The sequence below is a fragment of the Aeromonas sp. DNRA1 genome, from assembly GCF_963888745.1.
GTDB classification, from domain to species: Bacteria; Pseudomonadota; Gammaproteobacteria; order Enterobacterales; family Aeromonadaceae; genus Aeromonas; species Aeromonas hydrophila.
The window spans coordinates 1,080,965-1,136,388 of the sequence record NZ_CAWPKQ010000001.1; the positions used below are offsets into that span (position 1 = coordinate 1,080,965).

The 55,424-nt window shown below is 62.9% G+C and carries 56 protein-coding genes, 2 tRNA genes and 1 other annotated feature (2 of these 59 running past the window's edge); of the genes, 28 read left to right on the forward strand and 30 right to left on the reverse strand.

Annotated features, from left to right (window positions below):
- A tRNA-Ser gene (locus AACQ43_RS04895) sits at positions 1–15 on the reverse strand (it extends 73 nt beyond the left edge of the window).
- 198 nt (positions 16–213) lie between these two features.
- Between AACQ43_RS04895 and AACQ43_RS04900 the strand changes: the two genes are divergently transcribed.
- A complete protein-coding gene (locus AACQ43_RS04900) occupies positions 214–963 on the forward strand; it encodes a DsbA family protein (RefSeq protein ID WP_168966238.1) in 750 nt (249 codons plus the stop codon).
- A gap of 65 nt (positions 964–1,028) precedes the next feature.
- Here AACQ43_RS04900 and galE read toward each other — a convergent pair whose 3' ends face one another.
- From galE to AACQ43_RS05005, 21 genes are all read right to left on the reverse strand, one after another.
- Entirely contained in the window at positions 1,029–2,042 is a 1,014-nt protein-coding gene (galE, locus tag AACQ43_RS04905) for a UDP-glucose 4-epimerase GalE (protein WP_168966240.1), read from the reverse strand.
- 85 nt (positions 2,043–2,127) lie between these two features.
- A complete protein-coding gene (locus AACQ43_RS04910) occupies positions 2,128–3,147 on the reverse strand; it encodes a hybrid-cluster NAD(P)-dependent oxidoreductase (RefSeq protein ID WP_168966242.1) in 1,020 nt (339 codons plus the stop codon).
- Between the two features lie 114 nt (positions 3,148–3,261).
- Positions 3,262–4,911: a hydroxylamine reductase gene (gene hcp / locus AACQ43_RS04915; protein ID WP_168966244.1), complete on the reverse strand. Its 1,650-nt coding sequence runs from the start codon at positions 4,909–4,911 to the stop codon at positions 3,262–3,264.
- A 287-nt stretch (positions 4,912–5,198) separates the two neighbouring features.
- The gene (locus tag AACQ43_RS04920; protein WP_076362344.1) at positions 5,199–5,666 is read right to left on the reverse strand and encodes a Dps family protein; all 468 of its coding nucleotides are present in this window, start codon (positions 5,664–5,666) and stop codon (positions 5,199–5,201) included.
- A 123-nt stretch (positions 5,667–5,789) separates the two neighbouring features.
- Positions 5,790–6,347, reverse strand: a complete 558-nt coding sequence (locus AACQ43_RS04925) for a DUF3833 domain-containing protein (protein WP_168966246.1) — start codon at positions 6,345–6,347, stop codon at positions 5,790–5,792.
- Entirely contained in the window at positions 6,347–6,898 is a 552-nt protein-coding gene (locus tag AACQ43_RS04930) for a chalcone isomerase family protein (RefSeq protein WP_168966247.1), read from the reverse strand. The genes AACQ43_RS04925 and AACQ43_RS04930 overlap by 1 nt, the downstream gene beginning before the upstream one ends.
- Positions 6,855–7,073 carry a TIGR02450 family Trp-rich protein gene (locus AACQ43_RS04935; RefSeq protein WP_168966248.1) on the reverse strand — a complete coding sequence of 73 codons (219 nt, stop codon included), beginning with the start codon at positions 7,071–7,073 and terminating at the stop codon, positions 6,855–6,857. Before AACQ43_RS04935 ends, AACQ43_RS04930 begins: the two co-directional genes overlap by 44 nt.
- Positions 7,070–7,549 (reverse strand): DUF2878 domain-containing protein, encoded by a 480-nt coding sequence (locus AACQ43_RS04940; protein WP_146061059.1) that lies wholly within the window; start codon positions 7,547–7,549, stop codon positions 7,070–7,072. The genes AACQ43_RS04935 and AACQ43_RS04940 overlap by 4 nt, the downstream gene beginning before the upstream one ends.
- Positions 7,550–7,551: 2 nt before the next feature.
- Positions 7,552–8,808 carry an SAM-dependent methyltransferase gene (locus AACQ43_RS04945; protein ID WP_168966250.1) on the reverse strand — a complete coding sequence of 419 codons (1,257 nt, stop codon included), beginning with the start codon at positions 8,806–8,808 and terminating at the stop codon, positions 7,552–7,554.
- Complete coding sequence (locus AACQ43_RS04950) at positions 8,808–9,590, reverse strand: DUF1365 domain-containing protein (protein ID WP_168966252.1); 783 nt, start codon at positions 9,588–9,590, stop codon at positions 8,808–8,810. The genes AACQ43_RS04945 and AACQ43_RS04950 overlap by 1 nt, the downstream gene beginning before the upstream one ends.
- On the reverse strand, positions 9,587–10,846 hold the full coding sequence (locus AACQ43_RS04955; RefSeq protein ID WP_168966254.1) for an NAD(P)/FAD-dependent oxidoreductase: 1,260 nt from the start codon (positions 10,844–10,846) through the stop codon (positions 9,587–9,589). The genes AACQ43_RS04950 and AACQ43_RS04955 overlap by 4 nt, the downstream gene beginning before the upstream one ends.
- A complete protein-coding gene (locus tag AACQ43_RS04960; protein WP_168966256.1) occupies positions 10,846–11,580 on the reverse strand; it encodes an SDR family NAD(P)-dependent oxidoreductase in 735 nt (244 codons plus the stop codon). The genes AACQ43_RS04955 and AACQ43_RS04960 overlap by 1 nt, the downstream gene beginning before the upstream one ends.
- Entirely contained in the window at positions 11,577–12,005 is a 429-nt protein-coding gene (locus AACQ43_RS04965; RefSeq protein WP_073349145.1) for a nuclear transport factor 2 family protein, read from the reverse strand. The genes AACQ43_RS04960 and AACQ43_RS04965 overlap by 4 nt, the downstream gene beginning before the upstream one ends.
- A 1-nt stretch (position 12,006) precedes the next feature.
- Positions 12,007–13,428, reverse strand: coding sequence for a deoxyribodipyrimidine photo-lyase (gene phrB / locus AACQ43_RS04970; RefSeq protein ID WP_168966258.1), 1,422 nt, complete (start codon positions 13,426–13,428; stop codon positions 12,007–12,009).
- Positions 13,425–14,312: a MerR family transcriptional regulator gene (locus AACQ43_RS04975; RefSeq protein WP_168966260.1), complete on the reverse strand. Its 888-nt coding sequence runs from the start codon at positions 14,310–14,312 to the stop codon at positions 13,425–13,427. Before AACQ43_RS04975 ends, phrB begins: the two co-directional genes overlap by 4 nt.
- 63 nt (positions 14,313–14,375) lie before the next feature.
- A complete protein-coding gene (locus tag AACQ43_RS04980; protein ID WP_016349814.1) occupies positions 14,376–15,320 on the reverse strand; it encodes a YbgA family protein in 945 nt (314 codons plus the stop codon).
- A 172-nt stretch (positions 15,321–15,492) separates the two neighbouring features.
- Positions 15,493–16,122 (reverse strand): outer membrane beta-barrel protein, encoded by a 630-nt coding sequence (locus AACQ43_RS04985; protein WP_011705025.1) that lies wholly within the window; start codon positions 16,120–16,122, stop codon positions 15,493–15,495.
- Positions 16,123–16,305: 183 nt separating this feature from the next.
- Positions 16,306–16,854 (reverse strand): DUF3157 family protein, encoded by a 549-nt coding sequence (locus AACQ43_RS04990; RefSeq protein WP_168966262.1) that lies wholly within the window; start codon positions 16,852–16,854, stop codon positions 16,306–16,308.
- Between the two features lie 95 nt (positions 16,855–16,949).
- Positions 16,950–17,822: a hypothetical protein gene (locus AACQ43_RS04995; protein ID WP_076362335.1), complete on the reverse strand. Its 873-nt coding sequence runs from the start codon at positions 17,820–17,822 to the stop codon at positions 16,950–16,952.
- Positions 17,823–17,867: 45 nt separating this feature from the next.
- Positions 17,868–18,146 (reverse strand): DUF6482 family protein, encoded by a 279-nt coding sequence (locus AACQ43_RS05000; protein ID WP_016349810.1) that lies wholly within the window; start codon positions 18,144–18,146, stop codon positions 17,868–17,870.
- A gap of 25 nt (positions 18,147–18,171) precedes the next feature.
- Positions 18,172–18,771, reverse strand: coding sequence for an HAD family hydrolase (locus tag AACQ43_RS05005; protein ID WP_168966264.1), 600 nt, complete (start codon positions 18,769–18,771; stop codon positions 18,172–18,174).
- A gap of 169 nt (positions 18,772–18,940) precedes the next feature.
- Positions 18,941–19,075 (forward strand) — a sequence feature (Phe leader region).
- A gap of 38 nt (positions 19,076–19,113) precedes the next feature.
- Between AACQ43_RS05005 and pheA the strand changes: the two genes are divergently transcribed.
- On the forward strand, positions 19,114–20,286 hold the full coding sequence (gene pheA, locus AACQ43_RS05010) for a prephenate dehydratase (RefSeq protein WP_011705019.1): 1,173 nt from the start codon (positions 19,114–19,116) through the stop codon (positions 20,284–20,286).
- A gap of 99 nt (positions 20,287–20,385) precedes the next feature.
- On the opposite strand, the gene AACQ43_RS05015 is transcribed toward pheA, so the two are convergent.
- Positions 20,386–20,817, reverse strand: a complete 432-nt coding sequence (locus tag AACQ43_RS05015; RefSeq protein WP_011705018.1) for an LPP20 family lipoprotein — start codon at positions 20,815–20,817, stop codon at positions 20,386–20,388.
- Positions 20,818–20,832: 15 nt separating this feature from the next.
- Complete coding sequence (locus AACQ43_RS05020) at positions 20,833–21,453, reverse strand: FlgO family outer membrane protein (RefSeq protein ID WP_016349807.1); 621 nt, start codon at positions 21,451–21,453, stop codon at positions 20,833–20,835.
- 194 nt (positions 21,454–21,647) lie between these two features.
- Here AACQ43_RS05020 and AACQ43_RS05025 point away from each other — a divergent pair, with 194 nt between their 5' ends.
- A complete protein-coding gene (locus AACQ43_RS05025; protein ID WP_029303764.1) occupies positions 21,648–22,802 on the forward strand; it encodes a flagellar assembly protein FlgT in 1,155 nt (384 codons plus the stop codon).
- A 50-nt stretch (positions 22,803–22,852) separates the two neighbouring features.
- Positions 22,853–22,929 (forward strand) — tRNA-Arg (locus AACQ43_RS05030).
- 125 nt (positions 22,930–23,054) lie between these two features.
- Here the strand turns inward: AACQ43_RS05030 and AACQ43_RS05035 are convergent.
- Positions 23,055–23,846 (reverse strand): DeoR/GlpR family DNA-binding transcription regulator, encoded by a 792-nt coding sequence (locus AACQ43_RS05035; protein WP_168966266.1) that lies wholly within the window; start codon positions 23,844–23,846, stop codon positions 23,055–23,057.
- Positions 23,847–24,101: 255 nt separating this feature from the next.
- Here AACQ43_RS05035 and ltnD point away from each other — a divergent pair, with 255 nt between their 5' ends.
- The 10 genes from ltnD to AACQ43_RS05085 all read left to right on the forward strand — a co-directional run bounded on the left by ltnD (position 24,102) and on the right by AACQ43_RS05085 (position 36,077).
- Positions 24,102–25,010, forward strand: coding sequence for an L-threonate dehydrogenase (ltnD, locus tag AACQ43_RS05040; RefSeq protein ID WP_076362299.1), 909 nt, complete (start codon positions 24,102–24,104; stop codon positions 25,008–25,010).
- Positions 25,007–26,257, forward strand: a complete 1,251-nt coding sequence (otnK, locus tag AACQ43_RS05045) for a 3-oxo-tetronate kinase (RefSeq protein WP_168966268.1) — start codon at positions 25,007–25,009, stop codon at positions 26,255–26,257. The genes ltnD and otnK overlap by 4 nt, the downstream gene beginning before the upstream one ends.
- Positions 26,250–26,882, forward strand: coding sequence for a 3-oxo-tetronate 4-phosphate decarboxylase (otnC, locus tag AACQ43_RS05050; protein WP_076362297.1), 633 nt, complete (start codon positions 26,250–26,252; stop codon positions 26,880–26,882). The genes otnK and otnC overlap by 8 nt, the downstream gene beginning before the upstream one ends.
- Complete coding sequence (otnI, locus tag AACQ43_RS05055; protein ID WP_168966270.1) at positions 26,879–27,652, forward strand: 2-oxo-tetronate isomerase; 774 nt, start codon at positions 26,879–26,881, stop codon at positions 27,650–27,652. The genes otnC and otnI overlap by 4 nt, the downstream gene beginning before the upstream one ends.
- A gap of 35 nt (positions 27,653–27,687) precedes the next feature.
- Positions 27,688–28,632 (forward strand): D-erythronate dehydrogenase, encoded by a 945-nt coding sequence (gene denD, locus AACQ43_RS05060; protein ID WP_168966272.1) that lies wholly within the window; start codon positions 27,688–27,690, stop codon positions 28,630–28,632.
- Positions 28,629–30,134, forward strand: a complete 1,506-nt coding sequence (locus AACQ43_RS05065) for a GntP family permease (RefSeq protein WP_168966274.1) — start codon at positions 28,629–28,631, stop codon at positions 30,132–30,134. Before denD ends, AACQ43_RS05065 begins: the two co-directional genes overlap by 4 nt.
- Positions 30,135–30,222: 88 nt before the next feature.
- Positions 30,223–31,119 (forward strand): DMT family transporter, encoded by an 897-nt coding sequence (locus AACQ43_RS05070; protein WP_168966276.1) that lies wholly within the window; start codon positions 30,223–30,225, stop codon positions 31,117–31,119.
- 119 nt (positions 31,120–31,238) lie between these two features.
- Positions 31,239–33,176 (forward strand): methyl-accepting chemotaxis protein, encoded by a 1,938-nt coding sequence (locus AACQ43_RS05075; protein ID WP_168966278.1) that lies wholly within the window; start codon positions 31,239–31,241, stop codon positions 33,174–33,176.
- Between the two features lie 508 nt (positions 33,177–33,684).
- Positions 33,685–35,130, forward strand: a complete 1,446-nt coding sequence (locus AACQ43_RS05080; RefSeq protein ID WP_011704981.1) for an OprD family outer membrane porin — start codon at positions 33,685–33,687, stop codon at positions 35,128–35,130.
- Positions 35,131–35,249: 119 nt separating this feature from the next.
- A complete protein-coding gene (locus AACQ43_RS05085) occupies positions 35,250–36,077 on the forward strand; it encodes an SDR family oxidoreductase (protein ID WP_168966280.1) in 828 nt (275 codons plus the stop codon).
- Between the two features lie 156 nt (positions 36,078–36,233).
- Here AACQ43_RS05085 and AACQ43_RS05090 read toward each other — a convergent pair whose 3' ends face one another.
- A complete protein-coding gene (locus tag AACQ43_RS05090) occupies positions 36,234–36,566 on the reverse strand; it encodes a DUF1904 family protein (protein WP_135320445.1) in 333 nt (110 codons plus the stop codon).
- An 87-nt stretch (positions 36,567–36,653) separates the two neighbouring features.
- On the opposite strand from AACQ43_RS05090, the gene AACQ43_RS05095 reads away from it, so the two are divergent.
- The 4 genes from AACQ43_RS05095 (at position 36,654) to AACQ43_RS05110 (ending at position 40,185) form a co-directional block, all read left to right on the forward strand.
- Positions 36,654–37,547, forward strand: a complete 894-nt coding sequence (locus tag AACQ43_RS05095; protein WP_168966282.1) for a TraB/GumN family protein — start codon at positions 36,654–36,656, stop codon at positions 37,545–37,547.
- Between the two features lie 132 nt (positions 37,548–37,679).
- The gene (locus AACQ43_RS05100) at positions 37,680–37,865 is read left to right on the forward strand and encodes a DUF3149 domain-containing protein (protein ID WP_011704978.1); all 186 of its coding nucleotides are present in this window, start codon (positions 37,680–37,682) and stop codon (positions 37,863–37,865) included.
- A 153-nt stretch (positions 37,866–38,018) separates the two neighbouring features.
- Positions 38,019–38,600, forward strand: a complete 582-nt coding sequence (gene smrA / locus AACQ43_RS05105; protein ID WP_029301641.1) for a DNA endonuclease SmrA — start codon at positions 38,019–38,021, stop codon at positions 38,598–38,600.
- A gap of 106 nt (positions 38,601–38,706) precedes the next feature.
- Positions 38,707–40,185, forward strand: a complete 1,479-nt coding sequence (locus tag AACQ43_RS05110) for a carboxypeptidase M32 (RefSeq protein ID WP_168966284.1) — start codon at positions 38,707–38,709, stop codon at positions 40,183–40,185.
- Positions 40,186–40,254: 69 nt separating this feature from the next.
- Here AACQ43_RS05110 and AACQ43_RS05115 read toward each other — a convergent pair whose 3' ends face one another.
- A complete protein-coding gene (locus tag AACQ43_RS05115) occupies positions 40,255–40,656 on the reverse strand; it encodes a VOC family protein (protein WP_168966286.1) in 402 nt (133 codons plus the stop codon).
- A gap of 209 nt (positions 40,657–40,865) precedes the next feature.
- On the opposite strand from AACQ43_RS05115, the gene AACQ43_RS05120 reads away from it, so the two are divergent.
- Positions 40,866–42,422 (forward strand): AlkA N-terminal domain-containing protein, encoded by a 1,557-nt coding sequence (locus AACQ43_RS05120; protein ID WP_168966288.1) that lies wholly within the window; start codon positions 40,866–40,868, stop codon positions 42,420–42,422.
- Complete coding sequence (locus tag AACQ43_RS05125) at positions 42,419–42,895, forward strand: methylated-DNA--[protein]-cysteine S-methyltransferase (protein ID WP_016349745.1); 477 nt, start codon at positions 42,419–42,421, stop codon at positions 42,893–42,895. Before AACQ43_RS05120 ends, AACQ43_RS05125 begins: the two co-directional genes overlap by 4 nt.
- 121 nt (positions 42,896–43,016) lie before the next feature.
- Here AACQ43_RS05125 and AACQ43_RS05130 read toward each other — a convergent pair whose 3' ends face one another.
- The 3 genes from AACQ43_RS05130 to AACQ43_RS05140 form a co-directional block, all read right to left on the reverse strand.
- A complete protein-coding gene (locus AACQ43_RS05130) occupies positions 43,017–44,876 on the reverse strand; it encodes a peptidase U32 family protein (protein ID WP_168966290.1) in 1,860 nt (619 codons plus the stop codon).
- A 102-nt stretch (positions 44,877–44,978) separates the two neighbouring features.
- Positions 44,979–45,587 carry a LysE family translocator gene (locus tag AACQ43_RS05135; protein ID WP_168966292.1) on the reverse strand — a complete coding sequence of 203 codons (609 nt, stop codon included), beginning with the start codon at positions 45,585–45,587 and terminating at the stop codon, positions 44,979–44,981.
- 128 nt (positions 45,588–45,715) lie between these two features.
- Positions 45,716–46,657 (reverse strand): LysR family transcriptional regulator, encoded by a 942-nt coding sequence (locus AACQ43_RS05140; RefSeq protein ID WP_168966294.1) that lies wholly within the window; start codon positions 46,655–46,657, stop codon positions 45,716–45,718.
- A 203-nt stretch (positions 46,658–46,860) separates the two neighbouring features.
- Here AACQ43_RS05140 and AACQ43_RS05145 point away from each other — a divergent pair, with 203 nt between their 5' ends.
- The 8 genes from AACQ43_RS05145 to AACQ43_RS05180 all read left to right on the forward strand — a co-directional run.
- Positions 46,861–47,949 (forward strand): ketoacyl-ACP synthase III, encoded by a 1,089-nt coding sequence (locus tag AACQ43_RS05145; protein WP_168966296.1) that lies wholly within the window; start codon positions 46,861–46,863, stop codon positions 47,947–47,949.
- 808 nt (positions 47,950–48,757) lie between these two features.
- Positions 48,758–49,468 carry a methyl-accepting chemotaxis protein gene (locus tag AACQ43_RS22190; protein ID WP_228520229.1) on the forward strand — a complete coding sequence of 237 codons (711 nt, stop codon included), beginning with the start codon at positions 48,758–48,760 and terminating at the stop codon, positions 49,466–49,468.
- A 9-nt stretch (positions 49,469–49,477) separates the two neighbouring features.
- Positions 49,478–49,846, forward strand: coding sequence for a response regulator (locus AACQ43_RS05155; RefSeq protein ID WP_011704967.1), 369 nt, complete (start codon positions 49,478–49,480; stop codon positions 49,844–49,846).
- A 14-nt stretch (positions 49,847–49,860) separates the two neighbouring features.
- Positions 49,861–50,187, forward strand: a complete 327-nt coding sequence (locus tag AACQ43_RS05160) for an STAS domain-containing protein (protein WP_017408761.1) — start codon at positions 49,861–49,863, stop codon at positions 50,185–50,187.
- 26 nt (positions 50,188–50,213) lie between these two features.
- Positions 50,214–52,427, forward strand: a complete 2,214-nt coding sequence (locus AACQ43_RS05165) for a chemotaxis protein CheA (protein ID WP_168966300.1) — start codon at positions 50,214–50,216, stop codon at positions 52,425–52,427.
- A 15-nt stretch (positions 52,428–52,442) separates the two neighbouring features.
- Positions 52,443–54,365 (forward strand): methyl-accepting chemotaxis protein, encoded by a 1,923-nt coding sequence (locus AACQ43_RS05170; RefSeq protein WP_168966302.1) that lies wholly within the window; start codon positions 52,443–52,445, stop codon positions 54,363–54,365.
- 12 nt (positions 54,366–54,377) lie between these two features.
- Positions 54,378–54,950 (forward strand): chemotaxis protein CheW, encoded by a 573-nt coding sequence (locus AACQ43_RS05175; protein ID WP_146061029.1) that lies wholly within the window; start codon positions 54,378–54,380, stop codon positions 54,948–54,950.
- Between the two features lie 70 nt (positions 54,951–55,020).
- Positions 55,021–55,424: the 5' portion of a methyl-accepting chemotaxis protein gene (locus AACQ43_RS05180; RefSeq protein WP_168966304.1), read on the forward strand. The gene runs 1,765 nt beyond the window's last position; only the first 404 of its 2,169 coding nucleotides appear in the window; it begins with the start codon at positions 55,021–55,023; its stop codon lies off the right edge, out of view.

The window sequence follows — 55,424 nt, forward strand, 5'->3', positions numbered from 1 at the left end:
CTCTGCCACCCCTCCGCGACAGTGCGGCGAATATTACCCATGGCGATTGCCCTTGTAAATCCCCTCGCCGCTTGTTTGCCGATTTATTGGGCTAAATGACGCACAAAGCCGCCAATTTGAGCATAACCAGCGCTTTTTCAACCAGATAACTTGACTTGAAAACAGACTCACCCACTATAGTCAGCATCACGAAATCCCCAGCAAGATGGACTTATGAAAATCAATCATGCCCTGCTTTGCGCCCTGTCGGGTGCCACCCTGCTTGCGGCGCCGGTTCAGGCAAGCGAACTGACCAAGAGCGACGTGGAACAGATAGTGCGCGACTATCTGGTCAAGAACCCGGAGATCCTGGTCGAGATGTCCAACGCCCTGCGCGCCAAGCAGGAGAGCCAGCAGGCAGCCAACGACAAGACCTTGATCAAGGCACACGCCAAGCAGCTCTATAGCAACCAGGATCCGGAGAGCGGCAATCCCAAGGGCAGCCTGACCGTGGTCGAGTTCTTCGACTACAACTGCGGCTACTGCAAACGCGCCCACCCGCTGATCAAGCAGCTGCTGGCGGAAGACAAGGACATTCGCTACATCTACAAGCAGTTCCCAATCCTGAGCGAAACCTCCTACTTCGCCGCCCGCGCCGCCCTGGCAGTACAGCTGGGTCAGCCCGACAAGTATCAGGCCTTCCACGAGAAGCTGTACGCCCATCAGGGCCCGCTGGCCGACGAGGCACAGGTGAAGCAGCTGGCGGAAGCAGCTGGCGTCAACTGGAGCAAGGTTGAAGCCAAGATCAAGGATGGCAGCATCGATCAGAATCTCGGTACCAACCGGGCGCTGGCCGAAGCCATGAGCATCTCGGGCACACCGGCCTTCATCATCGGCGATCAGATCCTGCGCGGCGCCCCCCGTGATCTGGCCAGCCTGAAAGGCTTCATCAAGGATGTGCGCGCCGGCAAGAGCATTCAGTAATCCCGTTCCGGCACATAAAAAACGCCCCGGCATGCCGGGGCGTTTTTTATTCAGGCTTCACATCCTCAGGCTTGGTAGCCGTTCGGATTCTGGCTTTGCCAGCGCCAGGTATCCACCATCATCCGCTCCAGACCGCGCTCGGCCTGCCAGCCCAGCTCGGCACGGGCCTTGTGCGGTTCGGCCCAGCACTCGGCGATGTCGCCGGGGCGACGGGGCTTGATCTGGTAGGGAATGGTGCGACCGCTGGCCGCTTCAAATGCCTTGATCATCTCCAGCACCGAATAGCCCTGACCGGTACCCAGGTTGTAGGTAAAGACGCCGGTATCCGACGCGATGCGCGCCAGTGCTTTTAGGTGACCGATGGCGAGATCCACCACGTGAATGTAATCGCGCACCCCGGTACCGTCCGGCGTCGGGTAGTCGTTGCCAAACACCCCCAGCTCCTTGAGCTTGCCCACGCCGACCTGACTGATATAGGGCAGCAGGTTGTTGGGGATGCCGTTGGGATCTTCACCAATCAGGCCGCTCTCGTGGGCACCGACCGGGTTGAAGTAGCGCAGCAGCACGATGGCCCAGCGCGGATCGGACTTGGCGAGATCGCGCAGGATCTCTTCGACCATCAGCTTGGAGCGGCCATAAGGGTTGGTGGCGCTGGTGGGGAAATCTTCCCGCAGCGGTACCGAAGCCGGATCGCCGTAAACGGTGGCCGAGGAGCTGAATACCAGCCGGAACACGCCGGCGTTGGCCATCTCTTCACACAGCACCAGGGTGCCGGTGATGTTGTTCTGGTAATAGGTGAGCGGGATCTGGCTCGACTCGCCGACTGCCTTGAGCCCGGCGAAATGGATCACCGACTCGATCTGGTGGACGGCAAACAGCTGTTGCAGGCAGGCCCGGTCCAGCACATCCCCTTCGACGAAGATGACCGGCTTGCCGGTGATCCGCTCGACCCGTTTGAGCGATTCGGGAGAAGAGTTGGAGAGGTTGTCCAGCACCACGACCTGCTGCCCGATGTTCAAGAGTTCAACCAGAGTATGGGAGCCGATATAGCCGGCGCCCCCTGTGACCAGAATTGTCATTTTGTATCCCGTGTTCGACTGAAACTGGGGGCAGAGTCTACCCGTCCAGCCTTCTCAGGAAAAGAGCAGGATGCCAATGACACCCTCAATAGTCGACGCTGACATCCCCGCTGGCGGTGCAGGAACAGGCCAATGCCACCCCGCGTTCGAGATCCTGTGCGCTCAGGGTCATCACGCTCTGGCGCTCGATTTTGCCCTCCGTGGTACAGCGACAGGCCCCACAGACCCCGGCACGGCAGGCCGCCATCATGGTCTCCCCCGCCCCCTCGAGCGCTGCCAGCAAGGTCTGACCCGGCAGGATCTTGACCTTCTTGCCGCTCTTTTTAAGGGTCAGCCAGAAGTGGTCGCTGCCGGTCGTAACTGGCGCTGCACTCGATGTAGCAGCAGGCAGACCGAATGACTCCTGGTGCAACTGCGCTGCCGGCAGTCCCAGCTCCGCCAGCATGGTGCAGACGGCGGTCATGTAGGGGGCTGGGCCACACAGATAGACGTGGCGCGCCAGCAGGTCTGGCGCCAGTTCCCTCAGCATCTCCGATGTGAGCCGACCAACCCAGGGACAAGCCGTCGGCGCCTCTTCCCCTACTTTCTCCAGCACTAAAGCGTGGCGCACGCCGGAATGGGCAGCGGCCAGCGCAGCCAAGTCATCTGCGAAGATCACATCCTCCGGCGAGCGGGCACTGTGAATGAAGCGAATGTCTGCATCCGGCCGTTTGGCCAGCTCGTCCCGCAGCATGGCCCACATGGGGGTGATGCCGGAACCGGCGCTCAAGAGCAGCGGCTGCTCGCAGGGCAAGGCAGTCAGGTTGAAGTCGCCGAAGGGGCCATCCACCCGGATCTCGTCCCCCACTTGCAGGGTCTGGTGCAGATGGTGGGAGACCAGTCCGACATCCTTGATAGTGACCTGCCAGCAGGCATCCTGCGGGCTGGAAGAGAGGGTATAGGCACGGCAGTGGGGCTTGCCGTCAATCTCGGTGTGCAGCGTCACACACTGGCCAGCCAGCACGGCAGGCAGGTTGCCCGTCTGCGGCACGAACTGCCAGCTCGCTACATCGTGGGTATCCGCCCGGCGGCCGATGCACCTGAGGGTGAGGGAGGTGGAGGTCATCGCAAGGCTCCTCTTGTTGAAAAATGTTGGACAGGTGTCGTTAAAAAAAGGCGAGCCATCAGGCTCGCCAAAGGCTTACAACATGCTGAGCGTGTAAGGCGGATGTGGCGCCGCTCAGGCCGCCAGGATCTCAGCGAGATCGGCTTCGGCCGTGGTGGTTCCTTTCAGGCCAAATTGCTCTTCCAGCACCTTGAGCAGAGCCGGGGTGAGGAAGGCCGGGGCGGTCGGGCCGGTACGGATGTCTTTCACGCCCAGCGCCAGCAGGGTGAGCAGAATGACGATGGCCTTTTGCTCGAACCAGGAGAGCACCAGGGTCAGCGGCAGATCGTTGACGCCGCACTCGAACGCCTCGGAGAGCGCCAGCGCCAGCTGGATGGCGGAGTAGGCATCGTTGCACTGACCCACGTCCAGCAGACGGGGAATGCCGCCGATATCGCCGAAGTCGAGCTTGTTGAACTTGTACTTGCCGCAACCCAGGGTCAGCAGCAGGCTGTCCTGCGGGATCGCCTTGGCAAACTCGGTGTAGTAGGCGCGCTCTGCACGGTCACCGTCACAGCCACCGACCAGGAAGAAGTGGCTGATTTCGCCGGCCTTAACCTTGTCGATCACCGCTGGGGCAGCCTGCATCAGGGCGTTGCGGGCAAAGCCGATGGTGATGAAGTGCTCGAGCTCAACGTGTTTGAAGCCTTCCAGCGCTTGCGCCTTGGCGATCACGGCGGAGAAATCTTCCCCTTCCAGATGGGTCACGCCCGGCCAGCCGACGATGGAGCGGGTGAAGATGCGATCCGAGTAGTTGCCCACGTTCGGGTCGATGATGCAGTTGGAGGTCATCACCACGGCGCCCGGGAAGTTGGCAAACTCCTTCTGCTGGTTCTGCCAGGCGGAGCCATAGTTACCCACCAGGTGTGGGTACTGCTTGAAGAAGGGGTAGGCCAGCGCCGGCAGCATCTCGCCATGGGTGTAGACCTTGATGCCGGTGCCCTTGGTCTGCTCCAGGATGAGCTTAAGATCCACCATGTCGTGACCGGAGACCAGGATGCACTTGCCCGGTACCGGAGTGACGCGAACCTGGGTCGGCTCGGGGTGGCCGAAAGCGGTGGTTTCACCGAGATCCAGCATCTCCATGATCTTGAAGTTGAGCAAGCCAATCTCCATGGCGCACTTGAACAGCGGATCCAGATCGCTCGGATCCGTGCCGAGCCAGCTCATGATGCGATGGAATTCGGCGGCTACTCCAGCATCCTGCTGATCCAGCACCCGGGCGTGCTCCATGTAGGCGGCGGCGCCCTTGAGGCCGTAGAGGCAGAGCAGGCGCAGCCCCATGATGTCTTCGTTGACCTCGTTCTTGCCGCGGTTGACTGCGGTCTGCGGCGCCTGGGCCAACTGGGCCAGCAGATCGGCACCCGGCTCGAAGCGGGCGGCAGCGGAAAGTGCATCGGCCTGTACCGCCAGCGGTGCCAGCTTGGCGGCCAGTTGCTGACGATAGGTCAGCGCCTGGTTGACATACGTCACGATGCGGGCGGAGTCGAAGTTGACGTTGGTGAGGGTGGCGAAGAAGGCCTTGGGCACGAAGGCGTCGATCTCGCTGTCGACGATGCCGTGCTCGCGGGCCGCCAGCGCCCAGGCGCTGAGCCCCTGCAGGGTATAGATCAGCACATCCTGCAGATCCGAGGTTTCCGCCGTCTTGCCGCACATGCCTTGTGCATAGGCGCAGCCGTTGCCTGCCGGGGTACGAATTGTCTGTTCACATTGCACACAAAACATCATGCCTCTCCTAATTAGACATTTCAGTTGCTTGTTTTGTGGCGATTCTATTCCTACGGCTCAGAACTTAATAGGCATTCAATTTGCCAATTCAATTTTCATTGATGCAGATCAAAAACAAAAAAGCCGCCCAAACAGGGCGGCAAGCGGGTGGATAAAAGGAGAGACAACTCAGGTTTGCAACAGAACACGATAACGGAACGGGTCGGGCTCGCGTCTGGTCAGGCAGATCCAGCCCTTCACTTCATCAAGCCGGCATACTTCGCAGCGTCCGGCCTGGTTAACTATCAGGCTAAATAAGCTCGCAGCATCCAGACCAGTTTCTCCTGCTGCTGCACGTAGTCGGAGAGAATGGACGCAGTCCCTTCATCACCGGTATCGGCGGCCTGCCCCAGGATACGGCGCTGAGCCACCAGCAGTTCGCGGAAACTCTCCAGCAGGGATTCGACGCAGGCACGACCATCGTGCAGCCCCTTCTGCTCGGGAATGGCGGAAACTTTCAGGTAGTCGCTGAAGCTGTGCAGCGGCACGCCATCCAGGGTCAGGATGCGCTCTGCCAGAGCATCGACCTTCAGCAGCAGGTCGTTGTATATCTCTTCAAACTTCAGGTGCAGCTCGAAGAACTGGTTGCCGCGGATGTTCCAGTGGAAGCCGCGAACGTTCATGTAAAGGATCTGGTAGCTGGCCAGCAACTTGTTCAGCTCGGCGGCCAACGCTTGTGATTGAACGGTATCAAGACCAATCGGACTCTTCATGTTTCACCTCCAGATTTGACGACCAGGTCATCTTAGAACTCATCAGACTCAAAAGGTAATAGTTAAGATCTAACTGATTGATAGAGTACGGCTATCATCCGTGTAGCCTGCCGGCAAGGCGGCTCATTCAGGCTGCCGCTCGATGTAGAGAAGCACCTCCCCCAGCTGGATGCCGAACTTGCTGATGGCAGCCCGGTTGAGCAAGCGATTTTCATCCAGCAGATACATCCAGTCATCGAAACTCACCCGCACCACGCTGCCGTCAGGCAGCGCCAGATCGAGCAGATAGCGCCAGTTGAGGGCAAAGCCTGCCGTCTTGCCTACCGCCTCCCCCACCACGTCGGCCGCCGTGCCGCGCCAGTGACCATCCGCCCCCTTGCTCAAAAACCAGGTGCGGGTCTGCTGGCGCCCGTCATCAAAGTAGAACTGCTCGAACAGCTCCCCCTTACCCCCCTGCCAGTGCCCGCGCATCTCCACCCGAAAACGGCTGGTCACCTCGCCGCTGCGATCGGTCACCAGACCGTGCGCCGTCAGCTTGCCATTGAAGAAGCGAGCGAGATCCCATTCGGGGCCCTGACCGCGATAATCCTCCAGACTGCTGCCACAACCAGCCAACAGAAGCAGTGGCAACAACATCAGGTAGCGCCAGGCGTGGATGTATTTCATGAATCCCTTTTGCATCAGCGCTCTCCCCGCAGGCGGCGGGTGAGCGCCGGATCACGGCTCCCTTGTGCCAGCCAGATGGCAAGAAAGGCCGCCGAAAATTGTGGATCGGCGAGGGTGCCGAGCGGCTTGTCCCGCCACCAGAAATGGCCTGCGCCGCCCCTGTCGACATAGAAGGTAAGCCGGTCACCCACCTGGACGTCGGGCCAGAGCGTGGCGAGCTGACCAAGCCAGCCCTGGCGCTGCTGTTCACTGCCAAGCCCCAATCGCTGCCACTCGGCGGCGGTGGCGCTCAACAGATCTTCCCGCTCGATGGCTCTGGCGTAGGTGAGGCTGAGCGCCTGAGGATAGTGACCCGGCCGATAGCGGCCGTTCTCGCTGTAGAGGGTGGCATCATAGAGCTTGAACCAGAGCCAACTCATCTCGCCGCGCCCGACCGGCTGCAACTGCTGCCAGGGAGTAACCAGAGCTTGCCCGGTCTGGGCGAAAGGGGTCAGCGGTAGGCTCAAGCCTGCCAGCAGCAGGCTAATTCCACCCCATGTGCCAATGGGCGGGATCTTCGAGTTCATGCCAGTCCATCTCCTGTTCCTGCAGCGTGTTGATGTCCTGCATCACCACCTGCTGCAGCTGCCCCTGCGCGTCGCGCTGACAGGCCACCACCAGATAGAAACGCTCGGTCAGCTCGTGCCGGCTCTCTTTGGTCCATTTGGAAAACAACAAGGTGTCGGTCGAAAAGGTGTTCATCTCGCTTCACCCTCCAGCTTGACCGTTACCCACAGGAGTACGGGTAACCACCACATCCAGATCACCGCCAGCAGTGCCGCACTGATCCCGATGCCCCAAGGTAAGTGTACTGCCCCCATGGCAGCTCCCGCCACATAGGAGGAGGCCCCCCCCACCATGCCGAACAACCCCTGCTGCCAGCGCGGCAAGGGCCGCAACCAGCGCAGGCCGTGGCAGAGGGTCAGGGCAAAACCGCACCAGAGCAGCACCAACCAGAGTGGAAAACCGGTGTTGAAATAAAACAGCCCGAGTTGCCAGAGCAGGGCATCGAGCAGGCTGCCGGCAAGGGCGACCGGGATGAGCCGCCAGTCGTGCCAGCGGCGAGGAGAGAAGAGAAAATGAAGCAGCAGCAGTGCCAGCAGCGGACCCGGCTGCTGCCACTTCACCGCCAGCAACCAGTAGAGGTTGAACCCCAGCAGATGGGCCCACTGCCACATGATCAGCGACCGCCGACGGGCAGATCTCCACTCCAGCCGAGTGGGCCCGGTTTGGCCGCTTCCAGCTGCACCAGGCTGATGGTGCGCTCCCAGAAGCCCCCTTCACAGTAGGCGAAATAGAAGTGCCACAAGCGGATGAAGTCCTGGCTGTAGCCGAGGGCTGGCAGCTCGGGCGCCAGCGCCAGGAAGCGCTCGCACCAATCAGCCAGAGTACGGGCGTAGTGGTGGCCGTGATCGTGCAGCCGCACCAGCTGCATGTCGGTCTCGCGCGCCAGCAGCCCCGCCATCTGGGAGACGCTCGGCAGGCAGCCGCCGGGGAAGATGTAGCGCTGGATGAAATCAACCCCGCGCAGATACTGGGTATGGCGCTGGTCGGCAATGGTGATGGCCTGAATGAGCAGGCGACCACCGGGTTTGAGCAGCCGCGATAGCTGGCGGAAATAATCGGGCAGGAAGGCGTGGCCCACCGCCTCTATCATCTCGATGGAGACCAGCTTGTCGTAGCTGCCCTCCAGCTTGCGGTAGTCCTCCAGCAGCAAGGTGATGCGATCCCCCAGCCCCTCCCGCGCAATCCACTCCTTGGCGTAATCGTGCTGGGCCTGGGAGATGGTGGTAGTGGTCACCCGGCAGCCGTAGTGACGGGCCGCATAGACGGCGAGGCCGCCCCAGCCGGTACCGATCTCCAGCAGATGATCGTCGGGGCCGAGCGCCAGCCGCTCGCAGATGGTACGCAGCTTGGCCTGTTGCCCCTCTTCGAGAGTGGCCTCGGCATGGGGATAGATGGCGCTCGAGTACTGCATGTGGCTGTCGAGAAAACCCTGATAGAGGGTGTTGCCGAGATCGTAATGGGCGGCGATGTTGGAGCGCGACCCGGTCAGGGTATTGCGGTTAAGCCAGTGACGCACCTTGTTGAACGGGAAACTGAGCCAGCCGAGGCGCCGCTCAAGGGAATCGAGCAGCGCCAGGTTACGGGCCAGCAAGCGCACCAGTGCCACCGGATCCGGGCTGGTCCAAAGCCCCTCCACCCAGGTTTCCCCGGCGGCGATGCTGCCCCCCAGCAGCAGGCGGCGATAGAAGGCCGGATCCTGCACCACCAGCTCGGCGTGCAAATCGGTGCCCGCCACACCAAAACTGTGGCGCTCAGTGCCATCCCGCAGCAACAGCTGGCCATGTTCGAGGCGCCCCAGCAGATTGAGCAGCAGTTGCCTGGCCCCCTTGTCGATGAAAGAGGCAGAGAGGGTTGATTGCACAAGTTCCATTAGCGGCTCTCCGGATGGCTAAAAATGGGTGTTCGTTTGATAAAAAGACGCAGGGCCTGCCAGTAGATCCCGAGCAGCACCTTCATGGTCATCCAGGGCCAGCGGGCCAGCAGGGCCACCAGCCCCTTGCGCGACAGCGGCGCCCGGCGCAGCGCCAGGGTGGCGTCAAACAGCTTTGCCTCGCCGGATACGGGATGACTCTCGATGTGGATCAGTGTCTCCTGCGCGGGCGGACGAATGCGCCAGTGGTAACGCATCGCCAGCCCCATGAAGGGTGAGACGTGAAAATCCTTGTTGTGAGGGGCCAGCGCCGCCAGATCCAGCAGGTAGTAGTGGCGCTCGTTCCAGGGGGTGTTCGACACCTCCGCCAGCAGATAGCGAGCCTCTCCCTGCCGGTAGCAGAAGTAGAAGTTGACCGGGCTGAAGTAGAACCCCAGACAGCGCACGTTACCAAGCAGCAGCACCCGCCCCTCGGGCTCGGCATCGCCACCCAGTTCGCTCACCTTCTCCCACACCGCCTGCTTGAGCGGCCCCTCGCTGCCACGCAGATAATCGTCACGGTGAAACGAGAGCAGCCCTGCTCGCTCTACCCCGAACCAGCACCCGCGATCGAGTTGTGACAACTCGTCGAGATCCAGCCCCAGCATGAAAAGGTTGTAGGAGAAGGCATGGGCGCGCGGTGCAAAGCGGCGGTGGCGCACCGACCCCTGCCAGATGGCGCTGAGGGTACCGGTCATGGCCTCGGCACTCGCCTCTTGTCCTACCAGGACTGCCCCCTTCATAGCTCGGCCCCGAACCGTCTGGCCACGTCCAGCGCGCTGCGCACCCCATCTTCGTGAAAGCCGTTGTACCAGTAGGCGCCGCAGAAGTGGGTGTGCTGCTGGCCGCAGATCTCCGCCCGCCGCTGCTGGGCGGCAATAGAGGCCTGATTGAACACCGGATGGTGATAGACAAAGCGGCGCAGCACCTTGCTCTCGTCCACCTTGCCCTCGGGATTGAGACTCACGCAGAAGGGCTGCGGCGAGCTCACTCCCTGCAATATGTTCATGTTGTAGCTCACCAACGGCCGCGCCCCGTCATCCTCACCCAGCTGATAGTTCCAACTGGCCCACGCCTTGCGGAGCACCGGCAAGCAGCGCACATCGGTGTGCAGCCAGACGTCGTTGGCCTGATAGGGCATGGCACCGAGAATGGCCTGCTCCCGCTCACCCGGATCCGCCAGCAACGCCAGCGCCTGATCGCTGTGACAGGCGAGGATCACCTCGTCAAACCGCTCCTCGCCGTAGCTGCTCTGGATCAGCACGCCGTCCGCCTGGCGCCGGATCCCCTGCACCGGACAGGCCAGACGAATGTGAGCCTGCCAGCCGGCCGTCAGCGGGCCGATATATTCCCGCGAGCCGCCAGGGATCACGTACCACTGAGGCCGGTTGGCCACCTCGAGCAGCCCGTGGTTGGCAAAAAAGCGCAGGAAGAAGCCCAGCGGAAAGGCGCGCATATCGGCCAGGGTCGACGACCAGATGGCGGCCCCCATCGGCAAAATGTAGTGGCGGGCGAAGTAGTCGCTGAACTCCCCCACCTGCAGAAAATCCCCCAGGGTCAGCTCGGCGCCCTCGCCCTGATGTTGACCATCGGCCAGCCAGGCCCGCGCCTCGCGGTTGAAGCGCAGGATCTCGGCGACGAAGCCGTAGAAACGGGGGCTCAACAGGTTGCTGCGCTGGGCAAACAGGGTATCCAGGTTGTGACCGTTGTACTCCAGCCCCTGCGAGCTTTTCACCGAGAAGCTCATCTCGGCCGGCTGCCGCGCCACCCCGATCCGCTCGAGCAGCCGCAGGAAGTTGGGGTAGGTGCGGTCATTGAAGACGATGAAGCCGGTGTCGATGGCATAGCTTCGCCCCGCCTGGTGGACGTCGACGGTGGCAGTGTGGCCACCCAGGGTCGGCGCCGCCTCAAACAGGGTGATGTCGTGCAGCTTGTGGAGCAGGAAACCGGCGGTGAGACCTGAAATGCCGGAACCGACGATGGCGATCTTTTTCTTCATTAAGGGCGTCCTTTCGATACGAGTGCGCGGCCAAGGCGCAGCCAGAGCCCCGTCGGCAGCGCGCCGAGCAGGCGCAGCAGCCAGATGAAACGGCGGGGAAAGTGGATCTGGTGACGACTGGCGGCGAGCCCCACCATGATGGCGCGGGAAGCCTCTTCCACCGTCACCAGGCAGGGCATGGCAAAATCATTTTTAGCGGTGAGCGGCGTCGCCACGAAACCGGGGCGGATCAGGGTCACGCCAATCCCTTTGCCGGCCAAATCGAGACGCAAGGTATCCGCCAGATAGTCGAGGGCCGCCTTGGAGGCGCCATAGGCTTCGGCCATGGGCAGCGGCAGCCAGCTTACCGACGAGCTGACGATGGCAAGGCGCCCGCCCGCCCCGAGCAGCGGCAAAAAAGCGGCCAGGGCATGACCGGTGGCAACGAGGTTGGTCTCGATGACCCTAGCAAACAGGGCGCCGTCAAACCCCTCGGCTACATCCATATACTCGCAGTTGCCGGCATTGAGGATCACCAGATCAACCTGCGGCAAGCAGGCGGCCGCCTCGCTCACGGCGCTTGCATCGCGCCCGTCAAACTGCAGCGGTGTGATGTCGTGACGACCCAGTGCCAGCAGCCGCTCGCCATCGCGACCACAACCCCACACCTGCCAGCCTGCACGCCGATAATCGAGCGCCAGCTGAAAGCCGATGCCCGAGGTGGCTCCGGTAATCAGCACCCTGCCGCCACTCATGCGCCCAGCCTCCCCTTGATGGTGCGCACCAGGGGGCCTATCAGCGGCAACTGCTCGTAGAGCATGGCGCCCAGATCGAAGTAGTCGCGATGCAGGCACACCTTGCCCGCCTCATCGAACTCCAGGCGGGTTGCCCCCTCCACCGTCACCGGCGCACCGCCACGCAATCTGGGATGGGAGAAAGTCATGGTCCAGCCGAGCCAGGCCTGGCGCCCCTGCAGCAGCTGGCTGGTGATGACGAAACGGCAGTAGGCCAGACGCTGATAGAGGACGGCAAAATAGTCGGTGAGCGCCGCCAGCCCCTCAATGCGGTGAGCAGGATCGGTAAAGACCACCTCGTTTGAGTAAACCTCCGGCAAACGGTGCAGCTCGTCTCTGCTTAGCTGCTGATAGAGGGCCACAAAGCGGGCCAGCGACTCATCCATGCTATTTCTCCAGGGCGCGAAACATCTCGATGGCTCTCACCCGGGCAACGGCGTGGTCCACCATGGGGGCCGGATAATCGTGTCGCCCCTTGAGCCGCAACCAGTCGTGGGGCTGATGCAGATAGGCGGCAGGCAGATCAGCCAGCTCAGAGACCCAGATACGAATGAACTCCCCTTGCGGATCAAACCGTTGCCCCTGGGTGGTGGGGTTGAACACCCGGAAATAGGGCGCCGCATCGGCCCCGGTCCCCGCCGCCCATTGCCAGCCACCGTTGTTGGCCGCCAGATCGCCGTCGATCAGTCGGCTCATGAAATAATCCTCCCCGAGCCGCCAATGGATGTGCAGATCCTTGGTGAGAAAGCTCGCCACTATCATTCGCAGCCGGTTGTGCATCCAGCCGGTGGCGTTGAGGCAGCGCATCGCCGCATCGACGATGGGGTAGCCGGTTCGTCCCTCACACCAGGCGGCGAAGGCATCCGGGTCCCAGCTCCACGGCAGGGCCGCCGTCTCCGGCTTGAAGGGCCGATTCATGGAAAGGGTCGGGATCAACAGCAGCAGGTGGCGATAAAACTCGCGCCAGATCAGCTCATTGAGCCAGACAAAGCCGGGCTGAGCCTTCGACTGGGGCCGGTAGCCAAGGCGCTGCTGGAGCGCCGCCACGCACTGGCGCGGGCTGATGATGCCGGCAGCCAGATAGGGGGAGAGCACGGAGGTACCCGCGATGGCAGGGAAATCCCGGGTCTCGCCATAGTCGAGCACCGCCTGCTCCAGAAAGTCATTCAGACGGCGGCTGGCCTCGGCCTCCCCCACCGGCCAGCGGGGGTCTGCCGTCAGTTCGCCAAGGGCGGCATCGACGAAGTCCCGCGCTGCCAGCGGCTGCCACGGCAGCGGCTCACCACGAGCAGTGGGCGCGCGATGAATGACGAAACCATCCTCATCGAGCGCTTTGAGCCAGGCGCGGCTGAAGGACGTGAAAACCTTGAACATCTCGCCAGAGCCGGTCAGCACCCGCCCAGGCGGCAGCACGCAGCAGCCGTTGAGCCAATGACAACCCACCGCCTGCTCCGCCAGCGCGGCGGTGACGGCCTGGTCCCGACGCAGCTCATCGCTCTCGATGGCTTGATTGGCGTAGAGCTGGGTTACGCCCAGCTCGCGGCAAAGCTCTGCCAGCGCTGCTGGCACCTCGGCAAAGGTCTCCACTCGCAGCACATGGAGCGGGATGCCGAGCGCCGCCAACTCGCGGCCCAGCACATCGACCTGCGCCAGCAAAAAGCGCTGACGGACCGGGGCCAGCTTGTGCTGCTGCCACTGGGTGGGGGAGAGGATAAAGAGCGCTGCGACCGGCTCATCATCGGCGCAACCATGCCGCAGCGCCGGGTTGTCGGCAAGGCGCAGATCGCTGCGAAACCAGACCAGCTTCATGATTTTTTCCTCCCGCATCCGCTGGCGCCACCCGCTGCGGGCCTGCCCGCCATCGCCTCGGCAAGGCTTGCCTGCCAGCCGTGGGCTTGCAGCCACTCGCCATCGTAGAGGCGCCCCAGCTCACCAAAGAAGCGGGTACCGGCTGGCCAGTCGGCAGCCAGCTCCTGTTTGCCAAGCCCAGCCCCCAGCAGCACCAGCCAGGGAGTAACCGCACGCCCCTCCAGCAGGCTGGCATGGCGCGGCTCCACCGCCCCCAGCAGTTGCACCTCATGACCCTGACCGATCAGCTCGTAGGCAGCCCAGACCAGATCGAGCTGGCCCACCTGTCCCCAGCTCGCCAAGGTGACCGGCATGCCCTTCTCCTGCTCGATCAGGTGGCGGGCAAAGCGGGTGTGCAGCCAACCGAGCCACACCTGTTGCAGCAGCTCACCATCCGGCCGCTCGCGCCACAGCCCGAGCAACCGCTCCACCAGCGGCTGCAGCACCCGGCTGCGCACCAGCTCGAACGGGTAGCTCGCCAGCAGGTCGTTCAGCTCGGCCTCTGCCTTGCGCTGGTTGAAAGCGAGCAGCGCCTGACTGAACTGCTCCAGGGTTTGCTGCCAGTGATCGCTCACCGGCTGGGCCTGGGGTTCGCTCAGGAGTCCCTTCACCTGTCCGATGCTCACCCCCCGCTCCAGCCAGCTCAGGATTTCGCCTATCTGGCGAATGTCCTGCTCGCTGTAGAGGCGGTGGCCCTTCTCGGTGCGGGCCGGCTGCACCAGCCCGTAGCGACGCTGCCAGGCGCGCAGGGTCACGGCGTTGACGCCGGTGAGGCGGGAGACCTCGCGAATGGGGTAGATCCCCTCCTCCGGCGAAGAAGAAGCGGCGTGCGGTAAATCAGACATAACGACATCCAGCAAAGGTTGAGGGAGAGGCCCCGGCCATCCGCCGGGGCCTGCACAGAACATTCAGAGCCCGTAGCGCAGTTTCAGCGTGTCGGGATGGGGATTGAGATATACCTGCTCGGCGAGATAGGGGTTGGGGTATTCGCGCAGGTAGTGGCGGATCAGGGTGAGCGGCACCAGCAGCGGAAAGACGCCGGTACGGTACTTGTCGATGGTGTCGCACAGTTCCTGCTTCTGGGCCGGGGTCAGCACCCGCTTGAAGTAGCCCTGCAGGTGCATCAGCACATTGGTGTGGCTGCGCCGGTTGGCCCGCAGGGTCAGCGCCGCCATCAACCCCTTGATGTAGCTGTCGGCCACCTGCTGCAGGTCGGCCTTGGCCAGGTTGCCGAGCAGCTTGCCAAGCGCCCGGTAGTGGGTGGTGGCGTGGGAGAGCACCAGATACTTGTAGCGGGAGTGGAAGCGGATCAGCGCAGAGGCGGTGATGCCGCGCGCACAGAGCTGCTGCCAGTCGTGGTAGGCAAAGACCCGCAGCACGAAGTTTTCCCGCAGGATGGGATCGCACAGGCGGCCATCCTCTTCGACCGGCAACAGGGGATTGGCCTCCATCAGCGCCTTGGCAAACAGGCCGACCCCCTCCTTGGCACTCCCCTCGTTGTTAGCGCCATAGATCCGCACCCGCTCCATGCCGCAGCTGGGGGATTTGGCGCAGAGGATGTAGCCGGAGATGAAGTCGAGCTGGCGCGCCTTCTGCTCGCTGAAGGCGATGAGCTGGTCGGTGACGTCGAAGCTGCCGTTGCTCGCCTCGGCGCGGATCTCGCCGTGGCGCTTCACCAGCCGGATGGCGGCGCGGGGCGCCCCCAGGCCAATGGCCATCTCGGGACAGACGGGGTGATAGTCAAAGTGGGCACCGAGATCCCGCTCGCAGAAGCTGGAACGCTTGTGGCCCCCGTCGAACCGTACCTCCTGCCCCAGCAGGCAGGCGCTGATACCAACCTTGATCTTGTACATATCATCACTCCTTGTATAAGTCTGAATCAGTTATAGCAGTTATACAAAAAAATGGAAGCTGTATAACTATTGCGGACTGATACGGCACAAGGGTGAAGGGTGGATCAACCGGAAATGAAAAAACCCATGACCGAAGTCATGGGTAAAAATGAAGACACTACAGGAAGGATAATTAGAAGCTGTACTTCACACCCAGGCTGGTGATAGAGCCCTGTTGCAGGTCCCACTTGCGGTAGGTGTAGTCGGCGGTGAGGGCCAGGTTCTGGCTCACCTTGTAGGCGGCGCCCACTTTGAAATCGTGCATGTCGTCGGTCATGTTGGCGTAGCGATAGCCGGTGGAGAGCTCAACCGCGCCGATGTCGTAGCGCAGGCCAGCCTCACCGTACATGCTGCCGCTGTTCTTGCGGGTGATCACATCCCAGCCGCTGTCTTTGACGTTGGCAGCGACCTGACGCTCCATGGTGTAACCCATCAGGCCCGCTTCCCCATACAGGTTCAGACCTGTGCTGAGCGGAGTGTAGACACCCAGACCCAGGCTGGAGATGCCCATGCTGTCGTTGCCATCGTTGCGGGAGGTGTACTCGCTGCCCAGACGACCATAAAAGTTGGAACCGAAGCTCTTGGAGAGGTCCAGGTTCAGACCGCCGAAGTCGCGGTTGTTGCTATCTTTGCCGCCGATGTAATCGGACTTGGTGTGCGCCCAGGTCAGGCCGCCTTTGGCGTAGCTGAAGGCATCCTCAGCCAGAGCGGAAGTTGAAGCGAAACCGGCCAGAACCAGAACTGAAAGTGCAACTTTTTTCATTTTGATGACTCCATCGTTGAGCTAGTTGAGACCTAGCTGGAATGGGGTCATTGTGCAGAGGGTGGGGAGAAATGCCGAGCGGCAAGCTGTTGCCAAACCATGTCAGATGTAAGCAACTGTTGCAGGTGGTTACCGGGTTAACAATCAAGACAGGCTCCACGAAGGAGCCTGTTGCATGAGGGATCAGCGGAACTCCACTTCCTCAATCTCGACCCGCACCAGGGGCTTGCCGGTGAGGCCGGCCGGGCGCGGCACCTCCAGCATCATGGAGGGGCGCTGCTGCCCCTTGCGCAGATAGGACTCCGGCAAGCGGTTCTCGCCGACCCAGAAGCGGGCCTCCTGCTTGACCAGCTGGGCCCCCTGCTCGCTGAACAGGGTGACGCTGCCGCGCACCCGTACAACGTTGCGGGTGCCGGTGTTGCTCACCATGAATTGCAGTTGTAGAGGATCCGAACCCTCCACCTTGGCCAGCTTGACGCCGATCCCGTCCTTGACGGCCTGAGCCAGCAGCTCGGGGTTGCTCATCGCCTGCTCGGTCAGCACCGGCACGGCCACCGTGCCCTGCACCGCGCTGCCGTCGGCGGCGGGCTTGAGCAGCAGGTATTCCCAGGTAAAGTCATCGTTGAGCTGCACCTGGCGGCCATCCGGCAGGGTCACCTGGGTGAGCGGAGCGGCCTGCACCAGCAGGGGCGAGAGGCAGAGGGCAACCAGCAGACGGGACAAGGGTTTCATAGGGTGATGACTCGGCGTCGATGGAAAAGGGCGTCAGTATAAAGAGTCCGTCCCGGCTTGCCTATGACCGCACTCACGTTCCTGCCCTCGGTTGCCTAGACCACCAGCTCCTGCCGCTCCTCTTCCGCCGCCATGTCCAGCGTCACCAGATCGAAGGCCGTGCTCTTGAGGGCGGTGAGGATATCCGGCTGCAGATCGAAGGCCTGGGCCCGCAGCCTGGCCGGCACCCGCACCCGGGCCAAGGTGGTGGCCCGATCGGCGAGGGTATGAAAAAACACCTGGGCCTCCTCCAGCCCCATGTCGGCCAGCATCTGTTCCGCCATGTCCACCATCCGCAGATGGCGGCGCTCCACCAGCTCGGGGTCGGAGAAACGGTAGCTCAGACAGCCGTGGGCACTCTTGCCCCAACGCCCGAGCTGGCGCTTGTTGAAGCCGTAGCGAAAGTCCCTGTGGGTCATGCCCTGCTTGGCAAACAGCCAGAGGGTATTGGTCGGCAGACTGCCGAAACGGCGCAGATACTCCTGCAGCTCCTCCACCGGCGCCGGCAGCAGCATGGGCAAGTGGCTCCAGTCGGTTTCCAGCGCGGTGAGGTGGCAGATATAGCGCACCGGGTCGATCACCTCGTTGAGGTGGCGCAGGTGATCGCAGAAGATCATCTCGTCGGTCTTGATCACCCGCTGCTCGATGCCGTAACGCTGGCAATAGCGCTTGGCGCGCGCCACCTCTTTGCGGCTGCGGGTCGGGCTGTCCAGGGTGATGGCCCGGATCCGGATACCGCTGGCGCGGCACAGATCCATGCTGTAGCAGGATTCCAGTCGACCGGAGAAAGAGACCACCAGTTCGCCGTAGCCAGCCAGGGTCTCGATAAGTGACTGTTCCCTGGTCTGAAAGGTCTGATCGTATCCCCGATTCAGCACAACGATATTGGCATCCATAACAGCGGCACCGGATGATGAATTGGGCGCCATTGTGCTGCAACAATCCTGAATAAACCCTTAAAGGGCAGGGATAAATCAGAATTTAATGATAATTTCATGCCAATTAGTTTCATTTTCATCCAGCTGAGCATCGTAAATCCGAAGTTTCGCCTGATGAACCTGATGCATGCGCAGGAATCCCTCCGCCTGTTCGAGGGAGGCAAAGGTCAGCCGGCCCCCTCCACTGTCGGTGAGACACTGCATCTCGCCGTCAACCTCGACACAGAGCTGATACCCACTGCCATCCAGGCAGGCGATCAGCAGCCCCGCATCCGGATAGTGACTGAGCCAATTGCGAAACCGGCCATGCTCCATACCCTCTCCCTCTACATCCTGCCATTCAGGCGGGCAGGTAACCCTGCGCCACCAGCTGCTGGCGACAACTGTATGCATCGGTAAACACCAGGCCGCCGATCCCCAACGCCTGTGCGGCAGTCACGTTGGCCGGGCTGTCATCGATGAACAGGCACTGCTCGGCCTGCAAGTCGAACGACACCAGCAGATAGCGGTAGATATCCGGCTCCGGCTTCATCATCCGTACCCTTGCCGACACCACCTTGCCGCTGAAGAAACGCCAGAAGGGCTGATGCCGCTCCAGCCAGTCGATGCTGGCATGACCCATGTTGGAGAGTGCATAGAGGGTGTGACCCGCCCCATGCAGGCTCTCTATCAGGCTCAGCATAGCGGGATCCGGCACCAGCGAGGCGGGCACCGCCTGCAAAATCGCCAGATTTTCGGCGGCGCTCAGCCCGGTGCGATGCTCGGCCTGACGGGCCATGGTGTGCAGTGAGAGGGTGCCGCGGTCCACCTCCAGCCAGTCCGGGTGGTTGAACAGCCGCTCTGCCAGCTGCTCCGCTCCATGATCCCCGCGTACCGAGCGCACGATACCGACCGGATCCCAGCTCACCACCACCCGTCCCAGATCGAAAATAATCGCCATCTTCACCTCCAGCTATCTGCATCATTACGACAGCAAACGGGTCCGTTTTACCCGGTATTGCCCCCGCAGGCTCACGCCCCTACCCTGCCCCGTTCGCCTCCCCCGGGCAAGTTTTACTTGCATCGCACGGTCAAATCCCTTAATGGTTATGGCGTTACCTCAAGGACACACTCATGCACGCACCATTCTTTTTTGCTTTCTCGTTTATCCGGCCCTCATGAGGGAAGGCCCGTCGTCACGTGAAGCACTCGCGTAAACAGAAAGCAAAGACGAATCGAGCCTCCCCTAGCGGAGGTTTTTTTTTGCAGCCACCACAATCGATTACTTGGATAGGGAACCATCATGGCAACGCTCGACGAGATCAGACAAGACATCACCCAGTTGGATCAGGAGCTGCTCGCCCTGCTGGCCAAACGCAAGACCCTCAGCATCGAGGTCGCCCGCGCCAAGCAGGCCAACCCGCGCCCGATCCGCGACCCCCAGCGTGAGCAGGATCTGCTGGTTGCTCTGATCCAGAAAGGGCGTGTGCTGGGGCTGGACGCCCAATACATCACCCGCATCTATCACACCATCATCGAAGACTCGGTGCTCTCCCAGCAGGCCTATCTGCAGAGCCTGCTCAACCCGGAGCAGCAGGAGCCGATGACCAGCGTCGCCTATCTGGGACCACGCGGTTCCTACTCCAGCCTCGCTGCCCGCAAGTACCTGGCCCGCTACAAGGATCAGGTGATCGAAGTGAACTGCCAGAATTTCCGCGAGGTGCTGGATGCAGTGGAATCGGGCCGGGCAGCCTTCGGGGTGCTGCCCATCGAGAACACCAGCTCGGGCTCCATCAACGAGGTGTACGACGTGATGCAGCACACCAGCCTCTCCATCGTCGGTGAGCTGACCTACCCCATCGAGCACTGCATCCTCACCGCCGTGCCGACCGAGCTGGGCCGCATCAAGACCTTCTATGCCCACCCGCAGGTATTCCAGCAGTGCTCCCATTACCTCAGCAAGCTGGAAGGGGCACGCCACGAGATCTGCGACTCCTCCTCCAGCGCCATGATGAAGGTGAAGGAACTGGCAAGCCCGGAGGCAGCGGCCATCGGCAGCGCCGCTGGCGGCGAGCTGTACGGGCTGGACGTGCTGGCCGAGCAGCTGGCCAACCAGAAGGAGAACTACAGCCGCTTCATCGTGGTGGCGCGCAAGCCCATCGACGTGGCACCACAGATCCCGGCCAAGACCACCCTCATCATGTCCACCTCCCAGAAACCGGGCTCGCTGGTGGAGGCGCTGCTGGTGCTGCGCAGCAACGAGATCAACATGACCAAGCTGGAATCCCGCCCGGTGCAGGGCAACCCGTGGGAGGAGATGTTCTACCTGGATGTCTCCGCCAACCTGCAGACCCCGGCCATGCAGGCCGCGCTGATGGAGCTGACCAAAATCACCCGCTACATCAAGGTGCTGGGTTGCTACCCGAGCGAAGACGTCAAACCGACCGCCGTACCGCCGGTGCTGCTGGGCAACTAGCCAGCGCTGCAATCCGCCAGGCTGGGCGGCCGATACCGCCAATGAAAAAGGCGACCCACCGGGTCGCCTTTTTGTCGTCCATTCGCCTGAGATACGCCGTCAGAACTGGCCCGCCATCAACTGGTTGATGTTGTAGAGGGCGCGGGTATCGAGCTCCATCTCGGTGGCATAGGTGTTGCCACGGGGATAGGAAGCCACCACTCTGGCGCCGCGCACCATGCCGGCCACCGACACGTCCAGCGAGTTGGAGGTCTGGGTCAAGTCCTTGTAGCTGCTCTGGCCGCGCACCTGCTGGCCGTTGAGCTGTTCCGCCAGCTCCCGATAGGCATCCATCTTGGAGGCGCGGATGGCCTGCAGCATCTTCTCAGACTGGGATGGACCGGGCTGGATGTCGATCACCGCGTAGCCGACCGCCTTGAGCACCGGGAAATCATCCGGCTTGTTGTTACCGCCGCCATAGTTGACCACCCGATTGCCGCCGCTGCACGCCGTCAGCAGCAGGGCCAGCAGGCATCCGAACAGGATTTTCATTGCATCTACTCCTTGTCAGGGCGTCAGATTGACCAGATGGCCGCCGGGACGCGCCTGGCTGTCACGCATCAGGTAACCGCGGTTGATCGAGGCCCGACCAAACGAATTGTTGGCACCGAACAGGTATTTTTGCGGGATCAGGCTCTGGGCCGTGGTCTCCACCATCTTGGTACGCAGGTCGATGATGCGGGCATTGACCAGGATCCCCTGCTTGTTGCGGCTGAAGGTGCCGGTCAGGATGCGGGAGATGGGTAGCCGGGGGGAGAGATCCCGATAGTTGCGGCTCATCACGAAGTCCCCCTGCGGGGTGACCTTGATGCTGCCAGTCAGCTTGAAATCCACCACCACTTCTCCGCGCCGGTTCAGCTCATAGATAAAGCTCTCCTCGATCTGCTGCCCCATCCAGTTGGTGTCCTGCAGGGTATCGAGATCGACGAAAGAGGAGACCGCGATGGGTTCGGTCAGGGTGGAGAGCGACTTGCGCTCCATCAGCTGATCGGTCATGCGCGCCACCAGCCAGTTGAGTTCCATCCCCTGCGCCGCCTGACGAGGATCACCCTGCTCCCGGTTGATGGGGTCGGAGCCGCAGCCGGCCAATGCCAAGGCAAGCGCCAACGCCGTGATGAGTTTGTTCATGGATACCTTTCCTGTATCTGCACCTGACTTGTTATCGGTTCGACCGGCCAAAGCTTGAGCCGGGAATGAGGCATGGATCTTGCTAAATATTCGCGTGTGCTGTGCAACCAGCACGGTTCTGTGATCTGTATCGGCCGGCGACCTCGCTTCGACAGGGGTGAATCGCGCCGACCCGCATATTCAAGGTGCTTGTCATGAAATTACCGCTGCTGTTAACCCTGCTGCTGGCCAGTCTGTCGGCCCGGGCGGAGATCATCGAGGCGCAGGGCAGTGCCGCCATCCTGGGCGGAGACGAGGTCTACGCCCGCGAGCAGGCGACCCGCGATGCCCTGCGGCAGGCTCTGCTGGCCAGCGGCGCCGCCGTCTCCAGTATCCAGCGCTTGGAAAACGGCAGCCTGCGCTCCGAGCAGATCCAGATCCGTTCCGGCGGCGACATTCGCCAGTATCGGCTCAAGCGGGAAGAGGTGCGCAACGGCCGCATGTACATCACGCTGCAGGCCGACATTCAGGCCGAGCGCCAGATCTGCCAGACCCAGCACTACGCCAAGGATTTGACGCTGGTGCGGCTGCGGCTGCGCTACCCCGAGCAGGCGAGCTACGGCGCCCTCGACGACATGCCCGCCAACCTGTCACGCCGCATGTTCGAGGCCCTGGCCAACGCGCCGCAAGGGGTAGCCGTGCGCCAGTGGCTGGACGAAAACCTGCGCATCGACCCGCTCCACCTGCAACAGGGAGATCGCAGCGCCCTCGAGGAGATCAAGGCCCTCAGCCTGCGCACCGACAGCCAGTATCTGGTGCTCGGCAGCATTGACGATCTCTCCCTCGAGCCGCAGGGCAACCAGCTGACCAGCTGGTATGAAGACCCCATCCGCAACTTTCGCATGCAGCTCTATCTGTTCGACGGCATCAACGGCAGCCTGCTCGGCCGCAAGGAGTATCAGGGCCGGGCCAACTGGACCTTTGCCAAGCGGGATCAGGTGGGCAGCAGCAGCGGCCAGTTCTGGCAGTCGAGCTACGGCCAGGAGGTCAACTACCAGTTGCAGGAAGCGGTACAGGATCTGGTGGCACAGCTCAGCTGCGCCCCGGTCACCGCCCGGGTGGTCGGCCAGAACGAGCGCGGCCCCCACATCAATCTGGGCCGCCGCAACGGTGTCCGGCTCGGGGATCAGTTCCGCATCCAGCACGATGCCGATTTCATCGACCCCTACGGCAAGTCACGCATGATGCGCAACCCCGCCGACGGCCTGTTCGAAGTGGTGCAGGTGTTCGAGGATGGCGCCATCATCAGCAGCCAGAACAAATATTCGCCGTTTAACATCCAGATCGGGGATCTGGCAGTATTGGAATAAGAATCAAGGGTTTAAAAGGGAGCGGCTTCTTGTATAATGCCCGCCACAAGGCTCCCGTAGCTCAGTAGGATAGAGCGGTCCCCTCCTAAGGGACAGGCCACTGGTTCGACTCCAGTCGGGAGCGCCATACAAAACAAGGGGTTGGCATCATCATGATGCCAACCCCTTGGTCGTTTCAGGCCAAGGCCGCCATTCGGCCGATTGCGGGCACGTCGGCCGCCCCGCATCCCGCCACAAGCGTACCTGCCCGAACTAACCTGCCAGCCCCGTGGGGCCATCTCCCACAGCGACCAGAGTGAGCCTGACACCATGCTGGGCCAGCACCTCGCGGGCACTTTCGGGCAATTGCCCATCGCTGATGACCTGATCGATCGCTTCCCAGCCAACCACGTTGAAGGTACCCACCTTGCCGTATTTGGAGGAGTCACAGATAAGTATTCGGGTCGCGGCGGCCTCCACCACGGCACGCTTGACCGGCACCTTCTGCTCGCTGGGGGTGGAGATCCCCAGGGCATCCCAGGAGGAGGCCGACAAAAAGGCCACATCAAGATGCAAATTGCGCAGGAAGTGAGCGGTGGCCTCGCCAGCGCAGGACTGGTTCTCCCGAATGACCTGCCCGCCAGTGTGATAGAGGCGGCAACGGCCGTGCTCGATCAGGTAGGCGCAGACCATGAAGTCGTTGGTCACTATCATCAGATCTTCCCGCTGCGCCAGCTCCCGGGCCAGCTCGAGGGAGGTAGTTCCCGCATCCAGATAGACGGAGCTGCCAGGTGCCACCTGGGCTGCAGCACTGTACGCAATGGCGAGCTTGGCCTCCTGCATCAGGCTGCGCTTGGTGGCGTGGGAGGGTTCGCTCTTGATCCGTTCTGAAAGGCTCACCCCCCCTGACACGGAGATGACCCGCCCCTGATCTTCGAGCTTCTGGATATCGCGCCTGATGGTCATGTGGGAGACCTCCAGGCGCTCGGTCAATTCTGTGATGCTGACGGCACCGCGCTCGGCCAGCAGGTGCAGGATCTGTTGCTGTCTCTCTACGGGGATCATGGGCAATCCGTAACGCTAAAACGAGCGTCCATGTTACCCCAGCAGGATGGGAAGTTTTGATAAAAAAGCAAATCAAGGCTCACAATTCACAACAAATCACATAAGCACCTCTATTAAAGTCACTCAATCGGCTCTACACCTCTTTAATTAACAAAAATTAACACACTGAAAGTTAAATTTTGTGACACCTGCCTGATATTTCACCACCACAAGCCCCTACTATCGGTTCATTCGTTGTAATCGAGGAACTGACAGATGAGCAGACCCTATCACGTTGCCGTCATCGGCCTGGGCGCCATGGGCATGGGCGCCGCCCGCTCCTGCCTGCGGGCCGGACTCACCACCTATGGCATCGACCTCAGCGAGCAGGCCCGCAGCCAGCTGCAGCAGGCCGGTGCCGCCGCCGTCATGGCCGATGCCAGACCTCTGGCTGAGACCCTGGATGCCGTGCTGCTGCTGGTGGTCAACGCCACCCAGGTACGCAAGATCCTGTTTGGCGAGCACGGCCTCGCCACGCACCTCAAACCGGGCACTGCCGTCATGGTCTCTTCCACCATAGCGACAGAGGAGGCGAGCGCCCTGGCCGCCGAGCTGGCCGCGCTGGATCTGCCGATGCTGGATGCCCCCGTCTCCGGCGGCGCCATCAAGGCCGAGGCCGGCGAGATGACGGTGATGGCCGCCGGCGCCAATGCCGCCTTCGACAAGCTGGCCCCTGTGCTCGATGCGGTGGCCGGCAAGGTCTACCGGGTCGGCAGCGAACCGGGCCAGGGCAGCACGGTCAAGATCGTTCACCAGCTGCTGGCCGGCGTGCACATCGCCGTGGCCGCCGAAGCCATGGCGCTGGCGAGCCGGGCCGGCGTGTCCCTGGATCTCATGTATGACGTGGTGACCCATGCCGCCGGCAACTCCTGGATGTTCGAAAACCGCATGGCCCGGGTGCTGGCCGGCGACTACCAGGCCCGCTCGGCGGTCGACATCTTCGTCAAGGATCTCACCCTGGTAGCCGACACGGCGCGAGAGCTGCGCTTCCCGCTGCCGCTGGCGAGCACCGCCCTCAACATGTTCCTCGCCGCCAGCAACGCCGGCCACGGCCAGGAAGATGACAGCGCCGTCATCAAGATCTTCGACGGCATTACCCTGCCAGGCATGGAGGAGGCACAATGAAACTGGGCGTGATTGCAGACGACTTTACCGGGGCTACCGACATCGCCGGCTTTCTGGTGGAAAACGGCCTCGCCACCCTCCAGCTTGCCGGCATCCCGCCGGCGGTGGATCTCAGCGGCATCGATGCCGTGGTGATCAGCCTCAAGAGCCGCTCCTGCCCAGCGGGCGAAGCAGTTCGCGACTCGCTGGCCGCTCTCGACTGGCTCAAGGCACGCGGCTGCCCGCGTATCTACCAGAAGTACTGCTCCACCTTCGACAGCACGGCGGCCGGCAATATCGGCCCGGTCACCGATGCCCTGCTGGCGGCGCTGGAGAGCCGGTTCACCCTGATCTGCCCGGCCCTGCCGGTGAACGGTCGCACCGTCTATCAGGGCAACCTGTTCGTCGGCGCCCAGCCGCTGGCCGAGTCCGGCATGCGCCACCATCCCATCACTCCCATGACCGACAGCAACCTACTGCGATTGATGGAAGGGCAGGGCTCAGGGCGCGCCGGACTGGTGCCCTTCACCACCATAGCGCAGGGCCCCGCAGCCATTGCCGACGCCTTCGAGCAACTGGTGCGTGATGACGTGCGCTACGCCGTGGTCGATACCCTCACCGAGCAGCACCTGCTGGACATCGCCACCGCCGCCATCGAGATGCCGCTGGTGACCGGCGGCTCCGGGCTCGCCATCGGCCTGGCCCGGTTGCTCGGTAACGGCAATCCGGCCGCCGCCCGCGCCGCGGGAAGACCGCTGGGCACTCGCGCCGTGGTGCTGTCGGGCTCCTGTTCCGAGATGACCAATCGCCAGGTGGCCCGCTATCAGAAGGTGGCGCCAGCACTGGCCCTCGACGTGGCAGCTTGCCTGACGCAAGCCGACTACCCGGCCGAACTGGCACGCTGGGTTCTGGATCAGCCGGCAACCCCCGCCCCCATGATCCACGCCACCACCAGCCCGGACCGGCTGGCCGAGATCCAGGCCCGCCATGGCCGCGACCTTGCGAGCGAGGCGGTGGAGCAGTGCTTTGCTCGCCTCGCCGTACTGCTGCGTGCCGCCGGCATAGACAGTTTCATCATCGCCGGCGGCGAGACCTCGAGCCGCATCACCCAGTCGCTGGGTATTGCCGCCTTCCACATAGGCCCGCAGATCGCCCCCGGCGTACCCTGGGTTCGGGCTACCGATGCCCCACTCTCGCTGGCCCTCAAATCCGGCAACTTTGGTGACGAGACCTTCTTCAGCCGGGCACAGGAGTTTTTCCATGACTGAACAGGCACTACGCGACACCATGGTGATGCTGGGCGCATCCCTTTTCCAGCGAGGCTATGCCACCGGCGGCGCCGGCAATCTCTCCGCCAGACTGCCGGACGGCACCCTGCTCGCGACCCCGACCGGCTCCTGCCTCGGCCGGCTCGATCCGATGCGTCTCGCCCGGGTGAGCATGAGTGGCGAGCATCTGGGGGGAGATCGCCCCTCCAAGGAGGTAGCCTTCCACCTCGCCATCTACCACAACAATCCGGACTGCCAAGCCGTGGTGCACCTGCACTGCACTCACCTGACCGCCCTCTCCTGCCTGGAGGGACTGGATCCGGCCAACGTCATCCGTCCCTTCACCCCCTACTACGTGATGCGGGTCGGCCAGCTGCCGCTCATCCCCTACTACAAGCCCGGGGATGCCCGCATCGCCGAGGAGCTGGGGCGCCGCGCTCCCGAAGGCAACGCCTTCCTGCTGGCCAACCACGGCCCCGTGGTGACGGGCAAGGATCTGGTGGATGCGGTCAACAACATGGAAGAGCTGGAGGAGACGGCTCGCCTCGCCCTGCTGCTGCACGGACAGCGGATCCGCTACCTGAACGAATCCGAAGTTGATGAATTGAGGAGGATGAAACCATGAGCAAGTTTGCCGCCAATCTCACCATGCTGTTTACCGAGGTGCCGTTCCTGGAGCGCTTCGCGGCGGCCCGCGAGGCCGGCTTCGCCGCGGTGGAGTTTCTGTTCCCCTACGAGTGGCCGGCCGCCGAGCTGGGGCGCCAGCTGCAGTTGCACGGTCTCTCCCAGGCGCTGTTCAACATGCCGCCGGGCAACTGGGCGGCGGGGGAGCGCGGCATGGCTGCCATCCCGGGGCGGGAGGCAGAATTTCGCGCTCACCTGCCAAGCGTGCGCGACTACGCCCTGGCGCTCGGTTGCACCAAGGTGCACGCCATGAGCGGCATAGTCGACCCCGCTCATAGCCTCCCGGCCCACCGCCAGACCCTGATCGACAACATCCGCTTCGCTGCCGACTTTCTGGCCGCAGACGGTATCAGGGTGCTGCTGGAGCCCCTCAACGATCGGGACGTGCCCGGCTACTTCCTGGCTCACCAACTCGACGCCCTGGCCTTGGTGCAGGAGATAGACAGACCCAACGTGGGGGTGCAGCTCGACCTCTATCACGCCCAGATCATGGACGGGGATCTCACCCGTCTCATCGGCAAGCTGGGCCCGGCCATCGGCCACGTCCAGATCGCCTCGGTGCCGGATCGCCACGAGCCGGACGAGGGGGAGATCGCCTACCCGCACCTGTTCAAGGTGCTGGCGCAGGCGGGCTACCACGACTGGATCGGCTGTGAATACAACCCCAAAGGCAACACCCTGCAAGGCCTGACCTGGCTGGCACAACAATAACGACCCTACACACGAACGAGTCTGAGGATAGCAAGATGCAGATCATCATCACCGGCGGCGGCGGCTTTTTAGGACAGAAGCTGGCCCGTGCCCTGTTGCACAGTTCCTTACCTTTCAGCGAGCTGCTGCTGGTGGACATTCAGGCGCCACCAGCCCTGGCCGACCCACGGGTGCGCTGCCTGCAGGCGGATCTGACCGCCCCCGGAGTGGCCGAGTCCCTCATCAGCGAACGCACCGCCGTCGTCTATCACCTTGCCGCCATCGTCAGCAGCCACGCGGAGCAAGATTTCGATCTGGGCTGGCAGGTCAATCTGGACACCACCCGCAGCCTGCTGGAGGCGTGCCGTCACGCCCGCCCGGGCATCCGCTTCGTGTTCACCAGTTCACTGGCGGTCTATGGCGGCCCGCTGCCGGAGCTGGTGAATGACGGCACAGCCCTCACCCCCACCTCCTCCTACGGCGCCCAGAAGGCGATGGGGGAGCTATTGGTCAACGACTACAGCCGCAAGGGCTTCGTCGACGGCCTGGCGCTGCGCCTGCCCACCATCTGCGTGCGGCCGGGCAAGCCGAACCGCGCCGCCTCCTCCTTTGTCAGCAGCATCATCCGCGAGCCGCTGCAAGGGGAGAGCGCCATCTGCCCGGTGAGCCCGGATCTGCGCCTCTGGCTCTCCAGCCCCGCCACCGTGGTTGCCAACTTCCTGCTGGCCGCCACCCTGCCACAGGGGGATAACCGCAGCATCAACCTGCCCGGTATCAGCGTCACCGTCGGCGAGATGCTGACGGCGCTGACCCAGGCGGGCGGACAGGCGGCGCGGGATCGGGTGCAGTTTGCCGCCGATCCGGCCATCGAACGCATCGTGGCCAGCTGGCCGGGGCGCATCGACAACCAGCGCGCCAGCGCCCTCGGTTTCATGGCAGACAGGACGTTTGCCGACATCATCGACAGCTTCATCACCCATGACATGCAGGAGGCATCATGAGCGACATCCCAACCCCCATCATCGGTCTCATCATCGCGGTCTTCGTGCTGGTGTTTCTGGTCATCCGCACCCGGGTGCACGCCCTGATCGCCATGCTGGCGGCGGCCTGTATCGCCGGGATCACCGGCGGCATGAGCATCGACAAGACCCTCACCGTCATCACCCAGGGCTTTGGCTCCACCCTCGGCAGCATCGGCATCGTCATCGGCCTCGGGGTCATGATGGGTCGCCTGCTGGAGGTGTCTGGTGCCGCCGAGCAGATCGCCTACAGCTTCATCAAGTGGCTCGGCAAACGCCGCGAGGAGTGGGCGCTGGCCATCACGGGCTACATCGTCAGCATCCCCATCTTCGTGGATTCCGCCTTCGTCATCCTCTATCCGGTGGCCAAGGCGCTGGCGAAAAGTGGCAAGCGCTCCCTGCTCACCCTGGGGGTGGCGCTGGCGGGCGGCCTGGTGGTGACCCACCATACCGTGCCGCCGACCCCGGGCCCGCTCGGTGTGGCCGGCCTGTTTGGGGTGGACATCGGCGCCATGCTGCTGACCGGCATGGCCCTGGCCATCCCCTGCGTGCTCGGCATCGTCTTCTATGCCCAATGGCTCGACAAGAAATACCCCGAGTTCGGCGCCCAGGCTGCCCAGACCCCGGATGAGCTGCAGGTCACCTATGAGCAGTACCTCAAGGACAAGGAGGGCAAGACTCTGCCGAGCCTGACCCTGTCGCTGCTGCCGATCCTGGTGCCCATCGTGCTCATCTTCCTCAAGGCCATCTTCACCACCCTCGCCACCCTGGAGGGGATGGACGGCCTGATGGAGAACCCGCTGGTGCAGGGCATCAACTTCATCGGCGCCCCCATCATCGCGCTCGCCATCAGCGTGCTGCTGGCGGTCTACACCCTGGTGCCGCACATGGACAGGCACGCCACCGCCGCTCGCCTGGAAGAGGGGCTGCAGTCGGCCGGCATCATATTGCTGGTGACCGGTGCCGGCGGCGCGCTGGGGGCGGTGCTGCGCGACAGTGGCGCAGGCCAGCAGCTGGCCGAGCAGATCGCCCTGCTGCCCATCTCCCCCATCCTGATCCCCTTCATCGTGGCGACCCTGGTGCGCCTCATCCAAGGATCCGGCACCGTGGCCATGGTGACTGCGGCGTCCATCTCGGCCCCCATCCTGGCGCAGATCCCCGGGGTCAACATGTTGCTGGCCGCCCAGGCCGCCACCATGGGGTCGCTCTTCTTCGGCTACTTCAACGACAGCCTGTTCTGGGTGGTCAACCGGATGATGGGGATCTCGGACGTGAAGCAGCAGATGATCGTCTGGTCCATCCCGACCACCATCGCCTGGGCCATCGGCGGCACCGGCGTCGCCCTGCTGAACCTGATGTTTGGCTCCGGCGGTACCTGGTTCGACCCCGTGCTGCCGCTGCTGGTGCTGGCGCTCATCGTCTGGTACGTCAAGGGGCAGTCCCTGGCCCCGGCGGCAGAGGCCGTTCCGAGCCGGGAGTCATAACCCGCGCCGTCACGGCAACGCTGTGTGACGAGGGCCAGTCTGCTAGACTGGCCCTCTTTTTGTTCATTCATCTGCAAAGGAGTGTTGGATGTCTGCTGCTTCGTGGTGGGACAAGTCCACCGGGCTGGCGCTGCTGACCATAGTGCTGTGGGCCTCGCTGGCGGCGCTCACCTCCCGGGTTACCAGCGTGTCGCCGCTGGTACTGGTGGGGCTGGTGCTGTTCTTCTGCGGGGCGGGTGCCCTGCCATTCTGGCGTCAGTGGCGAGCTCGTCCGGTCAACTGGCTGGTGACCATCTGCGCCCTGCTGCTCTATCACCTGCTGCTGTTCATGAGTTTTCGCCATGCCCCCGTGCTGGAGGCGAACCTCATCAACTACCTGTGGCCACTGTGCATCATATTGTTCACCCCATTGCTGCTGCCGGGTCACCCGCTGCACGGTCGTCACCTGCTGGCCGGCGCCCTGGGCCTGGCCGGCTCAGTGCTGGTGATGGTGAACGGCGAGCTGCAGCTGCAACAGGCCTATCTGCCGGGCTATCTGCTGGCGCTGGGGGCCGCCATCGTCTGGGGCGCCTACTCGGTGCTGTCGCGCCGGCTGCCGCCGGCCCCGGCGGTGATGACGGCGGCGGCCTGTCTGCCCGCCGGGTTGCTGGCACTGCTGCTGGCCTGGCTGCTGGAGGGACCGCTGCCGGTGGCCCGCATCCCGACCGGTGACTGGGGCCTCATCATCGGGCTGGCACTCGGCCCCATGGGGGCGGCTTTCGTCACCTGGTATCTGGCGCTGCGAGACGGGGATCCGCGCCGGATCGGCGCGCTGGCCTATCTGACGCCGCTGCTGAGCACGCTGCTGCTGGTGCTGCTCAATGGTGAGCAGCTGACCCCCCGTCACCTGGTGGCCGGCGCCCTCATCATGGGTGGCGCCCTGCTCGGCATGCTGGGCAAGCCCCCTGCCCGCCAGCAGCAGGAAGCTCCCGCCCCACTGCAATAATCCAGTCCCCCTCGACAGTCAGCCCAGGCCGCCGGGCTGACTGTCATAAAAGCGCCATCTCTGCTGCTTAAGCTCACGCCGACGCCCATCGCCGTGGTTCAACAAGCAGGAATGCTGCCGTGAAAATTGCCCATTACGCCTCCCTATCTTCTCTCGCTCTGCTGCTGGTCGCCGCCGTGCAGGTCGGTGCCCTCTGGCACGGCTGGCAACAGCTCAACCAGGCCGAGCAGGCCCAATACCAGCACGAACGGCTGCAGCAGCGGCTCACCGGCACCCTGCAGGGCACCCTGCGCGACTACCTCGCCAGCGGCGATCCCCTGCGGCTGACCGAGGCCGAAGCGGTGCGCAAGCAGGCGCTTGCCCAGCTCGCCCAGCAGGATGTGGCGCTCACGGCCCAGTTGCGCAGCCTGCTCGAACAGATGGGTGCGCGCATCGACAGCGACTATCTGGCGGCCGGCAAGCTCTCCGGCAACAGCCAGTGGCTGCTGCAAAATGCCGAGAACGAGCTGACCGATCAGGCCAGGGCGCTGCTGCGTTATGGCCAGCAAGGAGCAACGGGGAGCGACCCGGCCAGCGCCGAGCGCTATCGCCAGCTGGCCGGCGACCTGCTGGCAGCCCTGCCGGGGCTCGCTCACCTGCGCCAGAACTACATGGAGCAGGCCAGCCCCAAGCTGCTGGAAGGGTTGCAGTTTGAGCTGGCGGCCCTGCAAAAACAGGCCGAGCAGCTGGCGGCCCTGCCGAGTTTGGATCTTTTCGAGGCGCCTCCCGCCGATGAGTTCACCCTGGGGGAGCCGGAGCGCAAGGAGCTCGGGGATCTGCCCAAGGCCGAACTGCTCTCGCTGCTCAAGCGCTACCCGCAGGAGCTGGAGAACAGCCGCAAGGCGCTGCAACAGCAGCAGGCGGGCCGTCTCGCGGTGCAGCAAGACATAGGCCAGATGCTGCAGGCCACAGGCCAGATGGGCAGCGAACTGGCCGCCGCCCGCCAGGCGGTCAATCAGCGGCTGGCCGCCATCCTCGGCAGTCTGGCGCTCTGTCTGGTGCTGGTCGCCCTGCTGTTTGCACTGGTGCAGCGCCGCTGGCTGGTAAGGCCATTGCTGCGCCTGCGCGCGGCCTTTCTGCAGCTCGACGAGACCGGGCAGGCCGAGACCCTGCCAGAGGGGCGCGAGCGCAACGAGCTGGCCGACATCGTCGCCAGCTACAACCGCCTCATCCTGCGGCTGCAGCAGGATCAGCAGCAGAAAGAGGGTCAGCTGTCGGCGGTATCGCAAAGCCTGCAGGGGATGGTCAACCAGGTGCAGGAGATCCATCACAGCACCCGCACCACGGAGCAGGCGGTAGACGAAAGCGATCTGATGATGAGCGAGCTGAACCAGCTGGCCGGCGAGGTGCATCAGGTGGCCGCCGAGATAGCGCAGCACGCCCAGCACAACGAGCACTCCATGAGCCAGAGCGAGCAGCTGGTGGGCGGCATGTTGCAGGCCACCGCCCAGACCGGGCTCGCCATCGACGAGAGTGGCGGCGCCCTGGCCCAGCTCAAGCGCTCGGTGGAAGATGTGACCGCCATCGTCGACGTGATCGGCCACATCTCCCAGCAGACCAACCTGCTGGCGCTCAACGCGGCCATCGAGGCGGCACGGGCCGGTGAGCAGGGGCGCGGCTTTGCGGTGGTGGCCGACGAGGTGCGCCACCTCTCTGCCGATACCCAGCGCTCCCTCGGCCAGATCACCGAGATCCTGACCAGACTCACCCAGGCGGGGGAGCAGCTCGGCACCGTACTGGCGCGCATCACCGCAGAAGCCTCCGCCCAGCGCCAGCAGGCGGAGCAGCTGCGCCAGACCACCCAGGCGGTGCGGGAGATGGCGCGCAGCACGGCGGTCATCGCCCTGCAGGGGGCCGACAACGCCAAGAGCCAGGAGCACAAGCTGGCCAGTTTTGCCGATCTCATCGGCCGCATCAGCCAGCACGCCCGCCAGGGCAGCCGCCTCTCGGTGCAGGTGTCGGAACACATCCACCACCAGGCCAGCCAGATCCCGCGCATCCTCGGACACCAGGCCTGAGCCGTGCCGGTTTAGCCGGCGCCTCCCTACCCGGCCCCTGCCATCGCGCAGGGGTTTATCTTTTTTTGTGGCACAAAATTATCTGTTATCCGCGGGTTAACGAAGAAAGATCCCTCTGCGGCGTGCGATCCGTCCGGATCGGCCGGAAATTTCATCTGAAAACGTTGTCATCACCGATATCAGCGGGCTGGGAGTGTCCACAGCAAGCGTCATGATTATTTGCACTCGGTCATATTTTTGAAACTTGGTGGGAACTTTCCATTGATATTTCGCACCGCGAACGTACTCTTGGATTGTCCGATAGCCAAGGATCGGAACACAAAAAAACAAACTATGTGATGAACAGAACTGCACCACCGCAGATGTGCCAAGACGTCGCGGCCGCAGCCGACATACTCGAACTTTTTGCCCTTCGGGGTCTTGATTGCAATGCCAATACCGAGCGGCGGGCGCTTGCCTGACTGCCGGACAAAAAAAGCTAAGTCCATAAAATCAGGAGCAATACAAAATGGAAAAAGTGATCTTCAAACGTGCCGCATTGAGCGCAGCCATCGTCGCTGCCATGCTCGCCCCCGGTATGGTGTTGGCTGCCGACGAAGCCGGCCCCACCTATGCAGCCGCCGCCAGCAAGTTCTATGAAGAAGGCAAACTCAACGGTGGTCTCTTCTACTTCCAGCGTGACCGTCAGCGTATCGACGGCGACCCCACCGCCAAGAACAAAGAAGGCAAGTACCAGTCCAACCTGAGCCACGCCACCACCCAGGCTTCCCTGAACTTCAACTCCGGCTACGCCTGGGACGTGGTGGGTATCGATGTGGGCGGTTTCGGTGCCTATGACCTGGCCGTGACCGAGAACCACCCGGTCAACCAGGAGAACGAATTCTCCTTCGCCGGCAACAAATGGGGCGAAAACTACAAGGACGGTTCCCCGGAAGGCGGCTTCAGCCTGGCCAACGCCTCGCTGAAATTCAAGGCGCTGGACGGTGCCCTCACCGCCAAGGGTGGTCTGACCCAGCTCTACGTACCGGGCGTGATCGGCGTGAACTGGTCCTATCAGCCGGGTACCTATCGTGGTGGCCAGATCGAGGGTAACTTCGGTGGCCTCTACCTGACCTACGCCATCGCCGACGAGTACAAATCTCCTTGGTACAAAGAGACCCAGAAGTTCTCCCGTGCCAAGGCATGGATGGATCCGTTCGCCGATGAAAACGTCATCGACTACATCCAGGGTGTCGCCGCCCGTTACACCTTCGAGAACGGCACCGCCATCACCGGTTCCTACGGTAACTCCGAAAACTACATGGACAGCTACCACTTCAAGCTGGCCCATAAATTCGACGTGCTGAACGGTCTCTCCACCAGCTACCAGTTCTACGGTTCCGACACCAAGACCTATCAGAAGGGTGGTGCCGACATCGAGACTTACGACGGCCTGGCATGGCAGCAAGCGCTGACCGCCGCCTGGGGCATGGGCCCGTACGGCTTCCGTCTGGAAGGTCTGTGGACCAAGGCCGAGGGTAACGAAGGCAACTACCTGCCCCGTCTGACCCGTGGCTACGGCAACTCCCAGGGCGCGAACGAAATCTGGTGGGACTCCCGCTCCGACTGGAACGCCAACAACGAGAAAGCGCTCTACTTCGGCGTGACTCGCTCCCTGGATGACCTGGTGGGTGCACCAGGCTGGTCCGTCGGTGTCTCCGGTGCCTACGGCTGGGATATCCAGAAAGGCGACGGCACCAAGGCCACCAACGGTGAAGATACCGAATGGGCAGCCAACTTCGACGTCATGTACACAGTGCAGGATGGCAAGCTGAAGGGCACCCTGTTCAAGCTGCACTACACCGATTACAACAACGACATCAGCCAGAGCGGCGGTTGGACCGAATACCCCAACATCTTCGCCTCCGAGAAAGACGTCAAGTTCCACATCATCATGCCGTTCACCATCCTGTAAGCAGGTGGCTAAACTTAGCAAACCGGGCCAATTGGCCCGGTTTTCTTTTTTCTGATCAGCGGGTTAACATGCAAAACCGCAGGTGCTTCTGCCTGCTCCGTCACCACAAGGATCCGCCCATGTCCCGCTTCGTTCTGATCACCGGCTGCTCCAGCGGCATCGGCCTGGCCGCCGCCAAGGCGCTCGGCCAGCACGGCTACACCGTCATCGCCTCCGCCCGCAAGGCCGAGGACGTGGCGCAGCTGCGCCAGCTGGGTTTGCTGGCAGTCGAGCTGGATCTGGCCAACGAGGCCAGCATAGAGCGGGGCGCGGCCGAGGCGCAGGCACTGGCCGGCGGCCGCCTGTATGGCCTGTTCAACAACGGCGCCTACGGCCAGCCCGGCGCGCTGGAGGATTTGCCCACCCAGGCGCTGCGCGAACAGTTCGATACCAACCTGTTTGGCTGGCACCACCTGATTCGCCAGCTGCTGCCGGCCATGCTGGCGGCCGGCGAGGGGCGCATCGTGCAGAACAGCTCGGTGCTGGGGCTGGTGGCCATGAAGTATCGCGGCGCCTACAACGCCAGCAAGTTCGCACTGGAAGGGTATACCGATACCCTGCGCCTGGAGCTGGCCGGCAGCGGCGTGCAGATCAGCCTGATCGAGCCGGGTCCCATCGACACCCGCTTTCGGGCCAATGCGCGCGCCGCCTTCCTGCGCCACATAGAGCTCGCCGCCAGCCGCCATCAGGCCGCCTACCAGCAGACCCTGAGCCGGCTGGAGCGTGAAGGGGGAGCCCGTGGCTTTACCCTGCCAAGCGAGGCCTGCATTGCGCCGCTGCTGCACGCACTCGGCAGCCCGCGCCCCAAACACCGCTACCCGGTCACCTTCCCGACCCGGCTGTTCGGGGTGCTGCGCCGCCTGTTGCCCAGTCGCCTGCTCGACCGGATCCTGGCCAAGTCGGCCTGACGGCGACCGCCTCGCCACCCGGCACGCCTGCAAGCAGCCTTCAGCCAGGGGCGACGACGCGCATCGTCGCCTCTCGTCTCATCCACACCAACCGCCACCAGAGTGCAGCGCCAGAGTGGCTTGAATCAGCCAAGCCGCCATCCCTGGCAGTCCCGCTCAGTAGTGTTGGCCGTTGCTGTAATAGCAGCTCTTGACAATGGGCAGCACCTGCACCACCACATAGGTCTGCTCCCCCAGCACCGCTTTCAGGTGGCGGGTGATCAGCGCCGCGGCCGCGTCCTGCAGCTCCTGCGGGCGTTCGAACCAGACCAGCTCGACGAACGGAAAACCGGCCTCGACCTCCCCCTCGCGTACCCAATGGCTGTCGACGCTCTCCAGGGTGACGAACTCCGGTTTGCCCCCGGTGAGGGCACAGAGATCCGCCAGCAGGGGGGTGCTTATCTGCTTGAGGGTGTCGACGGAGACGGCCCGAAAACGAAGATGGGGCATGGGAAAACCTCTTGGCTGTGACAAATGAGGACTTATCATAGGGGTTATTGTGACGAAGAGAAGCCATCCGCTGATATAAGGTGCCCCATGAGACTCCATCGCCTGCTGCTCCCCTTCCTGCTCTGCCTGCTGCTGCCGCTGAGCGCCTTTGCCGACCCCGCCTTCTATAAGGTCAGCAAGGGCGATCAGCAGCACTGGCTGCTGGGCTCCATCCACGCGGGCAAGCCCTCGCTCTATCCGCTGCCCGACCCCATCGAGCGAGCCTGGCTGCAGAGCCGCGCCCTGGTGCTAGAGGTCGACCTGACCCACATCAGCCAGCAGCAGTGGCAGGAGATGGGGGCCATCACCCGGCTGGTGGACGGCAAGACCCTCAAGGAGCACGTGCCGCTCGATCTCTACCGGCGCACCATCATCGCCGCCGGCCAGAACGGCCTGACCGAGAACATGCTGGCCCCGCTGCGCCCCTGGTTCGCCGCCATCACCCTCACCCAGGCGGCGCTGGAGCGCACCAACTTCAGCAGCGCGCTCGGGGTGGATCAGCACTTCGCCAAGCAGGCCGGCGACAGCGGCAAGCCCATCATCGGCTTCGAGACCCTGCTCGAGCAGCTCGGCTACCTCGCCAGCGTCGGTGACAACCAGACCCTGATGCTGGAGAGCACCCTGGACGAGCTGCCCGAACTAGAGCGCGGCTTTCGCGAGGTGATGAAGGCGTGGGAAGAGGGGGACGAGGCGACCCTCATCAACCTGCTCAAATCGGAAATGGCGCCACCCAAGCTGCAGGCCTGGCTGGAGCAGACCCTGCTGGCGGAGCGCAACCACAACTGGCTGAAGAAATGGTCCACCCTGCCGAACGAGAGCTTCATCGTGGTAGGAGCGCTGCATCTTTACGGCGACCAGGGCTTACTCGCGTTGCTGGAACAACAGGGCTGGCGCATCACCCCGCTCACCGAGCCGGGTCCGCGCAAGCAGCCCCGCCAATAAGGCGCAGGCGGGGCCACATCGGCCCCGTCAGGGTCTTTATATGGGAGGGCGCTCACAGATCAGGCTGCCGATTTAATAACCACAGAAGGACTTGATCGAGATCATCTCTTTGCTCCCAAAGAGGTATCTATCATGCCTGTCATCAATGGGATGACTGGAGTGCATGAGATGGAATTTTGGATGAACCTGATGTTCGGCAACAGCGTGGGACTGATGTCCATGTTGGTGATTATCGGTACCTTCCTGCTGATCAGTTCCTACGCGGCCTATTTCATCTACAAGGTGATGAACGCCAAGCCGCCGAAAGAGGGCCAATAAGCCTGCGTCAGGCGATCCCCGATCGCCTGATCCCACCCTTGCCTCCCCTTTGCTCACGGGCTGAGCAACCCGGCGCCACCAGCGCGCCCGCCACTTTCAGATCCGCCCCCGCCCGCTATAATGGCCGCTCATTCCACCTGCGGGGAGCCTGCCGTGTCTCATAACGACGAACTCTCACTGTTTCGCAATGAAGTGGCCGATGTGCGCCCCATTCGCAACGACCATATCCGCCTCCAGACGGCGGGCAGCAGCCCGACCGACGCCCAGCTGGCGCGGCGCCAGGCCGCCACCGCCGAGCAACTCGCCCTGGATCACCTCAGCATGGAAGCGGTCGAGATGCTCGATCCCCACGCCATCGTCGGCTTCAAGCGCGACGGGGTGCAGGAGGGGGTCTACAAGAAGCTGCGACTCGGCAAATACGAGCTGCAGGCGAGCCTGGATCTGCACCAGAAGACCCTGAACGAAGCGCGCCAGAGCCTGGTGCAGTTCATTGCGGATTGCGAACTGCGCGACATCCGCTGCCTGCTGATCCTGCACGGCAAGGGGGAACGCAGCACACCGCGCGCCCTGCTCAAAAGCTATGTCAGCGCCTGGCTGCCGCAACTGCCGGCGGTGATGGCCATGCACAGCGCCGAGCGTCGCCACGGCGGCGGCGGTGCCCTCTACGTGCTGCTGCGCAAGAGCGAGCGCAAGAAGGCAGAGAACCGCGAACGCCACCAGAAACGGCTTGGCTGACTGCCTGAGGGTGGCACCAGGGTGGATGGCAGTGCTAGCATCGGGCGGCCCCGATCATGCCAGGTACGGGGTGCATACCATCAGGGACGATAACAAGGACAATCCCATGTCATATCAGAAACTTGAACAACATCAGCAACAACTGCACCGGCTCTCCCACCTCTCGGCCATCTGCGGCTGGGATCAGGCCGCCATGATGCCGGAGGGGGGCAACGAAGCCCGCGCCGAGGCCATGGCCGAACTGGGGCTGCTGATCCACCACAAGCGCACCGCCCCCGAGCTGGGCGACTGGATTGCCAAGGCCGAGAGCGAGCCGCTGGATGAGCTCCAGCGCGCCAACCTGCGCGAGATCAAGCGCCACTGGCAGGATGCCAGCCTGTTGCCCGGGGATCTCGTGGAGGCGCTGTCGCTCGCCGGCAGCAAGTGCGAGCACGCCTGGCGCCGCCAGCGCAAGGAGAACGACTGGGCGGGCTTTGCACCCAACCTCACCGAGGTGGTGACACTCTCGCGCGAGGTGGCTCGCCTGCGTGCCGATGCGCTGGGGGTGCGCCCCTACGATGCCATGCTGGCGCTCTATGAGCCGGGCATGACCAGCGCCCGGCTCGACGAGATCTTCGGCGATCTGACCGGCTGGCTGCCAAACCTGATCCAGACCGTGAGCGAGCAGCAAAAGCGCGAATCCGTGCTGATCCCGCAAGGCCCCTTCCCCATCGCCGCCCAGCAGGCGCTCGGCCAGCAGGTGATGGGGCTGCTCGGCTTCGATTTTGCCCACGGCCGGCTCGATGTGAGCAGCCACCCGTTCTGCGGCGGGGTGCCGACCGACGTGCGCATCACCACCCGCTACAACGAGCAGGAGTTCGTCTCCAGCCTGATGGGCATAGTCCACGAAACCGGTCACGCCCGTTACGAACAGGGCTTGCCGCGCCAGTTGCTGGGCCAGCCGGTGGCCGAGGCGCGATCCATGGGCATTCACGAGAGCCAGAGCCTGTTCTGCGAGATGCAGCTCGGCCATGATCCCGCCTTCCTCACGCTGCTGGCACCGCACATTCGCGCCCACTTCGGCGAGCAAGAGGCGTTGGCGCCGGCGAACCTGGTCAAGCTCTACAACCGGGTCGAGCCCGGCTTTATCCGGGTCGATGCGGACGAGGTGACCTACCCGGCCCACGTCATCCTGCGCTACGAGCTGGAGCGCGACCTTATCGAGGGACGCATCGAGGTGGCAGACATTCCCGCGCTGTGGGACGCCAAGATGCAGCAGTGGCTGGGACTCTCCACCCAGGGCAACTACCAGAATGGCTGCATGCAGGACATTCACTGGACCGACGGCTCGTTCGGCTACTTCCCGAGCTACACCCTCGGCGCCATGTATGCCGCGCAGCTGCGCTTCGCGCTCGAGCGGGAGCTCGGCAACATGGGCGAGCTGATCGCGGCGGGCCGCCTGCCGGAGATCTTCGCCTGGCTGGGTCGTCACATCTGGTCCCAGGGCAGCCGCTACGGCACGGACGAACTGGTCAGCCGTGCCACCGGCGAGGCGCTGAACCCGCACTGGCTGCGCCGCTATCTGGAGCAGCGCTATCTGAAGTAGGGCCAGAGCGCCCGCCAGCAGATAACAAACGGGGCCTCGCGGCCCCGTTTTTCATGGCAACACGGCGCGTCAACGCCCGTCCGGCACGCCGACAAACTCGCGCAGCTGCAGGATGTTGCCCTCGGGGTCGAACGCATTGCGCACCACGAAACCGGGGCCGGACCACTGCTGCGGCAGCAAGCCGCCACCGAGATCGGCCGCCTTCGCCTCCGCCCAGGCGAGGCTCGGCACGGTAAAGAACAGCTTGATGGCGCCCTGCTCGCGCAGCTGCGGCGGCGTGGTGATGACCACCTGCTCGGCATAGAGGGCGGGGATTGCGTGCAGCAACAGCTGGATGTCGGCATTTTCCTGCACGATCAGCTCGTCACTCTGGCTGCGGATCTCCATCTGCAGCAGGGTGCGATAAAAGTGGCTCAGCAGGCCGGGATCCCTGGCATAGATCAGGGCGCCGGCACGTGCGGGTCCTGGCATGGCTCTCTCCTCCTTGGATGTTGTTATCCCAGATTCGCACACTTGCCACGCCAAACCGATCTGTTTTTCATGCCCTGCGGTCGCTGGCGCGGCCTCGGTTTTATTTCAATTGCTGTCCGTTTCTGGCTAGTCATCGCCTTCGTTCCTGCTTAGTCTCTCACTCATCCGGGCCGCCGCGCCCACCCCGTTTTCGGCGCAAGGAGCCAGCGATGCCAACAGATCACGCCATGACGATGCCGCCGGCCACAGAGCATGAGCCAGACCTCCCGCTCAGCGCCGAGCAGTGCCATGCCGCCCGTCTGGCCCGCGATGCGCGCTTCGACGGCCGCTTCTTTACCGGCGTGCTCTCTACCGGCATCTACTGCCGGCCTGTCTGTCCGGCGCGACCACCGCACGAGCACAACGTGCGCTATTTCCAAAGCGCTGCCGCAGCGGAGCAACACGGCCTGCGCCCCTGCCTGCGCTGCCGGCCTGAGCTCGCGCCCGCCGCCCCCGGCGATCTGCCGCCGACGTTGGCGCGCCTGCTGGCCCGGATCGATCGCGGCGAGCTGGCGGAAGGCTCGCTCACCACCCTGGCGGAACAGGCCGGCATCAGTGAGCGCACGCTGCGCCGCCAGTTCGAGCAGCACCTCGGCGCCTCCCCGAAACAGGTGGAGCAGACGCGCCGGCTGCTGCTCGCCAAGCGGCTGTTGACCGAAACCCGGCTGCCCATTACCGACATCGCGTTTGCGGCGGGCTTTGCCAGCATTCGCCGCTTCAACGATGCCTGGCAGCAGGCATACGGCTTGGCGCCGCGGGCCCTGCGCCGTCAGAGCGAGCCAGCCGACGACGACGCCGCCCTGACGCAGGCGCCCGAGGAGGGGGCGATGCTCACGCTGCAACTGCCCTACCGCCCCCCTTACGACGTGGCGGCCATGCTGGCGTTCTACCGGCTGCGCGCCATTCCGGGGTTGGAGCGGGTGGATGGCGAGGTCTATGAACGCTGGCACCGGGTCGGCGATCAGGTCGCGCGGGTGCGCATCAGCCAGGGCAAGGGGCACAGCCTGCAGCTCAGCGTCCATGATCTGCCGCCCGCCGCGCTGCCGGATCTGCTGTATCGGGTGCGCCGGATGTGGGATCTCGATGCCGACATGCAGCGCATCGGTGCGCGACTCGGGCAGGATCCGCTGCTGGCGCGTCTGCAGGCGCGCTGGCCGGGAGTTAGGCTGCCCGCCGGCTGGGATGAGTACGAGGTGATGCTGCGCGCCATCGTCGGCCAGCAGGTGTCGGTCAAGGGGGCCATCACCATACTCGGGCGGCTGGTGGCACGCACCGAGGCGCAATTCGGGGTAGCGCAGTTGCCCACCCCTGCCCAGCTGTGCGAGCTCAACCTGGACGGCATCGGCATGCCCGGCAGCCGGATCAGAACGCTGCAGGGGCTGGCACAGGCGCTGGCCAGCGGCGAGTTGAGCCTGATCAGCGCCAGCGATGAACAGCTGCTGGCGCTGCCTGGTATCGGCCCCTGGACGGTCGCCTACTGGCGGCTGCGCTGCGGACTGGATCCGGATGCCTTCCCCGCCTCCGATCTGGTGCTACTGAAGGCGCTGGGGGGCGGCACCAAGTTGCCGGTAAAAGCGGTATTGGCCCACAGCGAAAGGTGGCGGCCCTGGCGCGGCTACGCGGCGAGCTGGCTGTGGCATGCCATGAGCGAGGAGCCGGCACTGCTGACCGAGCCGGTACCAGGCCGCGCAGCAAGCGACAACCCAGCAGAGGAGACAACCCCATGATCCGCTACGATATCTTGCCCAGCCGCTGTGGCGATCTGCTGGTCGCCATCGACGAGCGCGGCCTGCTGCACGTGGACTTCGTGGCGGGACTGCGCGCGCTGCCCGACATGAGTGGCTGGCGACAAGACAAGGTGGCGCTGGCCCCTTTTCTCGCGCAATTTGAAGCCTACTTTGCCGGCCGCCTGCAACGCTTCACCCTGCCGCTCGCACCGAGAGGCACGGCGTTTCAGCAAGCGGTCTGGCAGGCACTGTGCGACATCCCCTACGGCGAGACCCGCAGCTACAGCGACATCGCCCGCGCCATCGGCAAGCCCAATGCGGTGCGGGCGGTGGGCGCCGCCAACGGCCGCAACCCGCTCTCGATCATCATCCCCTGCCACCGGGTGATCGGCCAGAACGGCAGCCTGACCGGCTATGCGGGGGGCTTGCCCATCAAGCAGGCGCTGCTCACGCTGGAAGGGATCCCCTGTTGACGACACGGCGCCCACTCACAGGCGCTCAGCCAGCCAACCGTGGAACCCGAGCGCCTGAAAATAGCGCCGCCCAACGCCGAAGCCCGCCGCCTGCAGCAGGTATCGGGAGAGGTGAGCTTCATCAACGCTTCAAACTCCCCATCACATGCATTTCACAGCGGTGGCAATCAAACCGCAGGCGGAAGGTGTCCTTGCCCATCTTGAGCTCCAGCGGCTCGGCCTTGAGACCGGGCACCTCGTTCGGGCAGAGGTTCTGGCTATAGCGGATGCAGTGTTTGGTGATCATCAGCACCACTTCCCGCTCCTCCTTGTTCGCCTCATAAGCGGGCGCGATCCGCTCCACCCCGTGCTCGCGGAAGAACTGTTCGGCCGCGCTGTTCAACACGTTGCCAAGGTAGGAGAGACGGTGCTGGGGATAGTGGATATCCCGCAGCGCGATGCGTCGCTCGGGGCGCTGGTAGCTGGCCAGACGGGCAGCCTCCAGCGCGGCGATGGCATCCCGGCGCAAGCCGTTGAGCATGGATGCGGCAATGAATAGCGGGTGAGTAAACGCCAACTCAACCTTGCGTGCCACAAACAGGGTATTGCCGAGTTTGCCAAGCTGGTCACGCGCCTGTTGCAGCGCCCGCTCCGGGTTGTCAGCAGGCTGCTTGTCGCAGGGGAGCGCGACGGCGGCGCTGATGCCCTGCTCGTCGGTAAGCGTGAGGCGCAAGCCCTCATCACACTCCGCCAGCACCATATCGACCCGGATGCGGCGATCGGCGCTGGCCTTCTCCAGCACCTTGCTGAACGCCTGATCGTGGTTGCGGTAGATTTCGGTGCCTACCCTCAAGCCCGGCATGCGCTCTGACAGGAGTAACTGCTTACCTTCGACTTTGTTGAGGCGCATCCCTACCAGCTCGTTGTTCGGCTTGAAGAAGCCAAGGCCATCGCCGTTGTTGAGGCTCACGGGCTTGCCATCGATCTCGATGCCATCCTTGGTGACCCTGGTGACCCGGCCCAGCGGCTCGCCCACGTATTTCGGGCTCTTGGTGGAGTCGATCCCCTGCTGGCGACCATGGAGGAAGTAATCGGTGCTGCCACGGTTGAAGCTCTTTTTGGGATCAGGCGTGAAGCTGTAGCTGCAACGGCCGGCCGAGGAGGCTACCAGATCGCTGCGGCTATCCAGAATGGCATCGAGTTTCTGCCGATACCAGGCGGTGACGTTCTTGACGTAATCGAGCCCCTTAAGGCGCCCTTCAATCTTGAAGGAGCGGATCCCCGCCTCGATCAGCGCCTCCAGGTTGTCGGTCTGATCCATGTCCTTGAGGGAGAGCAGGTGGCTGTCGGCCACCAGCACCTCGCCATCCGGCTTTTGCAACGAGCAGGGCAAACGACAGAGCTGGGCACATTCGCCGCGGTTGGCGCTGCGGCCGGTACGGGCATGGCTGATGTTGCACTGACCGCTGTAGGAGACGCAGAGCGCGCCGTGGATAAAGAACTCCAGCTGCACGTTGGTCGCGGCGCTTATCTCGCGGATCTGCGCAAGGGACAGTTCGCGCGCCAGCACCACCTGAGAGAAGCCCACATCCTGCAGAAATTTCACCTTCTCCGGGGTGCGGTTGTCGGTCTGAGTACTGGCATGGAGCGCAATGGGGGGCAAATCGAGCGCCAGCAGTCCCATGTCCTGCACGATCAGCGCATCGGCCCCGGTTTCGTAGATCTGGTGAGTCAGCCGCCGGGCCTGCTCCAGTTCGTGATCGTGCAGCAGGGTGTTGAAGGCGACGAAGACCTGGGCGCCGAAGCGATGGGCATGGCGCGCCAGCGCTTCGATATCCTCGAGGGAGTTGCCCGCCGCGCTGCGGGCACCAAAGGCGGGGCCACCCATGTAGACAGCATCGGCACCGTGGTTGATGGCTTCGATGCCGTAGGCGAGGTTCTTGGCCGGAGCCAGCAGCTCCAACCGGTTGTTGTGGCTTAACGGGTGCTTGTTCTGGTGCATGGTCTCGGGATCAGGGCGGACAGCAAATGGGCGCCACTCTAGGGCATTGCCACCCTCCCCGCCTTGATCCCGCTTAAGATCACCGCAAAATACAGGATTGGATCAGAGCACCACCTTCAGGGCCAGCCCCAGCAGCACCAGACCGCTTACCTTGTCGATGACGAAGGACTTGGCCTTGAGCCAGGCCAACACGGGGCCACGAGAGAGTACCAGCGCTACCAGCACGTACCAGACCGCGTCGATCCCACCGGCGGTCAGCATCATGATGCCGCCCTCGCGCCAGCCGGTGTGGGCATGCACAAACTGGCTGAACAGGGCGATGAAGAAGACCGCGAGCTGGGGGTTGAGAAAGGCCACCATAAAACCTTCGAAGGCGCCTTGCCGCCCGCGCAGCTGGTGCACCTCTTCACTCGCCTCCCCCTTGGCGGGTTTGGCCAGCAGCGCCTTGACCCCGAGCCAGGCGAGAAACGCCGCGCCGCCGTAACGAATAACGTCAAACAGCAGCGGGGTCTGGGTGATCAGGATGGCCAGACCCAAAGCCGTGATCAGCGCATAGATGCCGACTCCGAAGCCGTGGCCAAGCGCGGTGGCCACGCCGTGCCCCTGCCCTCCTTGCACCGTATTGCGGATGATCAGCGCCAGGCTCGGCCCCGGGCTGATGGCGCCCATCACGCAGATTGCGGCCAGTGCCAGCCAACTCGTCAGTTCCATGGTGTTCCTTGTCTCAAGCGGAATATGAATATCTGCGCTCAGGGTAAAGGGCCCCTGGTTATGCCAGAAGTGAAAGTTGGGAATAGAACCCATAGCCAACGGCTATAGGCCAACACAAGCGTCTGTTGCTAGCGGGGCGGGTTCAACACCTTGCGGCTCGCCGCCACTGTGCGCTGCAGGTGTTCGCGCAGGAAGGGATAGGCCAGTTCGCGAAACCACTTGTGGGCCGGATCCTGATGGTGGCGCTGGTGCCACAGCAGATGATACTGCTGGGTACGGCTGACAAACGGCAGATCACAAAAGTGCAAGGCGTGCTCGCAAGAGAGCTGCCAGGCAATGTGGGCCGGGGTGGTCAGCAGGCAGTCGGTGCGCAACAACACCTCCACCGCAGCCTGAAAGAAGGGCACTCGGGCAAACCAGCGCCGGGACAGCCCCTGCGGTGCCAGTACCTGTTCCACCGGGCTGTCCTTGTCACCCCCGCCGCTCACCTGCAGATGAGGCCAGGCGAGGTAATCATCGAGACTGAGCGAGCGCCCCGCCAACGGATGGTGGCTACCCATCAACACCACCAACCGATCTTCCCCCTGATGCAGGCCGCGGATCTGATCCGGCACCAGTTCGGTGATGGTGGAAACCATGTCCAGCTCGGATTGCCACAGCTGCGGTAGCAGGCGCTTGTCCCACAGGCTGTACTCCAGCGCCGCCAGCGGCGCCTCCCTGGCCAGCGCCGCGCAGATATCCGGCAGGATGTGCTGGGCCACGTAATCGGAGGAGGCGAGCCGGAACACCCGCTCGCAGCGGCTCGGGTCAAAACCGGGGGCCTCGTAGAGCCGCTCCAGCGCACCGAGGGAATCCGCCAGCTGGGCAGCCAGCGCCTCGGCCCGTGGCGTCAGCAGCCAGCGCTGCCCCTCCCGCACCAGCAACTCGTCGCCAAACTCGCTGCGCAGCTGGCCCAGCTGCTTGCTGATGGAGGGTTGGCTCAGGTGCAGCAGCTCCGCCGCCCGGCTGATGTTGCGAGTCTCCAGCAGCACCTTGAGGGTGGGCAGCAGATTGAGATTGGCTCTGTGCAAGGGGGGAGTTCCATCCAGTGGCGAAAGCCCTATCTTAGGGCAGCCAAGCCCTGTGGCTTAAGCGAAATTTCCAGTCGGCCCCCGCAACCTGGCGTGACCCTGCTGCCAGATAACCATGACCACAAGATGACAGTGGTTGCCCCGTGCGGCATAATTGCGCGATTTTCCGCCCGCGGGCGATCCACTTGAGAAGCGGTAACAAGATGAAATACGCCAATATCACCGGCTGGGGCAAATGCCTGCCTCCCTCCGTACTGACCAACGACGACCTCAGCACCATCATGGATACGTCGGATGAGTGGATCTACCCGCGCACCGGCATCAAGGCTCGCCGCATCTCCCACGTCAGCACCTCTGATCTCGCCACCCTGGCCGGGCGTCGTGCACTGGCCTGCGCCGGGCTGGAAGCCAGCGACCTCGACGGCATCATCCTGGCCACCGCCACGCCGGACAACCTGCTGCCGAGCGCCGCCTCCGCGGTGCAAAAGAAGCTGGGCGCCGTCAATGCTGCCGTGTTCGACCTCAACGCCGCCTGCACCGGTTTCGTCTATTCCCTCTCGGTTGCCACCTCGCTGGTACAGACCGGCATGATGAAGAAGGTGCTGGTGATCGGCGCCGAGCGACTCACCTATCTGCTGGACTGGGCCCGTCGCGATACCGCCGTGCTGTTTGGCGACGGTGCCGGCGCCGTGGTAATCGAGGCGAGCGAGCAGGAGAGCGGTCTCATCGCCAACAAGCTGGGCTGTGACAGCGAGGCCCGCGAGATCCTGCACGTGCCGAACTTCGGCACCGACCGGGTGCGTTTTGCCGACATCGACGGCCTCTTCACCTTCAACTTCGAAGGCCAGGAGATCTTCAAGCGGGCCGTACGCGGCATGGGCGAAGCCACCAACACGGTACTGGCGCAGGCCGGTATCGCTCCGGAGCAGATCGACCTGATCGTGCCGCACCAGGCCAATATCCGCATCATCGAAACCCTCGCCAAGCGTATGAACGCGACGATGGAGAAGGTGATGGTCAACATCGAGCACTACGGCAACACCTCCGCCGCCACCGTGCCCATCGCCCTGTGCGAGGCACTGGAGCAGGGCCGCGTCCAGCCGAACAGCTATCTGCTGACCGCTGCCTTCGGTGCCGGCCTGACCTGGGGCGCCGCCATCATCAAGTGGGGCGATCGCGTGACACCCATCAAGGCGTGCGAGGCCGAACTGCCGCCGTGCGACAAGAGCGCGCTCGAGCTTATCGCCCATGCCGTGGAAGGGTGCCAGAAGGCCCACGCCGACGAAGCGTAAACCTACACATACAGCACCAGGAGCCTGCCAATGCAGGCTCTTTTTATTACCGCGCCCAGCACTTCTCTCCGCCTCCCAGGCTCCGACTCTCTCACCGCTTCGGCTTCCAACGATGGCCCCATAGCAGTCGCCATATTCCAGTTTTCTCAGTAACGCCCCCCGAATAGGACCAATTTGTAGCCAGCCCATTTTTTTGCGCTAACCTTACTGAGCTATTGATAAGTAGCAAGTTGGCGCTTGGGTTCTCTACCTGAGGGAACGGCGGTTCACCTTCTTCCATCCATATGCAGGGGCAAGTTCGCGTATGACAGATAACACAAGGGCACACTCCTCCTCTTTCTGGGAGCCTGTCAGCTGGGCCTGCGGCCTTGGCCTGGGCCTGTTCAGCACTCTGCTGCTGGTACTTGCGGGCAGCCCCTTGCCTTATCTGCTGGCCAACCTGGTGCTGGCCGTGGCTGCCGCCCTGTGGAGTGCCCGCCACTACCATGCCAAACCTGCCGGCCAGCCCGATGAACAAGAACAGACTCCATCATGGTCCGCTGCCGAGCTCAACCACTCCATCATCGGGCTCGAGCAGGTGTGCGAAAAGGCCGTGCCCATCTGGTCGCAACAGATTGAAAACTCTCGCCAGCAAACCGAAGGGGCCATGATTGACCTCACCCAGCGCTTTGCCGGGCTGACCACCAAGCTGGAAGAGGCGGTCGCCGCCTCCCACAACGCCGCCGGCGATCTGGGCGGCGAGAAATCCGCCGGCATGGCCTCCGTGCTGGCCGAGAGCCAGGCCCAGCTCAACCAGGTCGTCGCCATCATGCACTCCACCCAGGCCAACCGTGACGCCATGCTGGCAGAGATAAAAACCCTCACCGCCTACACCATCGAACTCAATACCATGGCACTCGATGTGGCCAAGATAGCCTCCCAGACCAACCTGCTGGCCCTCAACGCTGCCATCGAGGCGGCCAGAGCCGGTGAAGCGGGTCGTGGCTTCGCAGTGGTGGCGGACGAGGTGCGCACCCTGTCGCGCCTCTCCAGCGAGACCGCCCAGAAGATGACCGACAAGGTCGATACCATCAACACCGGCATCGGCCGGGCCTTCCAGATTGCCGAGAGTGCAGCAGGGCGGGATCAGGCCGCAGTCAGCGACGCCGAACACGCCATCGAACAGGTACTGGAGCGCTTTCGGATGGCCACCACCAGCCTGGCGGAGTCGGCAGCCCTGCTGCAGAGCGAGAGTACCGGGATCCACCGTGAGATTTCCGATGTCATCGTTTCGTTACAGTTCCAGGATAGAGTCAGTCAGATCCTTGGTCATGTTCGTCAAAACATGGACAGCCTCAATGACCACCTGATCTCGTCGCGCACCAGAACGCACCAGTCCGGCCCCATCCAGATCGATGCGGAAAGCTGGCTCGCAGACATGGAACTCTCATATGCCACCGATGAGCAGCGCAATATCCATCACGGTCGCAAAACCCCGACGGCAACCCCATCCAACAACGCTGATGTCACTTTTTTCTAGGAGAGAGATATGGCCAAAACAGTCCTGATCGTGGATGACTCGGCAACCATACGCCAGGTCGTCGGCATGACGCTCAAGGGAGCCGGTTATGAGGTGATGGAGGCTTGTGACGGCAAGGACGCCCTCAAAAAACTCGACGGCAAGAAGATCAACCTCATCATCAGCGACGTCAACATGCCGAACATGGACGGTATCAGCTTCGTCAAGGAGGCCAAGAAACTGGCCAGCTACAAGTTCACTCCAGTGATCATGCTGACCACCGAGTCCCAGGACAGCAAGAAGCAAGAAGGACAGGCTGCAGGAGCCAAAGCCTGGGTGGTCAAGCCGTTCCAGCCGGACCAGATGCTGGCTGCCGTCGCCAAGCTCATCATGCCCTGAGCCGGGAGGCATTCATGCCGCTGCATATCGAAACGGGTGAAGAAAAGACAGTTGTGGCCATTGCGGGTGAGATGACCATCTATACCGCAGCAGAACTCAAACAGGCGCTCACCCCCCTGCTCTATCGCCAGCAAGAGCTGGAACTGGATCTCTCCCAGGTCAGCGAAATGGACAGTGCCGGCCTGCAACTGCTGCTGGCCGCCAAGAAGACGGCGCTGCAGGGCGGCTATCCGCTGCATCTGGTCATGCACAGCCATGCGGTACTCGATGCCCTTGAGCTGTGCCAGCTGGCAACCTTCTTCGGCGATCCCACCCTCATCCCCCACCCCGATCACGCCTAGCCGGTTCCGCGGACAAGGAGTCATTCGTGAGCATCAATCTTGATCAGGCCCTGCAAACCTACATCGCCGAGGCGCGTGAGCTGCTCGAGGAGATGGAGTCCGCACTGCTGACGCTGGAAAACGAGCCGGACAATAGCGAGCTCATCGGCGCCATCTTTCGGGCGGCCCACACCATCAAGGGCTCCGCCGGCCTGTTTGGCCTGCAACCCATCGTCAGCTTCACCCACATCGTCGAGGATCTGCTCGATCAGGTGCGCAACCAGCAGTTGGCGATCAGTGAAGCACTCATCAAGGATCTGCTGGAGAGCCGGGATCACATCGAACGCCTGGTCAGCCTGGTGGCCGAACAAGGGGAAGCGCTCGGTGCGGATGAACAGGCTCAGGATGAGCAGCTGAGAAGCAACCTGGCACGCCATCAAACCACCAGCCAAACCGGCCTGCCGGAACGAAACCCACCGGCCGAGACCAGCCCGGTCAGCAAGGAGGAGGGTCATGTCAGCGCCACGTCTCTGTGGCACATCTCCCTGCGCTTTGGCCCGGATGTGCTGCGCAACGGTATGGATCCCACCTCTTTTCTGCGCTACCTCGGCACCATGGGTACCCTCTGCGCCATCGAGACCATTCACAGCTCACTGCCCGATTGGGAACATTTCGATCCGGAGAGCTGCTACTTGGGCTATGAACTCGATCTGGATACCCAAGCCGACAAGAATGCCCTGAGCGATGTATTCGAATTCGTGCGCGATGACTGTCGCATCACCATTATCCCGCCCCACAGCAAGCTGGCCGAGTACATCGACCTCATCAATGCCCTGCCGGAAGACAACGAGATGCTGGGGCAACTGCTGGTCAAGACCGGCGCCTTGACGGCCAGCGAACTGGTACTCGGACTGCAAGCCCAGCATGAACAGCCGCAGACCGACGCCGGCAAACTGGGAGAGATCCTGATTGCCCAAGGTGCTGTCAGCGAGGTGGTGGTGGATGCCGCGCTCAAGAAGCAAAGCCAGAACAAGGAGAGCAAGAACAAGGAGGGGCGCTATGTTCGGGTACATGCCGACAAGCTGGATGACCTGATCAATCTGGTGGGCGAACTGGTGGTCGCCAGCTCGGGAGCCAACCTGCTGGCCCAGCGTTCACGGGACAGCCAGTTGCAGGAGGCCAACTCTACCATAGCCATGCTGGTCGAAGAGATCCGGGATGGGGCGCTGCGCCTGCGCATGGTGCCCATCGGCGATACCTTCAACCGCTTCCAGCGGGTTGTGCGGGATGTCAGCCATGAGCTGGACAAAGACATCACCCTGGTCATCACCGGCGGCGATACCGAACTAGACAAATCGGTGGTGGAGAAGATCGGCGACCCCTTGATGCACCTGGTACGCAACGCCATGGACCACGGCATCGAATCGGCTGAAAGAAGGGTGGCCGCTGGCAAGCCGGCACGGGGTACCCTGACCCTCAACGCCTATCACGACTCCGGCAGCATCGTCATCGAAATTCAGGACGATGGCGCCGGCCTCAACAAGGCCAGGATCCTGCAAAAGGCACAAGAACGCGGCCTGCTAACCACCAATGCCACCCTGACGGATCAGGAAATTTATCAACTCATTTTCGAACCCGGCTTCTCCACGGCGGAGGCCATCACCAATCTCTCCGGCCGCGGGGTGGGCATGGATGTGGTCAAGCGCAACATCCAGGCCCTGCGCGGCAGTGTCGAACTCGACAGCAAACCCGGCCTCGGCACCAGGGTCCAGATCCGGCTGCCACTCACGCTGGCCATCATCGATGGTTTTCTGGTGCGCGTCAGCACGACCCACTACGTCATCCCCCTCGACATGGTGATCGAATGCGTGGAGCTGACCCAGAGTGCGCTGGCCGATACCCAGGGGCGCAACTACATCAATCTGCGCGGCGAAGTGCTGCCTTTTGTCCGGCTGCAACACTATTTCGACGTTGAAGGTACAAGAGGTCGCCGGGAAAACATCGTGGTCGTCAGCCACGGCGGCAAGAAATCCGGCCTGGTGGTCGACGAGCTGCTGGGAGAATTCCAGACCGTCATCAAGCCACTCGGCAAGCTGTTCCAGCGCCTGCAGGGGATCAGCGGCTCCACCATTCTGGGAGGCGGTGAAGTTGCCCTCATTCTGGATATCCCCTCTCTCATTCAGCACGCCATCGAACAGGAGCTGGGCCAGCTGAGCCAGTACGCCATTCCACGTCTGCAAACCCAACCTAGAGTCAATTAACACCAGGAGCCTGTCATGTTCAAAAACTCCACCATCAAACTGCGACTCACCATTTTGCTCTGCCTGCTCTGCGCACTGCTGCTGGGAGTGGGAGCATTGGGACTCTACAACATGCAGAGCAGCAACACTGGGCTGCAGCGGGTCTACAATGATCGGGTGGTGCCGCTCAAACAGCTCAAGACCATTTCCGACAATTATGCCGTCGCCATCATCGACAACGTCAACAAGGCCAATGCGGGCCTCATCAGCGCCGAAGAGGCGCAGCAGCAGATCAAGCATGCCCAGCAGCAGATCAAACTGGAGTGGCAGCATTATCAGGCCACCAAACTGACCGAAGCCGAGCAGAAGCTGTCAGCCGAAGCCAACAGCCTGTTCAGCGCGGCGGATCGGGATATCACTCGACTGGAAGCATTTCTCTCAACCCAGCGCGGTGTCGTCACCGGCATGCTCAACGAATTTGACGGCAAGCTTTACAGCTCCATCGATCCCATCGGTGGCAAGATAACCGAGCTGGTCAGCCTGCAACTCGACGTAGCCAAATCCGAGTACGAGCAGGCGCAGGCCTGGTACGACGTCATGCTGCTCACCATGCTGACGGTCGTTGCCACAGGCATGGTGGCTGCCGCCTGGTTTGGCATTGTCCTCATCCGCAGCATCATCTCCCCCATCAACCAGGCACTGCAGGTAGCCAACCATCTGGCCGAAGGCAACCTCGATGTGACCATCGACATCGGAGCCCACGACGAAGCCGGACAACTGCTGCTGGCAATGCAGAACATGGTCAACAAACTGACGGCACTCATCAACGACATCGAGACCCTGGTGACTGCCGCCGTCGAGCAGGGAAACTTCAGTTACAAGATCGAACTGGATGGACGCCAGGGCTACATCAAGCGACTGTCCGAACTGCTCAACCGTCTATCCAACGTCACCGACACCAGCCTCAACGATGTGATGCGCATCGCCACAGCCCTGTCGCGGGGTGATCTGACCCAGAAGATAGAACAACCCTATCCGGGCATTTTTGGTCAGACCAAGGATGGCCTCAACAGCACCATAGAGGCGCTGACAGCCATCATCGAAGAAGTGCGCAACGCCGCCGACAACCTGACCAATGCCTCCAACCAGGTCAGTACCACGGCCCAGTCCCTGAGCCAGGCCACCAGCGAACAGGCCGCCAGCGTGGAAGAGACCAGTGCCTCCATCGAACAGATGAGCGCCAGCATCAACCAGAACACCGACAACGCCAAGGTAACCGACAACATGGCGAGCAGTGCCGTGCTCGAAGCCACCGAAGGTGGCCGCTCAGTCCAGCAGACGGTGGCCGCGATGCAGCAGATCGCCCGCAAGGTCAGCATCATCGACGATATCGCCTACCAGACCAATCTGCTGGCACTCAACGCCGCCATCGAGGCGGCGCGGGCAGGTGAACACGGCAAAGGCTTCGCGGTGGTGGCCGCCGAGGTTCGCAAGCTGGCCGAACGTAGCCAGATAGCGGCGCAGGAGATAGGTGAGCTCTCATCGAGCAGCGTCGATACTGCCGAGAAGGCGGGCAGCCTGCTCGACAAGATCGTGCCCTCCATTCGCAAGACTTCCGATCTGGTGCAGGAGATCAATGCCGCCTCCGGTGAGCAGGCCAGCGCTGCCAACCAGATAAGCCTTGCCATGAGCCAGCTCAACCAGGTGACCCAGCAAAACGCCGCCAGCAGCGAGGAGCTGGCAGCTACGGCCGAAGAGATGAGCTCTCAGGCCAACGAGCTGCAGCAAACCATGGATTTTTTCTCGCTGGAGAACCCGAACAAACCGGCCAGGGTCCACGAGAGCGGACATAAAGGATTGCCCCCCAGAGGCAAATTTGTCATGCCGACCCAGCACCCACTGCACGGCAATACGGCAGCGCAACCTCAGGTTGACGAGGCCGATTTTGTCCGTTTTTAACTGGAGAGCCCCATGAGCATGTCTACCGAAGTGGCCGTCCAGCCCGGCACGCTGGCCCTTGATAACCAGGGCGATGCCCAATACCTGACCTTTCTCATCAACGGCGAGATGTTTGCCATCAACATTCTCGGGGTCAAGGAGATCATCGAATACGGCAACATCACCCCCATCCCCATGATGCCAAGTTTCATCCGCGGCGTGATCAACCTCCGGGGAGCCGTGGTCTCGGTGGTGGATCTCAACGCCCGCTTTGGCAATGCCCCCTCCAGCATCACCCGCCGCAGTTGCATCGTCATTATCGAGGGAGTGCATCCGGACGATCCGGAACACGGCAATCAGGACATCGGCGTGGTGGTGGACTCCGTCTCCGAAGTGCTGACCATTCCCTGCAATGAGATAGAGCCTCCACCGAGCTTCGGGGCTCGCATCCGGGCGGACTTTATCAGCGGCATGGGCAAGGTAAATGGCAAGTTCGTCATCCTCATCAATACCGAGAAAGTGCTCTCCATCGATGAAATGGCACAGCTCAGCGAACTGACCCAGCAGCAGGAACGGCTGCTGGAACAGAAGCCACAGACACCGTGATTCAGACGTAGCAAGCAACAAGAGTGTCGCTCACCACACAGCAATGACATGTCGCACAAGGATAAGGCTCATGAATCAATCATTTTTTGGCAATCTGTTCGGCAACGGCAGCGCTCATGCCTTGCTGCAGGAGCAACTGCTCCAGCTCATTGGCGCAACCCGATCGCTCCAGCAGGGGATCAGACAAGGCGATCAATCGGCCCAGCTTGAGCTGGGTTCGCTCAGCGGTCCGCTGCGGGAGCTCTGTCAGGAGTTCAATACCGTGCTGGCACTGCTGGGGGAGCGCCTTAGCAACACCCTCGCCACCATCAGTGCCAACCAAACCCTGTATGACGAAAACCTGCGAGTGCGCAAAGCGCTGGATGGGGCCTCGACCAATGTGATGATCGCCGATACCAATCTCGACATCGTCTATATGAATGAAGCCGTGCTCGCCATGCTGGGCCAGGCCGAATCAGACATTCGCAAAGATCT

What these genes read in the sequence shown, in the direction of transcription:
- AACQ43_RS05095 (WP_168966282.1), top strand. Translation starts at nt 36,654, where the DNA reads ATGAGACTCCATCGCCTGCTGCTCCCCTTCCTGCTCTGCCTGCTGCTG.
- AACQ43_RS04920 (WP_076362344.1), bottom strand. Translation starts at nt 5,666, where the DNA reads ATGAAGAGTCCGATTGGTCTTGATACCGTTCAATCACAAGCGTTGGCC.
- pheA (WP_011705019.1), top strand. Translation starts at nt 19,114, where the DNA reads ATGGCAACGCTCGACGAGATCAGACAAGACATCACCCAGTTGGATCAG.
- AACQ43_RS04900 (WP_168966238.1), top strand. Translation starts at nt 214, where the DNA reads ATGAAAATCAATCATGCCCTGCTTTGCGCCCTGTCGGGTGCCACCCTG.
- AACQ43_RS04965 (WP_073349145.1), bottom strand. Translation starts at nt 12,005, where the DNA reads ATGGATGAGTCGCTGGCCCGCTTTGTGGCCCTCTATCAGCAGCTAAGC.
- hcp (WP_168966244.1), bottom strand. Translation starts at nt 4,911, where the DNA reads ATGTTTTGTGTGCAATGTGAACAGACAATTCGTACCCCGGCAGGCAAC.
- AACQ43_RS05080 (WP_011704981.1), top strand. Translation starts at nt 33,685, where the DNA reads ATGGAAAAAGTGATCTTCAAACGTGCCGCATTGAGCGCAGCCATCGTC.
- otnI (WP_168966270.1), top strand. Translation starts at nt 26,879, where the DNA reads ATGAGCAAGTTTGCCGCCAATCTCACCATGCTGTTTACCGAGGTGCCG.
- AACQ43_RS05090 (WP_135320445.1), bottom strand. Translation starts at nt 36,566, where the DNA reads ATGCCCCATCTTCGTTTTCGGGCCGTCTCCGTCGACACCCTCAAGCAG.
- AACQ43_RS05120 (WP_168966288.1), top strand. Translation starts at nt 40,866, where the DNA reads ATGCCAACAGATCACGCCATGACGATGCCGCCGGCCACAGAGCATGAG.
- AACQ43_RS05025 (WP_029303764.1), top strand. Translation starts at nt 21,648, where the DNA reads ATGAAATTACCGCTGCTGTTAACCCTGCTGCTGGCCAGTCTGTCGGCC.
- AACQ43_RS04910 (WP_168966242.1), bottom strand. Translation starts at nt 3,147, where the DNA reads ATGACCTCCACCTCCCTCACCCTCAGGTGCATCGGCCGCCGGGCGGAT.
- AACQ43_RS05155 (WP_011704967.1), top strand. Translation starts at nt 49,478, where the DNA reads ATGGCCAAAACAGTCCTGATCGTGGATGACTCGGCAACCATACGCCAG.
- AACQ43_RS05170 (WP_168966302.1), top strand. Translation starts at nt 52,443, where the DNA reads ATGTTCAAAAACTCCACCATCAAACTGCGACTCACCATTTTGCTCTGC.
- AACQ43_RS05110 (WP_168966284.1), top strand. Translation starts at nt 38,707, where the DNA reads ATGTCATATCAGAAACTTGAACAACATCAGCAACAACTGCACCGGCTC.
- AACQ43_RS04940 (WP_146061059.1), bottom strand. Translation starts at nt 7,549, where the DNA reads ATGTGGCAGTGGGCCCATCTGCTGGGGTTCAACCTCTACTGGTTGCTG.
- AACQ43_RS05160 (WP_017408761.1), top strand. Translation starts at nt 49,861, where the DNA reads ATGCCGCTGCATATCGAAACGGGTGAAGAAAAGACAGTTGTGGCCATT.
- AACQ43_RS05145 (WP_168966296.1), top strand. Translation starts at nt 46,861, where the DNA reads ATGAAATACGCCAATATCACCGGCTGGGGCAAATGCCTGCCTCCCTCC.
- AACQ43_RS05125 (WP_016349745.1), top strand. Translation starts at nt 42,419, where the DNA reads ATGATCCGCTACGATATCTTGCCCAGCCGCTGTGGCGATCTGCTGGTC.
- AACQ43_RS04950 (WP_168966252.1), bottom strand. Translation starts at nt 9,590, where the DNA reads ATGAAGGGGGCAGTCCTGGTAGGACAAGAGGCGAGTGCCGAGGCCATG.
- AACQ43_RS04995 (WP_076362335.1), bottom strand. Translation starts at nt 17,822, where the DNA reads ATGGCGCCCAATTCATCATCCGGTGCCGCTGTTATGGATGCCAATATC.
- AACQ43_RS04980 (WP_016349814.1), bottom strand. Translation starts at nt 15,320, where the DNA reads ATGTACAAGATCAAGGTTGGTATCAGCGCCTGCCTGCTGGGGCAGGAG.
- AACQ43_RS22190 (WP_228520229.1), top strand. Translation starts at nt 48,758, where the DNA reads ATGCACTCCACCCAGGCCAACCGTGACGCCATGCTGGCAGAGATAAAA.
- AACQ43_RS05100 (WP_011704978.1), top strand. Translation starts at nt 37,680, where the DNA reads ATGCCTGTCATCAATGGGATGACTGGAGTGCATGAGATGGAATTTTGG.
- AACQ43_RS05020 (WP_016349807.1), bottom strand. Translation starts at nt 21,453, where the DNA reads ATGAACAAACTCATCACGGCGTTGGCGCTTGCCTTGGCATTGGCCGGC.
- AACQ43_RS05135 (WP_168966292.1), bottom strand. Translation starts at nt 45,587, where the DNA reads ATGGAACTGACGAGTTGGCTGGCACTGGCCGCAATCTGCGTGATGGGC.
- AACQ43_RS05085 (WP_168966280.1), top strand. Translation starts at nt 35,250, where the DNA reads ATGTCCCGCTTCGTTCTGATCACCGGCTGCTCCAGCGGCATCGGCCTG.
- AACQ43_RS05005 (WP_168966264.1), bottom strand. Translation starts at nt 18,771, where the DNA reads ATGGCGATTATTTTCGATCTGGGACGGGTGGTGGTGAGCTGGGATCCG.
- AACQ43_RS05130 (WP_168966290.1), bottom strand. Translation starts at nt 44,876, where the DNA reads ATGCACCAGAACAAGCACCCGTTAAGCCACAACAACCGGTTGGAGCTG.
- AACQ43_RS05035 (WP_168966266.1), bottom strand. Translation starts at nt 23,846, where the DNA reads ATGATCCCCGTAGAGAGACAGCAACAGATCCTGCACCTGCTGGCCGAG.
- otnC (WP_076362297.1), top strand. Translation starts at nt 26,250, where the DNA reads ATGACTGAACAGGCACTACGCGACACCATGGTGATGCTGGGCGCATCC.
- denD (WP_168966272.1), top strand. Translation starts at nt 27,688, where the DNA reads ATGCAGATCATCATCACCGGCGGCGGCGGCTTTTTAGGACAGAAGCTG.
- AACQ43_RS04935 (WP_168966248.1), bottom strand. Translation starts at nt 7,073, where the DNA reads ATGAACACCTTTTCGACCGACACCTTGTTGTTTTCCAAATGGACCAAA.
- AACQ43_RS05000 (WP_016349810.1), bottom strand. Translation starts at nt 18,146, where the DNA reads ATGGAGCATGGCCGGTTTCGCAATTGGCTCAGTCACTATCCGGATGCG.
- AACQ43_RS04985 (WP_011705025.1), bottom strand. Translation starts at nt 16,122, where the DNA reads ATGAAAAAAGTTGCACTTTCAGTTCTGGTTCTGGCCGGTTTCGCTTCA.
- AACQ43_RS05070 (WP_168966276.1), top strand. Translation starts at nt 30,223, where the DNA reads ATGTCTGCTGCTTCGTGGTGGGACAAGTCCACCGGGCTGGCGCTGCTG.
- AACQ43_RS04945 (WP_168966250.1), bottom strand. Translation starts at nt 8,808, where the DNA reads ATGGAACTTGTGCAATCAACCCTCTCTGCCTCTTTCATCGACAAGGGG.
- AACQ43_RS04930 (WP_168966247.1), bottom strand. Translation starts at nt 6,898, where the DNA reads ATGAACTCGAAGATCCCGCCCATTGGCACATGGGGTGGAATTAGCCTG.
- galE (WP_168966240.1), bottom strand. Translation starts at nt 2,042, where the DNA reads ATGACAATTCTGGTCACAGGGGGCGCCGGCTATATCGGCTCCCATACT.
- AACQ43_RS04925 (WP_168966246.1), bottom strand. Translation starts at nt 6,347, where the DNA reads ATGCAAAAGGGATTCATGAAATACATCCACGCCTGGCGCTACCTGATG.
- phrB (WP_168966258.1), bottom strand. Translation starts at nt 13,428, where the DNA reads ATGAAGCTGGTCTGGTTTCGCAGCGATCTGCGCCTTGCCGACAACCCG.
- AACQ43_RS05065 (WP_168966274.1), top strand. Translation starts at nt 28,629, where the DNA reads ATGAGCGACATCCCAACCCCCATCATCGGTCTCATCATCGCGGTCTTC.
- AACQ43_RS04975 (WP_168966260.1), bottom strand. Translation starts at nt 14,312, where the DNA reads ATGTCTGATTTACCGCACGCCGCTTCTTCTTCGCCGGAGGAGGGGATC.
- AACQ43_RS05175 (WP_146061029.1), top strand. Translation starts at nt 54,378, where the DNA reads ATGAGCATGTCTACCGAAGTGGCCGTCCAGCCCGGCACGCTGGCCCTT.
- AACQ43_RS04960 (WP_168966256.1), bottom strand. Translation starts at nt 11,580, where the DNA reads ATGAGTGGCGGCAGGGTGCTGATTACCGGAGCCACCTCGGGCATCGGC.
- AACQ43_RS04955 (WP_168966254.1), bottom strand. Translation starts at nt 10,846, where the DNA reads ATGAAGAAAAAGATCGCCATCGTCGGTTCCGGCATTTCAGGTCTCACC.
- AACQ43_RS05115 (WP_168966286.1), bottom strand. Translation starts at nt 40,656, where the DNA reads ATGCCAGGACCCGCACGTGCCGGCGCCCTGATCTATGCCAGGGATCCC.
- AACQ43_RS04990 (WP_168966262.1), bottom strand. Translation starts at nt 16,854, where the DNA reads ATGAAACCCTTGTCCCGTCTGCTGGTTGCCCTCTGCCTCTCGCCCCTG.
- ltnD (WP_076362299.1), top strand. Translation starts at nt 24,102, where the DNA reads ATGAGCAGACCCTATCACGTTGCCGTCATCGGCCTGGGCGCCATGGGC.
- otnK (WP_168966268.1), top strand. Translation starts at nt 25,007, where the DNA reads ATGAAACTGGGCGTGATTGCAGACGACTTTACCGGGGCTACCGACATC.
- AACQ43_RS05015 (WP_011705018.1), bottom strand. Translation starts at nt 20,817, where the DNA reads ATGAAAATCCTGTTCGGATGCCTGCTGGCCCTGCTGCTGACGGCGTGC.